Source organism: Massilia sp. CFBP9012, from assembly GCF_034045115.1.
Taxonomy (GTDB): domain Bacteria; phylum Pseudomonadota; class Gammaproteobacteria; order Burkholderiales; family Burkholderiaceae_D; genus Telluria.
Genome location: NZ_JAXCWM010000002.1, coordinates 449,666 through 507,336, shown reverse-complemented (window position 1 = coordinate 507,336; position 57,671 = coordinate 449,666). Strand labels below are relative to the sequence as shown.

Annotated in this window: 32 protein-coding genes (1 of these 32 cut by a window edge); 8 read left to right on the top strand and 24 right to left on the bottom strand. The window is 64.7% G+C overall.

Annotated features, from left to right (window positions below; genetic code table 11):
- The 16 genes from SOM61_RS04805 to SOM61_RS04730 all read right to left on the bottom strand — a co-directional run.
- Nucleotides 1–433, bottom strand: the 5' portion of a protein-coding gene (locus SOM61_RS04805) for a potassium channel family protein (RefSeq protein ID WP_320473038.1). Its footprint begins 272 nt before the window's first position; 433 of the gene's 705 nt are visible here — the first part of the coding sequence; the start codon lies at nt 431–433; its stop codon lies beyond the left edge, outside the window.
- Entirely contained in the window at nt 426–1,754 is a 1,329-nt protein-coding gene (locus SOM61_RS04800) for a TrkH family potassium uptake protein (RefSeq protein ID WP_320473037.1), read from the bottom strand. The genes SOM61_RS04805 and SOM61_RS04800 overlap by 8 nt, the downstream gene beginning before the upstream one ends.
- On the bottom strand, nt 1,751–2,986 hold the full coding sequence (gene nhaA / locus SOM61_RS04795) for a Na+/H+ antiporter NhaA (protein WP_320473036.1): 1,236 nt from the start codon (nt 2,984–2,986) through the stop codon (nt 1,751–1,753). The genes SOM61_RS04800 and nhaA overlap by 4 nt, the downstream gene beginning before the upstream one ends.
- 309 nt (nt 2,987–3,295) lie before the next feature.
- Entirely contained in the window at nt 3,296–5,131 is a 1,836-nt protein-coding gene (gene typA, locus SOM61_RS04790) for a translational GTPase TypA (protein ID WP_320473035.1), read from the bottom strand.
- A gap of 237 nt (nt 5,132–5,368) precedes the next feature.
- On the bottom strand, nt 5,369–6,295 hold the full coding sequence (truB, locus tag SOM61_RS04785) for a tRNA pseudouridine(55) synthase TruB (RefSeq protein WP_320473034.1): 927 nt from the start codon (nt 6,293–6,295) through the stop codon (nt 5,369–5,371).
- Nucleotides 6,292–6,744 (bottom strand): 30S ribosome-binding factor RbfA, encoded by a 453-nt coding sequence (rbfA, locus tag SOM61_RS04780; protein ID WP_320473033.1) that lies wholly within the window; start codon nt 6,742–6,744, stop codon nt 6,292–6,294. Before rbfA ends, truB begins: the two co-directional genes overlap by 4 nt.
- A 239-nt stretch (nt 6,745–6,983) precedes the next feature.
- Nucleotides 6,984–9,815, bottom strand: a complete 2,832-nt coding sequence (infB, locus tag SOM61_RS04775) for a translation initiation factor IF-2 (protein WP_320473032.1) — start codon at nt 9,813–9,815, stop codon at nt 6,984–6,986.
- Nucleotides 9,816–9,859: 44 nt separating this feature from the next.
- On the bottom strand, nt 9,860–11,425 hold the full coding sequence (gene nusA, locus SOM61_RS04770) for a transcription termination factor NusA (RefSeq protein WP_147936313.1): 1,566 nt from the start codon (nt 11,423–11,425) through the stop codon (nt 9,860–9,862).
- Entirely contained in the window at nt 11,422–11,910 is a 489-nt protein-coding gene (gene rimP, locus SOM61_RS04765) for a ribosome maturation factor RimP (protein WP_147936314.1), read from the bottom strand. The genes nusA and rimP overlap by 4 nt, the downstream gene beginning before the upstream one ends.
- A gap of 318 nt (nt 11,911–12,228) precedes the next feature.
- Nucleotides 12,229–14,208, bottom strand: coding sequence for a 23S rRNA pseudouridine(2605) synthase RluB (gene rluB, locus SOM61_RS04760; RefSeq protein ID WP_320473031.1), 1,980 nt, complete (start codon nt 14,206–14,208; stop codon nt 12,229–12,231).
- The gene (scpB, locus tag SOM61_RS04755; protein WP_320473030.1) at nt 14,195–14,935 is read right to left on the bottom strand and encodes an SMC-Scp complex subunit ScpB; all 741 of its coding nucleotides are present in this window, start codon (nt 14,933–14,935) and stop codon (nt 14,195–14,197) included. Before scpB ends, rluB begins: the two co-directional genes overlap by 14 nt.
- Nucleotides 14,936–15,362: 427 nt before the next feature.
- Complete coding sequence (locus SOM61_RS04750) at nt 15,363–16,376, bottom strand: glucokinase (RefSeq protein WP_320473029.1); 1,014 nt, start codon at nt 16,374–16,376, stop codon at nt 15,363–15,365.
- A 181-nt stretch (nt 16,377–16,557) separates the two neighbouring features.
- Nucleotides 16,558–17,502: a VTT domain-containing protein gene (locus SOM61_RS04745; protein ID WP_320473028.1), complete on the bottom strand. Its 945-nt coding sequence runs from the start codon at nt 17,500–17,502 to the stop codon at nt 16,558–16,560.
- Between the two features lie 91 nt (nt 17,503–17,593).
- Nucleotides 17,594–19,282 carry an ABC transporter ATP-binding protein gene (locus SOM61_RS04740; protein WP_320473027.1) on the bottom strand — a complete coding sequence of 563 codons (1,689 nt, stop codon included), beginning with the start codon at nt 19,280–19,282 and terminating at the stop codon, nt 17,594–17,596.
- Between the two features lie 8 nt (nt 19,283–19,290).
- The gene (locus tag SOM61_RS04735) at nt 19,291–20,316 is read right to left on the bottom strand and encodes an ABC transporter permease (protein WP_320473026.1); all 1,026 of its coding nucleotides are present in this window, start codon (nt 20,314–20,316) and stop codon (nt 19,291–19,293) included.
- A 2-nt stretch (nt 20,317–20,318) separates the two neighbouring features.
- Nucleotides 20,319–21,257: an ABC transporter permease gene (locus SOM61_RS04730; protein ID WP_320473025.1), complete on the bottom strand. Its 939-nt coding sequence runs from the start codon at nt 21,255–21,257 to the stop codon at nt 20,319–20,321.
- Nucleotides 21,258–21,788: 531 nt separating this feature from the next.
- Between SOM61_RS04730 and SOM61_RS04725 the strand changes: the two genes are divergently transcribed.
- The gene (locus SOM61_RS04725) at nt 21,789–24,701 is read left to right on the top strand and encodes a TonB-dependent receptor domain-containing protein (protein WP_320473024.1); all 2,913 of its coding nucleotides are present in this window, start codon (nt 21,789–21,791) and stop codon (nt 24,699–24,701) included.
- Between the two features lie 60 nt (nt 24,702–24,761).
- Here SOM61_RS04725 and aroG read toward each other — a convergent pair whose 3' ends face one another.
- The gene (gene aroG / locus SOM61_RS04720) at nt 24,762–25,820 is read right to left on the bottom strand and encodes a 3-deoxy-7-phosphoheptulonate synthase AroG (protein ID WP_320473023.1); all 1,059 of its coding nucleotides are present in this window, start codon (nt 25,818–25,820) and stop codon (nt 24,762–24,764) included.
- A gap of 515 nt (nt 25,821–26,335) precedes the next feature.
- On the opposite strand from aroG, the gene SOM61_RS04715 reads away from it, so the two are divergent.
- Nucleotides 26,336–29,203 carry a TonB-dependent receptor gene (locus SOM61_RS04715; protein ID WP_320473022.1) on the top strand — a complete coding sequence of 956 codons (2,868 nt, stop codon included), beginning with the start codon at nt 26,336–26,338 and terminating at the stop codon, nt 29,201–29,203.
- 73 nt (nt 29,204–29,276) lie between these two features.
- Here the strand turns inward: SOM61_RS04715 and SOM61_RS04710 are convergent, their stop codons facing one another.
- A complete protein-coding gene (locus SOM61_RS04710; protein WP_320473021.1) occupies nt 29,277–31,976 on the bottom strand; it encodes a TonB-dependent receptor plug domain-containing protein in 2,700 nt (899 codons plus the stop codon).
- A gap of 179 nt (nt 31,977–32,155) precedes the next feature.
- Between SOM61_RS04710 and SOM61_RS04705 the strand changes: the two genes are divergently transcribed.
- Entirely contained in the window at nt 32,156–33,124 is a 969-nt protein-coding gene (locus SOM61_RS04705) for an IS1595 family transposase (protein WP_320473020.1), read from the top strand.
- Between the two features lie 220 nt (nt 33,125–33,344).
- Here the strand turns inward: SOM61_RS04705 and tldD are convergent, their stop codons facing one another.
- The 3 genes from tldD to SOM61_RS04690 form a co-directional block, all read right to left on the bottom strand.
- On the bottom strand, nt 33,345–34,805 hold the full coding sequence (gene tldD, locus SOM61_RS04700; protein ID WP_320473019.1) for a metalloprotease TldD: 1,461 nt from the start codon (nt 34,803–34,805) through the stop codon (nt 33,345–33,347).
- Nucleotides 34,806–34,894: 89 nt separating this feature from the next.
- Nucleotides 34,895–35,692, bottom strand: coding sequence for a carbon-nitrogen hydrolase family protein (locus SOM61_RS04695; protein WP_320473018.1), 798 nt, complete (start codon nt 35,690–35,692; stop codon nt 34,895–34,897).
- Nucleotide 35,693: 1 nt separating this feature from the next.
- Nucleotides 35,694–39,893 carry a YhdP family protein gene (locus SOM61_RS04690; RefSeq protein WP_320473017.1) on the bottom strand — a complete coding sequence of 1,400 codons (4,200 nt, stop codon included), beginning with the start codon at nt 39,891–39,893 and terminating at the stop codon, nt 35,694–35,696.
- A gap of 225 nt (nt 39,894–40,118) precedes the next feature.
- Between SOM61_RS04690 and glnE the strand changes: the two genes are divergently transcribed.
- The 4 genes from glnE to map all read left to right on the top strand — a co-directional run bounded on the left by glnE (nt 40,119) and on the right by map (nt 50,220).
- Nucleotides 40,119–42,836 (top strand): bifunctional [glutamate--ammonia ligase]-adenylyl-L-tyrosine phosphorylase/[glutamate--ammonia-ligase] adenylyltransferase, encoded by a 2,718-nt coding sequence (gene glnE, locus SOM61_RS04685; RefSeq protein WP_320473016.1) that lies wholly within the window; start codon nt 40,119–40,121, stop codon nt 42,834–42,836.
- A 347-nt stretch (nt 42,837–43,183) separates the two neighbouring features.
- Nucleotides 43,184–46,057 carry a TonB-dependent receptor domain-containing protein gene (locus SOM61_RS04680; RefSeq protein ID WP_320473015.1) on the top strand — a complete coding sequence of 958 codons (2,874 nt, stop codon included), beginning with the start codon at nt 43,184–43,186 and terminating at the stop codon, nt 46,055–46,057.
- Between the two features lie 319 nt (nt 46,058–46,376).
- The gene (locus SOM61_RS04675; RefSeq protein ID WP_320473014.1) at nt 46,377–49,301 is read left to right on the top strand and encodes a TonB-dependent receptor plug domain-containing protein; all 2,925 of its coding nucleotides are present in this window, start codon (nt 46,377–46,379) and stop codon (nt 49,299–49,301) included.
- Nucleotides 49,302–49,455: 154 nt separating this feature from the next.
- Nucleotides 49,456–50,220, top strand: a complete 765-nt coding sequence (map, locus tag SOM61_RS04670; protein WP_320473013.1) for a type I methionyl aminopeptidase — start codon at nt 49,456–49,458, stop codon at nt 50,218–50,220.
- Between the two features lie 109 nt (nt 50,221–50,329).
- Here the strand turns inward: map and SOM61_RS04665 are convergent, their stop codons facing one another.
- The 3 genes from SOM61_RS04665 to tkt all read right to left on the bottom strand — a co-directional run bounded on the left by SOM61_RS04665 (nt 50,330) and on the right by tkt (nt 56,654).
- On the bottom strand, nt 50,330–53,074 hold the full coding sequence (locus SOM61_RS04665; protein ID WP_320473012.1) for a TonB-dependent receptor: 2,745 nt from the start codon (nt 53,072–53,074) through the stop codon (nt 50,330–50,332).
- 478 nt (nt 53,075–53,552) lie between these two features.
- On the bottom strand, nt 53,553–54,566 hold the full coding sequence (gap, locus tag SOM61_RS04660) for a type I glyceraldehyde-3-phosphate dehydrogenase (RefSeq protein ID WP_320473011.1): 1,014 nt from the start codon (nt 54,564–54,566) through the stop codon (nt 53,553–53,555).
- Nucleotides 54,567–54,656: 90 nt separating this feature from the next.
- Nucleotides 54,657–56,654 (bottom strand): transketolase, encoded by a 1,998-nt coding sequence (tkt, locus tag SOM61_RS04655; RefSeq protein WP_320473010.1) that lies wholly within the window; start codon nt 56,652–56,654, stop codon nt 54,657–54,659.
- A gap of 133 nt (nt 56,655–56,787) precedes the next feature.
- Between tkt and SOM61_RS04650 the strand changes: the two genes are divergently transcribed.
- Entirely contained in the window at nt 56,788–57,513 is a 726-nt protein-coding gene (locus SOM61_RS04650) for a 16S rRNA (uracil(1498)-N(3))-methyltransferase (RefSeq protein ID WP_320473009.1), read from the top strand.
- The last annotated feature ends 158 nt before the right edge of the window (nt 57,514–57,671 follow it).

The following is a 57,671-nucleotide window of genomic DNA, read 5'->3' as shown; positions in this document are numbered from 1 at the left end:
TGATCAGGTGCGCCACGCGGGCGCCCATGTCGGCTTCCGGATACACCACATGATGAGCGCCAATGCGCTGGGCGATCTGCCCATGTTCGGGCGTCATCGCCTTGACCCAGATATCCTTGATGCCCAGCTCGGTCAGCACCATCAGGGTCATCAGGCTGGCCGCCAGGTCGGAACCGATCGCCACGATCGCATGCGAGAAATCGGCCACGCCCAGCTGCAACATGACGTTCTCGTTGGTCGAATCGGCCTGCACCGCGTGCGTCAGGCGCTCGCTCCAGAGCTGCACCAGATCTTCCTTCTCGTCGATGCCCATGACGTCATGGCCGAGGCGCATCAGGGACTGCGACACCGCGCCGCCGAAGCGGCCCAGGCCGATGACGACGACGCTGTCGCCCGCCGAAAAGGCGAACTGTTCTGTGAAAATTCTACCCAACAATTGGATGGTCCTCCGGATAACGGTAAGGCATGCGGCGCTCGCCGAGCACCAGCGAGGTCGCCAGGGTGATCGTTCCTACCCGGCCGACGAACATGAGGGCGGTCAGCACCAGTTGCCCCGCCACCGGCAACTCGGCGGTGATGCCGGTGGACAGGCCGGTGCTGCCGAATGCCGAGACGACCTCGAAGATGACGCGGTCGAGCGGGAAGTGCGAGATTCCGAGCAGCGCGACCGTGCCGAACGCGACGATCACGCTGCCCAGCACCAGCACCGTCACCGCCTGGCGCTGGGCCGAGACGGCGACCCGGCGCCCGAACGCCTCGGTATCGGTATGCCCGCGCGCCTCGGCGATCACGAGCATGACCAGGATCATGACCGTGCCCACCTTGACGCCGCCCGCAGTACCCGCGCTGCCGCCGCCGATGAACATCAACAGATAATGCAGCGCCCAGCTTTCCGGCGCAAGCGCGGAGAAGTCGACGGTGTTGAAGCCGGCGGCGCGCGCGGCCGTCGAGATGAACATGGCGTTGAGCAGCCTGTCGGCGACCGGCAAGCCGCCGAGGGTCGCGCCGTTATGCCATTCGAACAGCAGGATCACGACGAAGCCGCCGGCCAGCAGCACCGCAGTGCCCACCAGGGTGAGCTTGGTATGCAGCGACCAGTGGCGCGGGTCGCGCAGGCGGTGGCGCAAGTCGTGCAGCACCGGGAATCCGATGCCGCCCACCACGATCGCGATCATCACCGGCGCCAGCACCAGGGCGTCTCCCGCATAGCGCGTCAGGCTGTCCGCATGCAGCGAGAAACCGGCGTTGTTGAAGGCCGAGACGGCGTGGAATACGGCGCTCCAGGCCGCCTCTTGCCAGCCCAGCCCATGCCCGCACACCATCCGCGCCAGCAGGATGGCCGCGATAACGACCTGCATCGCCAGCGTGACCGCGAACACCACGCGCGCCACGCTGGCGATGTCACCCATGCCCAGCGAGCGGGTCTCGGTCTGCGTGATCAGGCGCGTGCGCAGGCGCGAGGAGCGGTTGACCATCAGCCCCAGCAAGGTGGCGGCGGTCATCATGCCGAAGCCGCCGAGCTGGAACAGCACCATGATTGCGGCCTGACCGAAGCCCGACCAGTAGCTGCCGGTATCGACCACCACCAGGCCGGTCACGCAGATCGCCGACACCGAGGTGAAGAAAGCCACCATCAGCGGCGCAGTCTCGCCGTTCGCGCGCGCCAGCGGCAGCATCAGGACCGCGGTTCCCGCCAGGATCGCCAGCGCGAACAACAGCACCACGATCCGCGCCGGATGGAGGATGTTCTTCATCGCGCTGCGGCAACTCCTTCCTGGTCGGCGCGCCCGTCATCGAAGTCCATGGTGTCCGGATCGGTGTCGCCTTCGGCCGGTTTGCCAAACAGCTTGAGCCAGGCGAAGCCCAGCACGCCCGCAATCAGGGAAGCGGCCAGGATCGCCATCTTCGAGGCATTGATGATCTCGGCGTGGCCGGTGAAGGCCAGGTTGGTAATGAAGATCGACATCGTGAAACCGATGCCGCCGAGCAGGCCGGCGCCCAGCACGTGGCGCCAGGCCAGGTCCAGCGGCAAGCGGCACAGGCCGATGGCGACGGCAGCGAACGTGAAGGCGAAGATGCCTGCCGGCTTGCCGGCCACCAGGCCGAGCAGGATGCCCAGGCTGTTTGGCGCCATCAGTTCGGCGGCCCAGCCGGCGCCGATCACGATGCCGGTATTGGCCAGCGCGAAGATCGGCAGGATCAGGAAGGCGACCGGCTTGTGCAGCACATGTTCCATGCGGTGCGCGGGCGAGGCCCCATCGTCCTGCCGGTGCGAGTAAGGGATGGTGAAGGCCAGCAGCACCCCGGCGATGGTGGCATGGACGCCCGACTTGAGCATCAGGAACCACATCACGGCGCCGCCCAGCAGGTAGGGCCACAGGGCGACCACGCGCAGGCCGCGGTTGAGCACGAGCAGGCCGACGAACATGCCCAGCGCGCCTGCCAGGTAGACCAGCGACAGTTGCGCCGTATAGAAGACGGCGATGACGATGATCGCGCCGAGGTCGTCCATGACCGCCAGCGCCGTCAGGAATATCTTGAGCGAGGCCGGCACCCGGCTGCCCAGCAGGGCCAGCACGCCGAGCGCGAAGGCGATGTCGGTGGCCATCGGAATGCCCATGCCGGGCTGGGTTGGCGTGCCGCCGTTGAGCAGGAAGTGAACCAGCGCCGGCACTGCGATGCCGCCGAAGGCAGCGACGATCGGCAGCAAGGCGTTGCGCAGGTCGGATAGCTCGCCATTGCGCAGTTCGCGCTGCAGTTCGAGTCCGATCAGCAGGAAGAAGATCGCCATCAGCAGGTCGTTGACCCACAGCTCGACGCTCAGGCCGCCCAGGACGATCTGCCAGAAGGCGAGATAGGACGGACCCCAGGCCGAGTTCGCGACCAGCAGCGAGGCAATGGTGCACAGGATCAGGACGACGCCGCCGGCCTTGCCGGAGGCGGCGAATTGTTTGAATGTGTCGGACAGGCGCTGCTCAATGCGCATCGAGAGTCTCCATAATTGATGATGTTTCATGGGAAAGCCTGGTCGCATGGCGGCGCGTGGCGGGACGCGGCCGGCACGCGGGCAGCGCGGGTGGTGGAGAGGTGGCGGTAGATGGTGTGTCGCAGGCAGCAATGCAGGTATGGTGCATAAGGGTCGCAGAAAGGCCGGCGTGGCGGCCCGACCAGCGCAAATCCTGTCGCACCTGGCGGCGCGATCACCCTTGTCCGATTATAACGCACGCCAAAAAAAATCCCGCTGCATGCAGCGGGATTTTTATCGAGAGGCGGCGAATCGCCCCGGAGTGATTGCTTACGCGCCTTCGCGGCTGGCTTTCTTGCGCTCGTGCTCTTTCAGGTAGCGCTTGCGCAGGCGGATCGATTTCGGGGTGATCTCGACCAGCTCGTCGTCCTCGATGAACTCGACGGCGTATTCCAGCGACATCTGGATCGGCGGCACCAGGCGCACTGCTTCGTCGGTACCCGACGAACGCACGTTGGTCAGCTGCTTGCCCTTGATCGGGTTGACGACCAGGTCGTTGTCGCGCGAGTGGATGCCGATGATCATGCCTTCGTACACCGGGGTGTTGTGCTCGACGAACATACGGCCGCGGTCTTGCAGTTTCCAGATCGCGTAGGCGACGGCGGCGCCGTCATCCTGCGAGATCAGCACGCCGTTACGACGGCCAGCCATTTCGCCACGGCTGTTGTCGACCGGTGCGTATTCGTGGAACACGTGGCTCATCAGGCCGGTACCGCGGGTCAGGGTCATGAATTCGCCCTGGAAGCCGATCAGGCCACGCGCCGGGATCAGGTACTCGAGGCGCACGCGACCTTTACCGTCCGATTCCATGTTCTGCAGATCGCCACGGCGACGACCCAGTTCTTCCATCACGCCACCCTGGTTGACTTCTTCGACGTCGACCGACAGGCTTTCAAACGGCTCATGGCGCACGCCATCGACCATCTTGAAGACCACGCGCGGACGCGACACGGCCAGTTCGAAGCCTTCACGACGCATGTTTTCGATCAGGATCGTCAGGTGCAGTTCACCGCGGCCCGAGACTTCGAAGATCGTGTCGTCGTCGGTCGGCGCCACGCGCAGCGCGACGTTGGCTTTCAGTTCGCGGTCAAGGCGGTCACGCAGCTGGCGGCTGGTGACGAACTTGCCTTCGCGGCCGGCCAGTGGCGAGTTGTTGACCATGAAGTTCATGGTCAGGGTCGGCTCGTCGACGGTCAGCATCGGCAGCGCTTCTGGCGTGTCGACGGCGCAGACGGTCGAACCGATGCCGATGTCTTCGATACCGTTGATCAGGCAGATGTCGCCGGCAACGGCCGAGTCGACCAGCACGCGCTCGAGGCCCTTGAAGTTCAGCACCTGGTTGATGCGGCCCTTGATCGGGGTCGAATCAGGGCCGTTCAGGATGATGACGTCCTGGCCGGTCTTGACGGTGCCGCGGTTCACGCGGCCGATGCCGATCTTGCCCACGTACGACGAGTAGTCGAGCGAGGTGATCTGCATCTGCAGCGGGCCTTCCGGATTGTCGTCACGCACTGGCACGTGTTGCAGGATGGCGTCGAACAGCGGCTTCATATCGCCTTCGCGCACGCTTTCGTCCAGGCCGGCATAGCCGTTCAGGCCCGAAGCGTAGACGATCGGGAAGTCCAACTGCTCGTCGTTCGCGCCCAGCTTGTCGAACAGTTCGAAGGTCTGGTTGATGGCCCAGTCGGCGCGTGCGCCCGGACGGTCGACCTTGTTGACGACGACGATCGGCTTCAGGCCCAGGGCCAGCGCCTTGCGGGTCACGAAGCGGGTCTGCGGCATCGGGCCTTCCTGCGCATCGACCAGCAGCAGCACCGAGTCGACCATCGACAGCACGCGTTCCACTTCACCGCCGAAGTCGGCGTGGCCTGGGGTGTCGACGATGTTGATGTGGGTGCCTTCGTATTCGACGGCGCAGTTCTTCGACAGAATGGTAATGCCGCGCTCTTTCTCGAGATCGTTCGAGTCCATCACGCGGGTGTCCACCGCCTGGTTTTCACGGAAGGTGCCGGACTGACGCAGCAGTTGGTCGACGAGCGTGGTCTTGCCGTGGTCAACGTGGGCAATGATTGCGATATTACGAATCGCGCGTTTGGTGTTTGACATGATTTTTGAGAAGTAGCGTGGAGTACAGAATGTACTGGAACTGCAAGTCCGATGCTGCCGCTTACTGAAACAGATTTCGGAAACCGACTAGTATAGCATGGGAAGCGGCCCAGTCTGAATCTTGCGCGGGAAAGACACGATTTTTTGGCGGATCGCCGGCGCGTCGTCACCGCAGCAGCTTAGCCGCTGCCGGTGACAGGCGCATGACATGCGCTAAGGCAAGGCTCGCGCAAGGAGTCAGGCCGGCGCCGCCGTCGAGATCAGGCGCTCCGGCGCCAGGATCGCATACTCGCCCAACTGGCCGGTGCCGAGCAAGCGACCGTCGTGGTAGATGCGCACCCTGCCCTGTTGTTCCGGAACGGCGACGTCTTCCTTGCCGAGCGCCAGGCGCTGGCCTTGCAGGAAACGCCTTGCCAGTTCGGCACCCAGTTCGATCGACGGGAAGGTCGACAGCAAGGCATCGACCGGACGCAGCAGCGAGAGCGGGTCCGGGTGCGCCAGCAGTTCGTCCAGCGTGATCATGCCGGCGACGTCGAGCGCACCGACCTCGATCCGGCGCAGCGCGTTCAGGTGCGCGCCACAGCCGAGCGCGGCGCCGATGTCTTCGCCCAGCACGCGCACATAGGTGCCCTTGCTGCAGGTGACGCGGATGTTCAGGAATGGCGCCTGGTAGTCGATCATCGACAGCGCGTGGATGGTCACCGGCCGCGCCTCGCGCTCGAGCGTGATGCCCTCGCGCGCATATTCATACAGGGCCTTGCCGTCACGCTTGAGTGCCGAATACATCGGCGGCACCTGCTGGATCGGACCGCGGAATCGCGCCAGCGCCGCCTCGATCTGCTCGACCGTGACGTCGACCGGCAGCGTCTCGATGGCCTCGCCCTCGGTGTCACCGGTCGTCGTCATGATGCCCAGGTGGACCGTCGCCTCATAGGTCTTGTCGGCCTCGAGCAGGTCTTGCGAGAACTTGGTCGCTTCGCCGAAGCACAGCGGCAGCAAGCCGGTGGCGAACGGGTCGAGCGTGCCGGTGTGGCCGGCCTTCTTGGCGTTCAGCACGCGCTTGGCACGGATCAAGGCGTCATTGGACGACAGGCCGACCGGCTTGTCGAGCAGCAGCACGCCATCGACCAGGTCGCGCGGTTTTTTCGCGGGACGTCCGTTCACTCTTTGTCCGCCGGGTCGGCTGCCTGCATGTCGGGACGCAATTCGGGATGCAATTCGGGATTCGACTCCGGATCGTCCTTGGCGCGGGTGGCGTTGGCCTGGTCGATCAGGGCCGACATCGCCAGGCCGCGCACGGTCGACGTGTCATGCAGGAAGTGCAGCGACGGCAGCGTATGGATGTGCAGGCGCTTGCCCAGCATATTGCGCAGGTAGCCGGAGGCCTTGTTCAAGCCTTCCAGGGTCTGACGCACGTCTTCCGCGCCGTCCTTGAGCAGGGTGAAATAGATCTTGGCGTGGGCATAGTCCGGGGTCAGCTGGACTTCGCTGATGGTGACCATGCCGACGCGCGGGTCCTTCAGCTCGAAGGCGATGAGTTCCGACAAATCCTTCTGGATCTGGTCGGCCACGCGCAGGCCGCGCTGTGGAATGCTTTTACTGTGTTTAGCCATGATGGTTTACTACTTTATTCTTTTGTTAGCTTCAAATCGCCGTCGTCCCCGCGCAGGCGGGGACCCAAGTTTTTCCTGCGCTGTGACCACGTTTGAATTCAGTGGTCATTCATGCAAACTTGGGTTCCCGCCTTCGCGGGAACGACGTGGTTGGGCTGCGGGCCAAGATAAAAAGGGGCCAGGCCCTCCGCGGCATTGCCGCGAAGCGTCCTGGCCCCATGGTACGCCAACGGCGTGACTTACAGCGTACGCGCCACTTCGGTGACTTCGAACACTTCCAGGACGTCGCCGACCTGGATTTCGTTGTTGCCCTTCAGCGACAGACCGCACTCGAGGCCGGCGCGCACTTCCTTGGCGTCGTCCTTGAAGCGTTTCAGCGAATCGATCTCGCCGGTCCAGATCACGATGTTGTTGCGCAGCAGGCGGACCGAGGAGGAACGCTTGACCACGCCGTCGGTGACCAGGCAACCCGCGATCGCGCCGACTTTCGAGACCAGGATGACCTGGCGAATCTCGACCTGGCCGGTGATGGTCTCGCGCTTTTCTGGCGCCAGCATGCCCGACAGTGCGGTCTTGATCTCGTCGATCGCATCGTAAATGATGCTGTAGTAACGAATGTCGACACCGTTCGCTTCGGCCAGCTTGCGCGCCTGGGCGTCGGCACGGGCATTGAAGCCGATGATGACTGCCTTCGACGCGGTTGCCAGGTTGACGTCCGACTCGGTGATGCCACCGACCGCGGCGTGCACGATCTGCACCCGGACTTCGGAAGTCGACAGCTTCTGCAGCGAGCCGACCAGCGCTTCCTGCGAACCCTGCACGTCGGTCTTGACGATCAGCGGCAGGTTCTTGACTTCGCCTTCGGCCATCTGCTCGAACATGTTCTCGAGTTTCGCGGCTTGCTGCTTGGCCAGTTTCACGTCACGGAACTTACCTTGACGGAACAGGGCGATTTCACGCGCCTTGCGCTCGTCGGCCATGACCATGACTTCTTCACCGGCGCTCGGCACTTCGGTCAGGCCCTGGATCTCGACCGGAATCGATGGACCGGCTGCAGCGATGGTCTTGCCGTTTTCGTCCAGCATGGCACGAACGCGACCGAACGAGGAACCGGCCAGCACGACGTCGCCGCGCTTGAGGGTACCCGACTGCACCAGGATCGTCGCGACCGGGCCACGGCCCTTGTCCAGACGGGCCTCGACCACCAGGCCACGGGCCGGGGCTTCGGTTGGCGCTTTCAGTTCCAGCACTTCGGCCTGCAGCAGCACTTGCTCGAGCAGGTCGTCGACGCCGGTACCGATCTTGGCCGACACTGGCACGAATGGCGACTCGCCACCGTATTCTTCAGGCACCACGCCTTCGGCGACCAGCTCTTGCGTCACGCGGTCGGTGTTGGCGCCCGGTTTGTCGATCTTGTTGATCGCAACGACCAGCGGCACACCGGCGGCTTTTGCGTGAGCAATTGCCTCTTTGGTTTGCGGCATCACGCCGTCGTCCGCCGCCACCACCAGGATGACGATGTCGGTCGCCTTGGCGCCACGGGCACGCATCGCGGTGAACGCTTCGTGGCCCGGGGTGTCCAGGAAGGTGATCATGCCGCGCGGGGTGTCCACGTGGTATGCACCGATGTGCTGGGTAATGCCGCCGGCTTCGCCCGAAGCGACCTTGGCGCGACGGATGTAATCCAGCAGCGAGGTTTTACCATGGTCGACGTGACCCATGACGGTAACCACCGGTGCGCGCGAGCTCGACTCGTACTCGGTGTGCTCGCCCTGGTCGGCCAGCAGTGCTTCCGGATCGTCCTCGGCGGCAGCGAAGGCCTTGTGGCCCATCTCTTCCACCAGGATCATCGCGGTTTCCTGATCCAGCACCTGGTTGATGGTGCACATCTGGCCCAGCTTCATCAGCTGCTTGATGACCTCGGATGCCTTGACCGACATCTTGTGCGCCAGTTCGGCCACGGTGATGGTTTCAGGAACGTGGACGTCCTTCACGATCGCCTCGGTAGGCGCCTGGAAGTTCGATTCACGATCGTCGCCATGACCGCGACGGCCGCCACGGCCACCGCTGCGCCAGCCGTCACGGCCACCGCCGCCGGCAGGTGCGCCGCGGGTTTTCAGGCCGGTACCGCCACGCTTCTTGTCGTCAGACCAGGTCGACGACACATTGGCCGACTTGATCGACTTCTTGTCGCCCGGCTTCTTGGCGTCGTCCTTCTTGACTTCGCCCGGCTTCTTGTCCGCAGGCTTGTGCAGCGTGCCGGCGGCAGCCGCCGGAGCGGCTGGCTTGGCAACCGGTTCCGGCGCCTTGATCACGCGGCGCGGCTGGCTCATCATGAGCTTGATCTGCGCCACTTCGTCAGCCACGGCCTTGCGTGCACGCTCGGTGGCGGCAGCGCGTTCGGCGGCTTCCTTGGCAGCGACTTCTTTCGCAGCCTTGGCGTCGTCGGCAACTTTCTTGGCGGCTTCGTCAGCGCCGGCAGCGGCTTCCTTGCCGGCAGCAGCTTCCTTGGCGGCAGCGGCAATCGCGGCCTTTTCGGCGGCGTCGCGCTTGGCCTGGTCGGCAGCTTCGCGCTTGGCCTGCTCTTCAGCGGCCGCAGCTTGCGCCTTTTCTTCCGCTTCCAGCTTGGCCAGGCGTTCCTGCTTTTCACGCAGGTCGGCTTCCTGACGGGCGATCAGCTCGTTCTGGCGGGCCGCTTCTTCTTCGCGGCGTGCCTGTTCGGCAGGGTCGATCACCGGCTCTTCGGCCGCCTTGGTCGTGACCAGGTCGTCGCGCTGCACGAAGGTGCGCTTCTTGCGGACTTCGACCTGGATGGTACGCGATTTACCCGACGAATCGGCTTGCTTGATCTCGCTGGTTTCCTTGCGCGTCACCGTGATCTTCTTCTTCTCGCCGGTATCGGCTGCACCGTGGGTACGGCGCAGATGGTTCAGCAGCTTGTCCTTATCATCTTTCGACAAGGGATCTGACGTCGAGCTTTTCTCGACGCCGGCCGACCGCAGCTGGGTCAGCAGCAGGTCTGCAGGCATCTTCAGCTCGGTGGCAAATTGGGCTACGTTGTTACTCGCCATTCAGTCCTCTTTTCTACGTGTCGCGACAGATGATAAAGAAATTTTCAAGCTTTGGCCGTTTCTACCAGGCTCCAGGCTTTCGCCTGCAGTGCTTTCGCCCGGTCGTCGTACTTGCCATCGACCAGTTTCATCTCGTCGTCGGTCACATCATTAAATTCACTCTTGATCAGGTCGCGGGCGCGGTCCGACGTCAGTGCCAGGATGGCGCCGAATTCGTCATAGGCCAGTGCCGCGAATGCTTCGACCGTCTTGATACCAGCCAGGCCAAGCTTGCCGGCAACGGTACGGTCCATGCCTTCCAGATTGACCAGAGCTTCTTCCATGCCTTCGAGACCTTCTTCGGAAGCGATCGCTTCGGTCACCAGCGCGTCACGGGCGCGGGTGCGCAGTTCGTTGACGGTGTCCTCATCGAACGATTCAATTTCCAGCATCTCGGAAATTGGCACGTAGGCGATTTCTTCCAGGCTCGAGAAGCCTTCTTCAACCAGGATATCGGCCACTTCCTGGTCGACGTCCAGTTTTTCCATGAACAGCGCGCGGATCGCGGCCGATTCTTGTTCCACCTTGTTCGCCGATTCCTCGGCGGTCATGATGTTGATCTTCCAGCCGGTCAGCTCGGACGCCAGGCGCACGTTCTGGCCCGAACGGCCGATCGCGATGGCCAGGTTTTCTTCGTCCACCACGACATCCATGGCGTGTTTTTCTTCGTCAACCATGATCGACGACACGTTCGCCGGAGCCAGGGCGCCGATCACGAACTGGGCCGGATCGTCCGACCACAGCACGATGTCCACGCGCTCGCCGCCCAGCTCGCCGGTCACGGCCTGCACGCGCGAACCGCGCATGCCGACGCAGGTGCCGATCGGGTCGATGCGCTTGTCGGCCGTGAACACGGCGATCTTGGCGCGCACGCCGGCGTCACGGGCTGCCGATTTGATCTGCAGCAGGCCTTGTTCGATCTCTGGCACTTCCAGCTCGAACAGCTTCATGATGAAGTCTGGCGCAGTGCGCGACAGGATCACCTGCGGGCCACGCATATTGCGGTCCACACGAAGGATGAAAGCGCGCACGCGGTCGCCGATGCGCAGGTTTTCTTTCGGGATCATCTGGTCGCGCGGCAGGCGCGCTTCGATCTTGCCCGACTCGACGATCGCATCGCCGCGTTCCATGCGCTTGATGGTGCCGGTCACCAGCGAATCGCCGCGCTCCAAGAAGTCTTGCAGGATCTGCTCGCGTTCGGCATCGCGCACGCGCTGCAGCACGACCTGCTTGGTGTCCTGGGCAAAACGACGGCCGAAGTCGACCGATTCGATCGGCTCTTCGATGTACTCGTCGACTTCGATATCAGGAATTTGTTCCTTGGCTTCGAAATGCAGGATTTCCTGGTCAGGCAGTTGCAGGCCCGCTTCATCCGGCACCACGTGCCAGCGGCGGAAAGTCTCGAACTCACCGGTGTCGCGATCGATCGACACGCGAATGTCGACTTCGCCTTCATAGCGCTTCTTCGTGGCCTGTGCCAGCGCGAACTCGAGCGCACCGAAAACGACTTCCTTGTCGACGTTCTTTTCGCGCGCAAGCGCATCCACCAGCAATAAAATTTCGCGACTCATGCTTTGCGACTCCTAAAATCCACCTGTGGCACCAAACGTGCCTTGTCCAATTCGGCCAGCGTAAATTCCATCAACGCCGGGCCATCTTTACTGTCAAATTCCAAACCGACCTTGTCGTTCTCGACGCCGCGCAGGATACCGGTGAACGTCTTGCGGTGATCACTGCCGGGCACCGCGACGCGCAGCTTGACCGTGCACTCATGGCCGGCGAAGCGCGCAAAATCGGCGAGGGTCCGTACCGGGCGATCGAGGCCCGGCGACGAAATTTCCAATCGTTCGTAATCGACGTTTTCCACTGTCAGCACGTGCGACAGCTGGTGGCTCACCTTGGCGCAGTCTTCTACCGTGATCGGGCCCTTTTCGTCCGCGTCGGCAGCCGGGAAATCGATGTATACACGCAGGATCCCGCGCTCGCCTCGTTCCACTTCGACGAGGTCATAGCCGAGTCCACTGACTGTCGTGGCGATTAAGTCAAACTGCTGCAAGGCACTTCTCCAGGGCTTTAAAACGATTTACCAAAAAAAAAATGGGCATCTGCCCATCTTTTTGTACTTACAACCCAACCAGATGAAAGCACTTGCACCAGTGTCACGCGAATCACGACTCGCGGATACAACGTTCGGGAAGGACTTCGATTAGGCTGCAAATTATACTGCTTTTCCACTTCCCTCGCAATCTCCATACCACAAATGAGATTTTAAACAACAGTTGGCAGGGTGCTATGGATTACGAAACATTTTACGCCGACTGGCCGGCGCATGCCCGGCCCACACGCACTTGCGCAGGCCGGTCATGAAGGGTGTTCAGCCGCGACGGCCGCGGCGTGGCAGGCCGGGTTCCGAGCCACGCTGTCCCTGGCCGCCACGACGACCACCGCCGCTGCCGGCGAAGCCGAAGGTCGTCTGTAGCGGGTCCGGCTGACGCGGACGGCTGCTGCTCGCGCCGCTGTTGCCAGCACCTTTGCCGCCACCCGCGCTGGCGCCACGGCCCTTGCCGCCAGCCTGGCCACCCTGGCCGCCGAAGCCGCCCTGGCGACCGCCGGCAGGCTTGCCGCCCGGCACTGGACCGTTCAGGATGCCCTGGCCACGGGTGCTGCCGACCCGCGACACCGGCGGGCCGAAAGGATCGACATTGCGGTTGGCGTCGGCGCGGTCGATGCGATTGCCGTCGCTGCGATCGTTGCTGCGCTCGGCGCCATGGCTGACGTCGGCGCGCATGCCGTTCGGACGCGGACCCTTGCCCTTGTGGCCGCCCTTGACATGCTTCTCGGGGGCAGCGCCTTTCTTTTCGACGCCGAAGGCCGTCATCAGCGCGCGCACATCGTTTTCCTCGAACTCTTCCCAACGACCGCGCTTGAGGCCGCTCGGCAGGGTCATGGCGCCGTAGCGGGTACGGATCAGGCGCGAGACGGTCAGGCCGACCGCCTCGAACATGCGGCGCACCTCGCGGTTGCGGCCCTCGCCGATCACCACGCGGTACCAGCGGTTGATGCCTTCGCCGCCACCGTTCTGGATCTTCGAGAACGCCGCCTTGCCGTCATCCAGCTCGACGCCCGACAGCAGCTTCTGACGCATGCCTTCTTCGAGCTCGCCCAGGGTGCGCACCGCGTATTCGCGGTCGATGTTGTAGCGCGGGTGCATCAGCCGGTTGGCCAGGTCGCCCGAGGTCGTAAACAGCAGCAGGCCTTCGGTATTGAAGTCGAGGCGGCCGACGGCCAGCCACTTGCCGGCCTTCATGGTCGGCAGGCGGTCGAACACCGATGGACGGCCTTCCGGATCGTCATGGCTGACGATCTCGCCGGCCGGCTTGTGATAGACCAGCACGCGCGGCGGCTTGCTGCTCACGCGGCGCTGGATCAGCTTGCCGTTGATGCGAACCGCGTCGGTCGGCAGGATGCGCTGGCCGATATGGGCCGGCTCGCCATTGACCGACACGCGGCCGGCGACGATCAGGTCTTCCATGTCGCGGCGCGAACCCAGGCCGGCCTCGGCCAGCACCTTGTGCAGCTTCGGCGCATCGTCGTCGGCGGTCAGGTCGCGGCGCGCCGGCTTTGCCTGGGCATTGCTGCGCGCGCCTTCGTTGGCGTCGAAGTCGCTTGACGTCACGAAGGAGAACACATTGTCGGCTTCGCTGCCCGGCTGCTGCTTGCCGCCCCTGCCCTGCGGCTGCTGCTTGCCGCCGCGGCCGATCTGCTTGGCCGGACGTCCACCCTCGGTTGGACGAGCGCTTTGCTGGGTCGGACGGCCGCTTTGCTGGCCGCGCTTGCCCTGCTTGGGCTGGCCGCGGCCGCGCGCATCCTGCTTACCTTCCTGCTCGCCTTCCGACACGGCATCAACGCCAGCCTCGGACGCGGGAGCGGCCTGCTCGGCGACAGCCGGCGCGGCAGCCTGCTGCAGCGCTTCGCGTTCGGCGCGCTTTTCGCGCATCTGGCGCGGGCCGCGCGGCTTGCGCGCTTCCTGGACTGGCGCAGCGTCGGCAGGGGCCGGCGCTTCAGCTGCTGCCGGCGCTGCGGCCGACTCTTCTTTCGTGGCCTTGGTGGCGCGCGGCTTGCGGGTCTTCGGCGCCGGCGCTTCGGCCGCCGGCGCAGCCTGCTCGGCGGCGACCGGCTCGGCCGCAACGGCCGCCTTGCGGGTGCGCTTCGGCTTGGCCGGCGCCTCGGCCGCTACGGCCTCGCCTGGCGCAGTGTCGACAACGGCAGCCGCCTTGCGCGTACGCTTCGGCTTGGCTGCTGCTGGCTCGCCTGCATCCACAGGCTTGGTCTCGTTTTGTTCAGTTGGGTTCATCGTTCGTGTCTTTATTGTGCTGACCCGCCTCGGCAATCCCGTCATCAAGCGTGTCGCGGATCGGAACTTCAACGGGTGAAGTAGCTAAATCTACATCGTCGGCGGGCGCGGAGGCGCCCACCTTGTCAAAATTGTCGTTCAATGCCGCCTCGAGGGCTTCCAGGCTGCGGCTGTCGGGGCCTTCGGCCAGCGGCTGCAGGGGCGGCAGCTGCGAGAGAGACGCCAGGCCCAGGTCATCCAGGAACTGGCGCGTGGTGCCCAGCAGCGCCGGCCGCCCCACCACTTCGCGGTGGCCGACGACGTCGATCCAGCCGCGGTCTTCCAGCATCTTGACGGTCTGCGAATTGACCGCGACGCCGCGGATCTCTTCGATGTCGCCGCGCGTGACCGGCTGGCGGTAGGCGATGATGGCCAGCGTTTCCAGCGTCGCCCGCGAATACCTGGGCGGCTTTTCGGGCGCAAGCCGGTCGAGATAGGGCTTCATCTCGGGACGGCTCTGGAACCGCCAGCCCGAGGCCAGGCTGACGATCTCGATGCCACGTCCATCCCAGTCCTGGCGCAGTTCTTCCAGCAAGATTTTGATCGTATCGGCGCCGACGCCGGCGCCAACCTGCCGTCCTTGCGGGTCGACCTCGGCGAACAGTTTCTTCATGCCATGGATCGACATCGGCTCGCGGGCGCATAGCAAGGCGGTTTCGAGGACTCTCTTGGCCTCGTCAGTATTCATATCGCGATGTCGTCAATCAAACAATTCGGCCAATCGGGGTCGGGACAGCATCAATGCGAGTGACGCGCATGCCTGCGTGCCATGCGCCGGCTCTGTCGCCCTGCGCTCTGCTGCCTGAAACCGGAATCCGTGGGCCCGGCGCGCTGAGCGCCGGAGCTAATACATGGCGGGCAAGGAACCCGCCAGGGGCAACCCGCCTGCGCGACGGGCCGCTGGTGTTGATCTTCATTGCGAAACGAGGAACTCGGCGGAACTCTGCTGTCTCTCAGGCACGCCCGCGATCGGGGCTTCTCCGGGGAGCGACTTGTGTTGCACGAGAGTGCGGCACGCGAGCGGACGACGTCGTTTCTTCCAACTGGCGGCCATTGTAACCGATAAAACCCCGCAGCGGACAAGGGGGCCGCGCTGCGATGCGCGCCTATTTGCGTCAGTCGGACAGTTTTTCCGACAAAATCGCCGATACGCCAAGGAATGCGGGGTACTCGGCGGTGATTACATAGGTCGGCACGTCGGCCAGATAGCGGGCGAAACGTCCCTTCTGTTCAAAGCGGCTGCGGAACGAGGAACGGTCGAAGCGCTCCCCGAGGCGCGGCACGATGCCGCCGCCGATATACACGCCGCCCTGGGCGCCGAGGGTGACGGCCAGGTTGCCGGCCACGGTGCCGAGCATGCCGCAGAAAGCTTCCAGCACCTCGTCGCACAGCGCGCATTCACCGTCGAGCGCACGGCGCGAGATCTCGGCCGCGCCAAGGCGCTCGCCGGGGCGGCCGGCGCGCTCGGCCAGCGCACGGTAGATGAGTTCGACGCCGGCGCCGGACAGGAAGCGCTCGAACGAGACGTGCTCGAACTCGCGCCAGGCATATTGCAGGATCGCGATTTCCTGTTCGTTGACGGGGGCGAAGCTGACGTGGCCGCCTTCGCTGCGCAGCGCGGTCCAGCTGTCGCCGCACGGCACCAGGCCGGAAACGCCGAGGCCGGTGCCGGCGCCCAGCAGGCCCAGCGCCGCGTCCGGCTGCGGCGTGCCACCGCCGACCTGGCGCTTTTGCTCGCCCAGATGAGGCAGCGAACGCGCAAGGGCCGAGAAATCATTGACCACCAGCAGGATCTCGAAACTGCATTCCTGCCGCAAGGCTTCAGTGGAAAATTCCCAGTGATGATTGGTCATGCGCACGTAGTCGCCATTCACCGGGTTGGCGATGGCGATCGCGGCGTGGCGGATCGGCGCTGCAAAGACGGCCTTGACCGCCGCGCTGCCCAGGTAGGCGCGCATCGCCTCGCCCAGGGTGGCGTAGTCGGCGCAGGGCAGCACCTCGACCGCCTCGAGCCGGCCCGGGCCCACCTCCAGCACGAAGCGGCAGTTGGTGCCGCCGACATCGGCTAGCAGGCGGGCGCCGCCGCGGTGGGTGCGGTCGGAGGATGGACTGAACGGGGAGGCGGTCATGGTGGAGCGTGATTAAGAGACGCCCAAGCTTACTAAATTTTTTGCCCTGACGACAAGTGTTTTCTGTAGTTTAGGTACACGACCAACAACATGGTAGACGAAAACACGCCACCCATCAGTCAGTCCGACGTAGTAGAACTACTTTTTATTGAGAATTGGATAGAATCGCGCCGCCTGCCGGTCAGCACGTCGCCGGATCGAGGTCGGGGTCAATGCCGCGCTGGGCGTTCCAGGCATCGAGCCCGCCCTTGAGCGGCCGCGCACGGTGAAAACCGTTGACCATGAACTGGCGCGCCACTTCGGCGGCGGTGACGTCGTCCGGACAGCTGCAATAGACGACGATGTGGCGGTCTCGGTCGAGCGAGGCCATCAGGTGCTCGGGCTGGCAGGCCCTGAAGATCACGGCGCCCGGGATCGCGGCTTCCATCTGTTGCGCGCTCAGGCTGCGCGCATCGATGATCACCGGATCGTGGCCGGCGTCGATCAGCGCCAGCACCTCGTCGATGTCGATGCGCTCGATCGCGCTGCGCGAGCGGTGGCGGCGCCGCTCGGCATACTTGAAGGCGATGAACAGGGCCAGCAGGCCGGCCACGATCGTCAGCGCCGTGCTGCCCATGGTCGAGAGCGTATCGAGCACGCCGTCGACGCTGTTATGGAACCAGACGCCGAGCAGGATGCCGGTGCCGCTCCAGAGCGCCGCGCCGCTCACCGCATACACCAGGAACAGGCGCGGGTTGACGCCCATGGCGCCCGACAGCGGCGCCGCGATGGTGTTGAAACCGGGGACGAACTTGGACACCAGCAGCGACTTGACGCCGAACTTGCTGAAGCGGTCTTCGGTCTGGTTGACGCAAGAATCGGGGGACAGCGAAATCTTGCACAGCAACCGCAGGATGCGCTTGCCATAGAAGCGGCCGGCGCGGAACCAGAAGGCGTCGCAGATCAGGCAGGCCAGGATGGCCGCCATCCATACCATCTGCCAGCTCACGTCGGCGGTGACCGAGAGCGCGCCGGCCACGATCAGGACCGGGTAGGCGGGTATGGGCAGACCGAACTGTTCGACGAGGACGATGCCGAACACGATCAGCACGCCATAGACTTGGAGGAGTTCGGCTAGCTGGGGCATTTTTGTATATTAGCGCAATTGTGTGGTCGGTACAGGAACAGCCCCTATTCCCTTTGGCGTAAGCGCAACGCCTGGGACGGATGAGCGAATTTTACAAGACACCTCGCGGAATCGCCGCCAGCAGCGAGCGCGTGTACGGATGCTGCGGGTTGCGGTACAGCGTGTCGGAATCGGCCATCTCGACCACGCTGCCGTGGTGCATCACCATCACCTGGTCCGAGATGTACTTGACCACCGACAGGTCGTGCGAGATGAAGATATAGCTCATGCCGTATTCGTCCTGCAGGTCTTGCAGCAGGTTTAGCACTTGCGCCTGGACCGAGACGTCGAGCGCCGACACCGATTCGTCGCACACCAGGATCTCGGGCCGCATGGTCAGGCAGCGCGCGATCGCGATGCGCTGGCGCTGGCCGCCCGAGAATTCGTGCGGATAGCGGCCATAGGCGGCGTCCGGCAGGCCCACCCGCCCCAGCAAGCCGCGCGCCAACCCTGTGCGCTCCATCTCGTTGGCGCCGATGCCGTGGATGCGCATCGGTTCCTGCAAGATCTGGCCCACCGTGAAACGCGGATTGAGCGAGGCATAGGGATTCTGGAAGATGATCTGGATCCGGCGCTTATAGGCCTGGTATTCGCGGTCGGACATGGCCAGCAGGTCGCGCCCCTCGAACAGCGCCGATCCGCCGCTCGCGCGGTGCAGTCGCAGCAGGGTCAGGCCGACCGTGGTCTTGCCCGAGCCCGACTCGCCCACCACGCCCAGGGTCTTGCCGCGGCCCAGGGTAAACGAGACGTCCTTGACCGCCTTGAATTCGCGCTTGCCGAATAGGCCTTCGCGCAGCCAGAAACTCTTGGCCAGGTTATTGACCACCAGCACCGGCTGGTCGTCCGGCGTGGTGCCGCGCACGCGCTGCGCCGGAACCTGATCGGGCAAGATGCGACCGCCCAGATAATCGTCGATCACCGGCAGGCGCAGCGGCCGCGCATCGAGCGACGGCCGGCAATGCAGCAGGGCCCTGGTATACGCATCGGCCGGGGCGCCGAACACCTGGCCGGCGGCGCCCTCCTCGCGCACCTCGCCGTGGCGCATCACGATCACGCGGTCGGCGATCTCGCCCACCAGGCCCAGGTCATGGGTGATGAACAGCACCGCCATGCGGCGCTCGCGCTGCAGGCGCGCGATCAGGTCCATGATCTGCTTCTGGATCGTCACGTCCAGCGCCGTGGTCGGCTCGTCGGCGATCAGGAGGCGCGGCTCGCAGGCGATCGCCATCGCGATCATCACCCGCTGCTGCTGGCCGCCCGACATCTGGCTCGGGTAGGCGTCGATCTTGCGCTCGGGATCGGGGATGCCCACTTCATGCAGCAGCGCCAGGGTGCGCGCCCGCGCCGCCCGTTTATCCATACCCATGTGCAGGCGCAGGACTTCGCCGATCTGGAAGCCGACCGTGAACACCGGATTGAGCGAGGACATCGGCTCCTGGAAGATCATGGCGATGTCCTTGCCGCACAGCGCGCGCCGCTCGCGCAACGGCAGGCCCAGCAATTCGCGGCCGGCGAAGCGGATGCTGGCGCCGGGGTGCACGATCGTGGTCTGTTCCGGCAGCAGGCCCATCACGGCCAGCGAACTGACCGACTTGCCGCTGCCCGACTCGCCCACCAGCGCCACCGTGCTGTTCGCCGGCACGTCGAACGAGATGCCCTTCAGCGCCTCGAAGGTATTCGTCTTGTCGGTGCGAAAGGCGATGCGCAGGTCTCGCACCTGCAGCAATGGTTCCTGGTTCATATTGGGTGTCATTTGATCTTGGGATCCAGCGCATCGCGCAGCGCATCGGCGAACAGCGAAAAGCTCGTCACCAGCAGCGCCATCGCGCCGGCGGCCGCCGCCAGCTGCCACCATTTGCCGAGGATCAGTTCATTCTGCGCCTCGTTGAGCATGCTGCCCCAGGAGACGGTGCCGACCGGCACGCCAAAGCCCAGGAAGGACAGGATCACCTCGGCCTTGATGAAGCCCACCACCAGGATCGACATCTGCACCAGCGCCACGTGCGAGACATTGGGCAGGATGTGGCCGAACATGCGCTGCCACCCCGACGCGCCGATGGCATCGGCCGCCATCACGTACTCGCGCGCGCTGTGCTTGATGTATTCGGCGCGCATCAGGCGATACGGCCCGGTCCAGCCGGTCAGGCCGAGGATCAGCACGATGGTGGCCACGCCTTTTTGCTGGAGCACGGCGGCCACGGTCAGGATCATGAGGATCGCCGGGATCGCCGTGAAGATGCTGTAGAACCAGTTGAACAAGTCGTCGACCCAGCCGCCATAAAAGCCCGAGACCGCGCCGAACAGGGTGCCGAGCGTCACCGCCAGCAGGGCCGCCACCAGACCCACCACGATCGAGGTCTCGCCGCCCTTGATGGTTTTCTTGACGATATCGTGGCCCCATTTATCGGCGCCGAACGGCAGGGTCGTACGCTTTTCCACTGGCGGATGGGCTTGCGCCACCTGCGCCTCGAGCTCGGCCAGTTCGTCCGCCAGCGGATCGAAGGCGTTCGGCGGCGTGGCGCGCGGCAGCTGGGCCTGGGCCAGCGCGCGCGCCGTGGCGTCGGCGCCGACGAAGGTGGGCGGCGCATAATTGACCGCCACCTCGTCTTCCCAATCGCTGGCCAACATGCCCGTGGCGGACAACAGCACCAGCAGCAGGAAAGCGGCGACGACGGCCAGCGCCGCCATCCCGACGCGGTCGGCGCAGAGGCGCCGCCAGGCCAGCGTCCACAGGCCGGGCGAGCGCGTTTGTACATGCATGTGCAGGGTGGTCATGATTACTTGAGCTGCACGCGTGGATCGACCGCCTGGTACAGCAGGTCGGCCAGCAGGTTGAATACCATGGTCGCGACGGCCACGTAGACCGTGATCGCCTTGATCACCGGGAAGTCGCTGCGTTCGACGGCCAGGATCACTTCGCGGCCGATGCCGGGAATGCCGAAGAAGCGCTCGAGCAGGAAGGCGCCGATCAGCAGCGCCGGCAGATTGGCCATCACGTGGGTGATGATCGGGATCGCGGCATTGCGCAGCACGTGGACCCAGACGATGCGGCGCTCCGGCAGGCCCTTGGCGCGCGCGGTGCGCACATAGTCCTGCCCTGCTTCGTCGAGCACGAAGCTGCGGTACAGGCGCAGGGTCGGCGCGATCGACACCGCCAGGCCGATGATGATCGGCAGCAGCGCATAGTGCAGCAGGTTCTCGCCCAGGCTATTGCCCCAGCCCTGGACCGGAAACAGCCCCAGCTGATAGGCGAACATGTACTGGAACACGATGATGTAGACCAGGATCGAGATCGACATCCCGACCGTGCAGGCCACCATCACGGCGCGGTCGGTCAGCGAGCCGCGCACGAAGGCGATCGCCAGCGCCAGCGCGATGCCGAATAAGGTTTCCAGCACCGTCAGCGGGATCAACACGGTCAGCGACGGGCCCAGTCGGCTGCCAATGATCTGGGATACCGGCTCGCCCGTGCTCCAGGCATTGCCGAAGTCGAAGGTCAGGATCTGCTTGACGAAGATCCATAGCTGCACGGTATAAGGCTGGTCGGTGCCGAGCTGGCGCCGGATATTCTCGATTGCCCCCGCATCGGCCATCTTGCCCGCCAACAGGTAGGCCGGATCGCCGCCAACCCAGTTGAACAAGAAAAACACCAGCAACACGACGCCGGCCATCGTCGGCAGCATCTGCCACAAGCGGCGCAAGACATAAGCAAACATCGCACTCCCGAATTTGCGGATTGGGCGAATGGACCGCCTCTGGCTTCGCTGCCTAGCCAAATCCTGGATGGCAAAAACGACACGATAGCGCATATTCGCGCCCACCAACAGCCGCGCAATCTTATGCTCCGATAGTCCCAGGTTATTACCATGTCATGACACAACCATCATCGATTCGTATAAGAACCTTGCTGGCAATGCTAAATATGCAAGCCGCATTTTTCACAACTTCGTGCTTAGAAAATATAGTTTGAACGAATTAAATATCATATCGAACTATATTTTCCGCATGATATTTCAATTTCCGAGTTTTGTGACTTTTGTGTGACTAGCATCAAAAAAATAAATTGTAAAGACAAGTTATCAATTAGTTGTATTTTGCACCGTGCATACGTTACCAATTGACACTATCTATTGGTAAATGTTTTTATTGCTAAGTAGTAAAAACATGTCGTGTCCATATCACACGGCGATTCACTGACTTTACTGGCCGGCGCAACCCGCCGCCAGGTCTTACGGGGAAGACTCACTATGATGGTTGAAACTGTGTTATCTCGATCGGTACGCCTGATCTGCGCCGGCGGCCTTGCCGTCGCCTGCACGACGGCGTACGCCCAGGAAACGGCGCCTGCCGCCGAATCGCTGCAACGCGTGGAAGTGACCGGCTCGCGCATCGCGACCGCGAACCTGGAAAGCGTCAGCCCGGTGACCGTGGTGAACGCCAAGGACATCAAGATGGAAGGTGTCCGTTCGGTCGAGAACCTGCTGAACAACCTGCCCCAGGTCTTCGCCGACCAGGGTGGCTCGGTGTCGAACGGCTCGTCCGGCACCGCGACCGTCAACTTGCGTAACTTCGGCGCCGACCGCACCCTGGTGCTGGTCAATGGCCGCCGCCTGCCAGCCGGCAGCCCGCGCAATACCGCAGCCGACTTGAACCAGATTCCCGTGGGCCTGATCAAGCGCGTCGAAGTGCTGACCGGCGGCGCCGGCGCCATCTACGGCTCGGACGCCGTGGCCGGCGTGGTCAACTTCATCATGGACGACCGCTTCCAGGGCGTCCAGATCGACGCCAACTACCAGTTCTACAACCACGACCAGAACGGTGGCCCGGCCGCCGACGCCGCCAACCGCCGCAACTTCGCGCTGCCGGGCGACAAGGGCGCTGATGGCAAGGTCAAGGACATCACCCTGACCATGGGTGGCAACTTTGCCGATGGCAAGGGCAATGCCGTCGTATTCTTCGGCTACAAGAAAGAAGACGCGCTGCTGCAATCGGAACGTGACTTCACCGCCTGCTCGCTGGGCGGCTCGAGCTCGGGCGACACCTTCAACTGCGGTGGTTCGGGCACCAGCTTCCCTGGCCGCTTCCTGCTCGGCAGCCAGGGCTTCACGGTGGCCGATGCCGCCGGTGGCGTGCGTCCCTACAATGCCGCGACCGACGCCTATAACTTCGGCCCGCTGAACTACTTCCGCCGTCCGTCGGAACGCTACACCTTCAGCTCGTTCACCCACTACGACATCAACGACAAGGCCCGCCTGTACGCCGAGGCCAGCTTCCACGACGACAGCACCGTGGCCCAGATCGCCCCATCCGGCCTGTTCGGCCTGGACGCATCGGGCGCCAACGCCATCCGCTTCGAGAATCCGCTGCTGTCGGACGCATGGCGCCGCACCCTGGGCCTGAACGCCCCTGGCGACACCGCCGACATGGTGATCTTCCGCCGCAACGTCGAAGGCGGTGGCCGTCGCGACGACCTGAACCACACATCCTACCGCGGCGTGGTTGGCGTCAAGGGCGACATCGGCAACTGGCAGTACGACGCCTTTGCCCAGGTCGGCCGCGTGCTGTACTCGGAAACCTATTTCAACGACTTCTCGGTCTCGCGCAGCGGACGCGCACTCGACGTGGTCACCGGCGCCAATGGCCAGCCAGTCTGCCGCAGCACCCTTAACGGCGTCGATCCAAATTGCGTTCCGTACAATATCTGGAGCCTGGGCGGCGTGACCCCGGAAGCGCTGACCTATCTGCAGACCCCTGGCTTCCAGAAGGGCCACACCTCGCAGACCGTGCAGGGCATCAACCTGTCGTCGGATCTGGGCGAATACGGCATCAAGCTGCCAACCAGCAAAGAAGGCGTAGGCGTGGCTTTCGGTTGGGAACACCGCACTGAGAAGCTGGAACTGAACTCGGACGTCGCGTTCGAGTCGGGTGACCTGGCCGGCCAGGGCGGCCCGACCAAGAACGTCAGCGGCCAGTTCAGCGTGCGCGACTACTTCGCCGAAACCCGTATCCCGATCCTGCAGGACGTGCCGTTCGCCGACCAGCTGACGCTGACCGGCAGCTACCGCAAATCGGATTACTCGACCGGCCAGGACACCGATTCGTATGGTGTCGGCCTGGAATGGGCGCCAGTCAAGGAAGCCAAATTCCGCTTCAGCTACCAGCGCGCGGCGCGTGCGGCCAATGTGGTCGAGCTGTTCACCCCGGCAGGCCTGGCACTGTTCGGCATGTCGTCCGATCCTTGCGCCGGCGCCAACCCGAGCGCCTCGCTGGCACAGTGCCAGCTGACCGGCGTCACCGCTGCCCAGTACGGCAACATCCTGAACTCGCCAGCACAGCAGTACAACCAGATCATCGGTGGTAACACGGCGCTGGAACCGGAAGAGTCGGATTCGTACACCCTGGGCGTCGTGCTGCAGCCTACCCGCAACACCTCGGTCACCATCGACGCGTTCGACATGAAGGTCAAGGGCGTCATCGGCGGTCTGCCAGCATCGACCACCCTGACCCAGTGTCTGAACACCGGCAATGCGCAGTTCTGCGACCTGATCACGCGTGACCGCCTGGGCAGCCTGTGGGCTCTGGAGAGCGCCAACATCACCGCGACCAACCAGAACCTGGGCATGAGCTCGACCAGGGGTATCGACCTGGGCGCCAACTGGAACACCAAGCTGGGCGCATGGGGCGGCCTGAACCTGTCACTGATGGGCACCTACCTGAAAGAGTTCAAGCAGGAAGACTTCCCGGGTTCGGGCGAGTATAACTGCGCCGGCCTGCACGGCACCACCTGCGGTGTGCCGCTGCCGAAATGGCGTCACAAACTGCGCGCTTCGTGGGCTACCCCATGGCGCGGCGTGGAACTGGGCGCTACCTGGCGCTACGTGCGCGGCACCGACCTCGACTCGACCAGCAGCAATCCATTGCTGGCCGGCGATTTCGAAGCGGCCGATGCACGCCTTGGCGCACGCAACTACCTGGACCTGACCGCCGGTTGGCAGATCACCCCGATCTTCGCACTGCGCGCAGGTATGAACAACGCGCTGGATAAAGATCCTCCGCTGTCGGGCGTGGTTGCCGAGGTCTTCGGTAACGGTAACACCTACCCACAAGTGTATGACTCGATGGGCCGTCACGTGTTCCTGAACCTGACCGCCAAGTTCTAATCGGCTGAAGGTGAAAAAAACGGCGCACCTCGGTGCGCCGTTTTTTATTATTGGTGTTTATTAATCCTGGCGCAGCCGGCGCTGGCGCACCGCAGCCGCCAATCCTTCCAGTACGCCCACGCTGGTATCCCAGTCGATGCAGCCATCGGTCACCGACTGGCCGTAGGTCAATTCCTTGCCCGGCACCAGGTCCTGGCGCCCCGCCACCAGGTGCGACTCGATCATCACGCCGACGATGCGGTCGTCGCCACCGGCGATCTGGGCCGCGATGTCGGCGCATACCGGCACCTGGTTCTCGGGCTTCTTGGAGCTGTTGGCGTGCGAGGCGTCGATCATCAGGCGACTGGCCAGGCCGAGCGCGGCGATCTGCTTGCAGGCGTCGTCGACGCTGGCGGCGTCGTAGTTCGGGGTCTTGCCGCCACGCAGGATGATGTGGCAATCCTCGTTGCCCGAGGTCGACACGATGGCCGAGTGGCCGCCCTTGGTCACCGACAGGAAGTGGTGCGGCTGCGAGGCGGCCTTGATGGCCTCGGTCGCGATCTTGATATTGCCGTCGGTACCGTTCTTGAAGCCAACCGGGCACGACAGGCCGGACGCCAGCTCGCGGTGCACCTGCGATTCGGTGGTGCGGGCGCCGATCGCGCCCCAGCTGACCAGGTCGGCGATGTACTGCGGGCTGATCACGTCGAGGAATTCGGTGCCGGCCGGCAGGCCCATCTCGTTGATGTCGCGCAGCAGCTCGCGCGCCATGCGCAGGCCGTCGTTGATGCGGAAGCTATTGTCCATGTACGGGTCGTTGATCAGGCCCTTCCAGCCGACCGTGGTGCGCGGCTTCTCGAAATAGACCCGCATCACGATCTCGAGCTCGCCGGCAAAGCGCTGGCGCTCCTTGACCAGCTTGCGCGCGTACTCGAGCGCGGCCTTCGGATCGTGGATCGAGCACGGTCCGATCACCACCATCAGGCGGTCATCCTGGCCGTGCAGGATGCGGTGCAGGTCGACGCGCGCGCCGGCCGCGGTCTGCTCGGCCTGCGGGGTCACCGGGAACTCGCGGATCAGGTGCGAGGGCGGCGTCAGTTCCTTCATTTCACGGATGCGTAAATCGTCGGTGCGGGGCATGCTGGGACTCCCTTTCGTGCTGTTCTGTGCTGGTCTTGTTCAGGACTGGAAATAAAAAAACCGCCATCGCTGGCGGTTTGTCTGGATGCTGCCGGGACGTTTACTCCGCGTACCCGCCGCTACTCCACCGCCTGAGGCTGGAATGGCTAAAGTAAAAAAAGCGGGTAAAGAAAGCGTGGCGCATGGTGTCGTCCGGGTTTGGTCGAATTGACTATAACAACAAGGCATGAAAGTTGGCAAGCCTTTTGTCGCCGGTTCCACGCTTGTACAGACAACAATCGGTTGCAGCGAACTGACATCCCTCCTTGCGCATGAGCGTCACCTTATGCGCATCTTGCGCTACCTCATTCCCGACGCGGCTACCGATGCAACAGTCGATTCAAGCCCGGCTGCCGCTCGTGTTGATTGTAGACACAAACAGGTACTGAGAGGTGCCAAGGAAATTGATCGGCGATAAGGATCAAGCCCTCCACCGCGCGGCATCCGAATCTTCCCATCCACTGGAGTGTCGGACCATGACTGAAACCCTGCTTTCCCGTTCCGTGCGCCGCCTGTTCGCGGGCGGCGGCGCCGCCGGCCTGGCGCTCGCCGGCCCCGTGCTGCTGGCCCTTCCCCACCCTGCTCTCGCGCAGGAAGCCGCTCCCGTGGCCCGCGTCGAGATCACCGGCTCGAACATCCGCCGCGCCCAGGCCGAGACCGCGTCCAGCGTGCTTACCGTCAACCGCGCCGACATCGAGCGCTCGGGCAAGACCACGGTGGCCGAGCTGCTGCAGACCCTGGCGGTCGACAACCAGGGCTCGGTGCCGATGAGCTTTGGCAGCGGCTTCGCGGCCGGCGCCTCGGGCATCTCGCTGCGCGGCCTGGGCACGGCCTCGACCCTGGTCCTGCTCAACGGCCGCCGCATGGCGCCCTACGGCCTGGCCGACGACGGCCAGAAGGTATTCGCCGACCTCAACGTGATCCCGACCGACGCCGTCGAGCGCATCGAGATCCTCAAGGACGGCGCCTCGGCCATCTATGGTTCGGACGCGATCGCCGGCGTGGTCAACATCATCCTGCGCCGCAACTTCCAGGGCACCAGCGCGCGCGCGCTGTACGGCAGCGGCGAGGCGGGAGACGGCCAGCAGCATAACCTGGCCCTGGCCTGGGGCTTCGGCAACCTCGACACCGACCGCTACAACGTGCTGGTCAACGTCGAGTACAAGCACACGCAAGAAATTTGGTACCGCAACCGCGGCAACCGCGACTACATCGGCAAGATCGACCTGCGGCCCTATGGCTATTCGGCCCAGGAAGGCTTCGGCGGCACCGGCGCCATTACCGGCAACAACCAGTCGGGCAACGCCATCAACGGCAATGTGCGCAACCCCGACACACTGGACTACTACAACCGCGGCAACCTGGCCGGGCCCGGCTTCACGCGCACCTTCCCGGGCGCCGCCTGCGGCAACTTCACCAACCACCCGCAGGGCGATCCGGGCGGCGGCTGCCTGGTCGATTCGGCCTTCCTGTACAACCAGATCCAGCCCGACAGCGAAAACCTGTCGCTGTACACCCGCGGCACACTCAAGCTGCAGGGCAATACCGAGGCCTATGCCGAATTGAATCTGTACAACAGCCTGACCCAGTCCAGCACCACGCCGAACCCGATCGCGGCCAGCGTCGGCTATCCCGGCGGCCCGGTCAGCAACGCCGGCGTCCAGCTCGGCGCCGAGCATCCCGACAACCCCTACTTCGGCCGCGCGGCGCGGCTGCGCTACCTGCCCTTCGACGTCGGTCCGCGCCAATCCGACATCTCCTCGAACTTCCTGCGCGCCCTGTTCGGCGCGCGCGGCACCAGTGGCGCCTGGGACTGGGATACCTCGCTGCTGTATTCGACCAGCAGGGTCGGCAACGACCGCCGCGGCTACCTGCAGCGCGACGCCACCTTCGCCCTGCTCGACCCGTCGCCCGAGAACGTAGCGGCGGCCCAGGCCAATCCCGGCTACCGCGCCCTGCCGGCGGGCACCTATTGGCGCATCGCCGAAAGCGCGGGCCTGAATTCACCCGCCGTGTACGCCGCCCTGTCGCCGACCATCTCCAACGATGCCAAGACCGAGATCGCCCAGGTCGACTTCAAGGCCTCGCGCGAGATCGGCAAGCTGGCCGGCGGTGCGGTGGGCGTGGCGCTGGGCGCCGAATTCCGCCACGAATCGACGCGGCTCGAACCGACCGCCGGCACCGAACGCGGCAACATCATCGGCCTGGGTTACTCGGCCTACGATGGCCAGCGCAACGTCTTCGGGCTGTACGGCGAAGTGCTGGCCCCGGTTCTACCCGGCCTCGAACTCACCGGCGCCATGCGCTACGACCACTTCACCGACGTGGGCGACGCCTGGACCCCGAAGGTGGGCGTCAAGTGGAACCCGCGGCGCGAGCTGGCGCTGCGCGCCACCTGGGCCAAGGGCTTCCGCGCGCCGAGCCCGGCCGAGAACGGCGTCGGCGGCCTGGCCGCCTTCGCCAACGCCACCGACCCGGTGCGCTGCGCGCTGGGCGTGCAGACCGCCTGCAACCCGGCATCGGTGTCGGTGATCACCTCGCCCAACCAGGACCTGAGCCCGGAACGCTCGAAGAGCTGGAATATCGGTGCGATCTGGGATCCGCTGCCGCGCACCAGTTTCTCGCTCGACTTCTGGAACATCAAGCGCAAGAACGAGATCAACCAGCAGCAGATCGACGCCGCGATCGCGGCCGGCGACGTGGCGCGCGATCCGAGCACGGCGGTGCCGACGATCCCGGGCGATCCGGGCGCGATCACGGCGGTGCTGGCCGAATACGTGAACTCGGCCGAGACCGAGGTGCGCGGCATCGACCTCGACGCGCGCCAGGGCTTCGGACTGCCGAACAACTGGGGCACCCTGACCTTCGACGTCAAGTACACCTACCTCGACAAATGGGAGCGCACCGAACAGGATGGCACCACGCGCGACTACGCCGGCACCCACGGCAACTGCGACGTCAGCAACTGCATGGGCACGCCGGACCACAAGGCCAACCTGCGCGCAACCTGGGAGCGCGCCAACTGGCGCGTGTCGGCCAACGTCAACTACCGCGGGCCGATCGACAACACCTTCTTCAAGGACGATCCGGAAGGCTGCGCCAGCCACTTCGCCAACGGAGACGATGCGCCGAGCGATTGCGAACTGGCCTCGTTCACCACGGTCGACCTGGTGTTCCGCTGGAAGCCGCAACCGCGCTGGGAAATCTACGGTTCGATCCAGAACCTGTTCGACAAGCAGGCGCCGCTCGATCCGCTGACCTATGGCGCGGTGTCGTACAACCCGCTCGACTACTACGGCGCGATCGGCCGCTTCTTCACGCTGGGGGCGAGATACGCGTTCTGATGTGAGCGCGGTTAAACGCGAAGAGTTGCTCGTGCCGGTGGCGCGAACAACTCTTCTCGTCAGCGGAGGTCGATCAACCGCCGAAGTGGTAATTCAACTCGACCCACCCGGTCCGCCCCGCCGGGCTGTAGCTACCCACCGCATAATTCGGCCAGCCGCCGGTGGTGTCGTGCTTGATGCGGTCGAACACATTGTTGACGATGGCCGACAGGGTCAGGCGGTCGTTCACGCGATACACGACGCTGGCGTTGACCAGGGTGGTCGGCGTCAGGTAGTCGGTCTGCGCCGAGTTCGGGATCTTGCCGTAGCGGGTCGCGAACACGGTCGACGACCAGGCGCCGCCGTTCCAGTTCAGGCTGGCCGCCAGCTTGTCCGGCCAATCCGAGCTGGTGAGCGAATTGAGTTCGTCGCGCACCGTGTCGCCGGCAAACTGTTTCGAGCGGCGGGTCAGGGTCTTCGAATAATTGCCGCGCAAGGTGAACGTGCCCCAGGCCGCGGTGCGCAGCGCATAGCGCGCGCTGACGTCGATGCCGCTGCTCGATTCCTGGGCCGCGTTGATCGGATTGACGCGGATCTCGCGGATCTCGCCCGGACGCACCGGCGAATTGGCCGCGTAGCGGGTGATGCGCGAGATCGTGTCCGCGCACAGCGAAGAACCGATGTCCAGCGAGCCCAGGCGGCAGGCCGCTTCGTCGCGCAGCAGCTGGTCGGCCGACAGATTGGTCACCAGGTCGTCGATCTTGATGTCCCAGTAATCGACCGAGGCATCGAAGTTCGTGCTCGGCGACCAGACGATGCCGGCGCCATACGACTTGCCCTGCTCCGGCTTGAGGTCGGCGCTGCCGTACTGGACGTAGTCGGCGCCCGGCGAGTAGCTGGCGAATTCGCAGTTCGCCAGTGGCTGGCCGGTCACGCCGCAGCGGTAGTGGTCGGTGGTCGACGAGTAATAGCCGGTGCCGCGCGCCTTGTAGATGTAATTCATGTCCGGCGCACGGAAGCTGGTGGCGTAGTTGGCGCGCACCAGCAGCTCGCGCGTCGGCCGCAGTTCCAGGCCGCCGGCATAGGTGAACTTGCCGCTGTCGCGCTCGGCGAATTCATAGCGGTCGTAACGGCCGGCGAGGGTCGCGGTCAGGATCTTGTGCAGGGGGATGCTGGCCTCGGTGCCGAGCGCATAGCGGTTGCGGGTGCCGGCCGTGACGGCGGTGTTCGGCGCCAGGTTGAAGTAGCCCGCGTTGATGCGCTCGTCGGGCGCATTGGTGAAGCCCTGGCGGCCGGCCTCGGCCACCACCGCCAGTTGCAGCGGACCGGCCGGCAGTTGCAGTACTTCGCCGTTGGCGCTGGCCGATACCGTGTGGGTCCAGGATTCGTCGTCGCTTTCGGCATAGCCGGTGATGGTCCCGAATTCATCCGGGTTCACGCGGGTCGCCAGCCGCACCGGGTCAGGCGCGTAGATGGCGACGCCGCTGGCGTCCGTTCCCAGGCGCGGCCCGAGGAAGAAGCTGTCGATGGTCGACAGTGCGCGCGGGGTCTTGCCCTTGCTCTCGTACCATGACGCGCTGTAGCCGGCTTCCCACTTCCAGCTGGTGCCGGGCACGATGCCGCGCGCGCCGAGCGAGGCGGCGACGGCGCCGTCTTCCCAGAAGCGGTTGTAGCGCGACAGGCCGCCCATCTCTTCCGGCGAAATATAACGGGTCCAGGCTTCGTAGTGCCCCGTGCCCTGGTTCAGGAAGTAACCGTTGTTCAGGGAATTCGAGGTCCACGAGGGACCGCGCGTATTGTTGACCGTGTTATTGCGGCCCAGCAGGACGTCGGCGAACAGCGTCGTGTTCTCATCGAGCTCATAGGTGGCGCTGCCGAACGCGTTCTTGCTCTGGTTCTCGGTTTGCACCGACCAGTAGGTGGGGCTCACTTTATTGCTGGCGCAGTAGTTGCCGGTGCGCGAAGCGTAGTTGACGACGCTGCCGCCGAACAGGTCGCCCAGTTGCCCGCAGGTCGCGCCCGGATCGATGTAGCGGCCGACAGTGGCGTCGCGCCGCGACAGCATATTGGTCGGCGTGCCCGAGCGTTCGGCCATGAAGTCGCGCTGGTAGGCGCCGATCGGATTGCGTTCCGAGTACTCGAGCGCGAACACGGTGCTCAGGCGGTCGAACTGCTTGCCGCCAGTGACTTGCACGCGCCGCTCGGAGCCGCCGCCGCGGCTGGTGCCACCGAGCTTGACATTGACGTCGACGCCTTCGGCCTTCTTCTTGAGGATGATGTTCACGACGCCGGCGATCGCGTCCGAGCCATAGATGGCCGAGGCGCCGCCGGACAGGATCTCGATACGCTCGACGATAGACGACGGAATATTGGCCAGGTTAGTAAAGTTGACCGTGCCCTCATACGCGATCGGGAAATCGGCCAGGCGCCGGCCATTGAGCAGGACCAGCGTGTGGTTCGGTCCCAGGCCGCGCAGGCTGATGGTGTTGGCCGACGGCGTGAAGGTATTGCCGAAGTCGGCGCCCTGCACGAAGCCGCTGTTCTGCACCTGGTTGTTCAGGGCGTCGAACACGTTCTTGTAACCCTGGCGCGTGATCTCGTCGCCGGTGATGACGGTGACCGCCGACGGACCGTCCAGCTGCGCGCGGGCGATGCGCGAGCCGGTGACGAGGACCGACGCGGGCGCGGCGTTGGTGGTGGCGGCGGCCGGCGCATCGGCGGAGGTCGACGCCGTCTGGGCGTGGGCCAGCAACGGCGCGCCGATGGCGGCGGCCAGGAGGTAGGTATGTTTCATGATTGGCTTGTTTTTATTGGGAAACGAACTCTAACAAGCCAACAAGTCAGTACAAACGAATTATTCTGAGCAACTTTATAACAATAATGTTGGCGCTGTCACCGTTAAATATGGATGAGTATTGAACTGCTGAGCTGGCCCGCGGTCCAATCCCGGTCACCATCGATCGGGAGCGCACGATGAAAGCGCCGAAGTTTGAGAAGCTGTTCGATCAGCTGTCGCAACTGAACCAGCCGCAACGTCAGCAGGTACTCGCCGCCCTGCATCCGGCCGCCGGGCTCGACCGGGTGGTCGCCCTCATCGACGAGGTTCGGTCAAAGGGGCGGTGCTGCCCGGATTGCGCCTGCGAGCGTTGCCACCGCCATGGCCAGGCCAATGACCTGCAACGCTTTCGCTGTTGCGCGTGCGGCCGCACCTTCAACGACCTGACCGGCACGCCGCTGGCACGACTCAGGCACAAGGGCAAGTGGCTCGATTATCTGGACACGGTGCTCGATTGCCGCACAATCCGTTCTGCGGCCAAGCGGGTCGGCGTGCACCCGAACACGACCTTTCGCTGGCGCCATCGCTTTCTCGACCGGGTCAAGGACGACCGGCCCGAGCGCCTGGTCGGCATCGTCGAGGCCGACGAAACGTTCCTGCTCGAATCGCAGAAGGGCTCACGCAAGCTCGACCGAAAGCCGCGCAAGCGTGGCGGCAGGGCCGCCGTGCGTGGCATTTCGCATCATCTCGACTGCATCCTGGTGGCGCGCGACCGTAGCGGACAAACCATCGACGCAGTCACCGGCCGCGGCGCCTTGAAGGTGAGCCAGCTGGTCACTCACCTGCTGCCGAAACTCGATCCCCAGGCGCTGCTGGTCACCGATGCCAACGCCGCCTATCCCGCCTTCGCCCGTGCCCATGGCGTCGCGCACCAGGCCGTCAATCTCAACGTCGGCGAACGGGTCCGCAACGGCGCCGAGGGCGCCATACATGTGCAAAACGTGAACGCCTACCACCGGCGCTTCAAGGAATGGCTGGCGCGCTTCCATGGCGTAGCATCACGCTGGTTACCCAACTACCTGGGCTGGCATTGGGCGCTCGATGGCGGCCGAGTCACATCCGTCGAGCAATTGCTGCGACTTGTATTCGGGGTCATCAACAGATAACGATGATAGCGCCATAATGTTTGGCGCTGGCCGCGCCAATAAAACGCCCGGCACGAGGCCGTAATGGCGTTAAGTTAAGCTGCTGAGCTAGCCCTTAAAAACGTCGTTACTGCCACTGGCAGTAACGACGTTTTTATGCTAACTCAAGAAGACTTTTGCTTTAACTTAACGGCATTACGGCACAAGGCCGGGCGTTTTTATCGAAGAGCGGAAAACCGGATCAGGCCGTGCCGCCCACCGTCACCCCATCGATGCGCAGGGTCGGCTGGCCGACGCCCACCGGCACGCTCTGGCCTTCCTTGCCGCACACGCCGACGCCCGAATCCAGGCGCATGTCGTTGCCGATCATCGAGATGCGGTTCATCACTTCCGGGCCGTTGCCGATCAGGGTCGCGCCTTTTACCGGATAAGTGATCTTGCCGTCCTCGATCATATAGGCCTCGCTGGCCGAGAACACGAACTTGCCGTTGGTGATGTCGACCTGGCCGCCACCGAAGTTGGCTGCGTAGATGCCGTTCTTGACCGAGGCCAGGATTTCCTGCGGGTCCTTGTCGCCGCCGAGCATATAGGTATTGGTCATGCGCGGCATCGGCAGGTGGGCGAACGATTCGCGGCGCGCATTGCCGGTGACCGGCATCTTCATCAGGCGCGCATTCATCGTGTCCTGGATATAGCCCTTCAGGATGCCGTCCTCGATCAGCGTGGTGCACTGGGTCGGGTTGCCTTCGTCGTCGATGTTCAGCGAACCGCGGCGGTCCTGCAGGGTGCCGTCGTCGACCACGGTCACGCCCTTGGCCGCCACGCGCTGGCCGATCATGCCGGCATACGAGGACGAGCCCTTGCGGTTGAAGTCGCCCTCCAGGCCGTGGCCGACCGCCTCATGCAAGAGCACGCCGGGCCAGCCCGGTCCCAGCACGATGGTCATCGGACCAGCCGGGGCCGGACGCGCCTCCAGGTTGACGCAGGCCGACTTGACGGCTTCGGTGGCATAGCGGTCAAGCACCTCGTCGTCGAAGTAGCCATAGTCGAAACGGCCGCCGCCGCCCGATGAGCCGACTTCGCGCCGGCCGTTCTGCTCGGCGATCACGGTCACCGACACGCGCACCAGCGGACGGATGTCGGCCGCCAGCACGCCGTCGCTGCGCACCACCAGCACCACGTCGTATTCGCCGGCCAGGCCCGCCATCACCTGCACCACGCGCGGATCCTTTGCGCGCGCCATCTTTTCGACGCGCTCGAGCAGTTTCACTTTCGCGGTGGCGTCGAGCGACGCCAGCGGATCGTTGGGCAGGTACAGCGAGCGGCCGCCGGTGGGCAGCGCGCTGCCGGCCACCTTGATGCGCCCGGCGCCCTGGCGACCGATGGTGCGGGTGGCGGCGGCGGCGTCGAGCAGCGCCGCTTCGGAAATCTCGTCGGAATACGCAAACGCGGTCTTGTCGCCCGAGATGGCGCGCACGCCGACGCCCTGGTCGATCGAGAAGCTGCCGGTCTTGACGATGCCCTCTTCCAGGCTCCAGCCTTCGCTCTTGGTGAACTGGAAGTACAGGTCAGCGTAGTCGACCTTGTGCGTGAACATCGTTCCCAGCGCGCGCAGCAGCTTGCCTTCGTCGAGGCCGAATGGCGTCAACAGCACGTCGCGGGCAACGGCGATGGAAGAAAGATTCGGTTCGAATGGAGTCATGTTGGCGTTCGGTATTTTCTGGGATAGGTCATTGTGCCATATCCAGTTCTTTCACACTGGACGCATGCCCGATGCGTCCATGCTGTTCCTTACATCTTGCGATGCCGCAATGCCGGCAAGCTCTCGCGCACTCCGGCCAGGTAGGCCGGATCGAGTTCGCCGCTAATCACGCCGTCGCCTTCCGGCAGCACCGCCTTGACCTCGCCCCAGGGGTCGACCAGCATGCTGTGTCCATAGGTGCGGCGGCCGTTGACGTGCATCCCGCCCTGGGCCGCGGCCAGCACATAGCACTGGTTCTCGATGGCGCGGGCGCGCAGCAGCACTTCCCAGTGCGCGCGGCCGGTGGTGTGGGTGAAGGCGGCCGGCACGATGACCAGGGCGCACTCGCCCATCGCGCGGTACAGCTCGGGGAAACGCAGGTCGTAGCACACCGACAGGCCGACCCGGCCGAACGGCGCATCGAACACGCCCACCGTCTCGCCGGGCACGATGGTGCGCGCTTCGTCATACGATTCGGCGCCCTTGTTAAAGCCGAACAGATGGATCTTGTCGTAGCGGCTCATCGACTGGCCCTGCGGGTCGTACACCAGGGTGGTGTTGAGCACCTTGCCGGCCTGGGGCGAGACCATCGGCAGGGTGCCGCCGACCAGCCAGATCCCGTGTTCGCGCGCCAGCTGCGCCATGCACTCCTGGATCGGACCGCTGCCCGGCGGCTCCGCATGCGCGACCTTGTCGGCGTCGCTCATGCCCATGATCGGCCAGTATTCCGGCAAGGCCACCAGGGTGGCGCCCCGGCCAGCGGCCTCGGCCACCAGGCGGCGCATGGTGGCCAGGTTCTCGCCGACCTCGGGGGTGGATACCATCTGGATCGCGGCTACGGTCGTCATATCACTCCTTCTTGGCTGGCTCAGTGGCTGGTACAGTGGCGGCGGCCGCCGCCGGATTGTCGATTTTCGTGATGACCGGCGCCTTCCACGGCCCCGTCACCTGCATTTCATAGGTCAGCGCCTTCATCACCGGCGCGCGCAGGAACAGCTGGGCCAGATAGCCTCCCAGGCCGATCACCGGGTTGACCGCCAGGCCATACACCAGCGGCCCGGTGCCCAGGTTGAATTCCGGGATCACCACCACGCGCAGGTTGGTCGATTCATTGGCGATGTCGGCGCTGCCGTTCATCAGGACGGTGGCCGCCACCCCATGCATTCTAAGGTTGTCGGTGCGCACCACCCCGCGCTGGATCATGGCGTTGGCGCTGATGCCGTCGAACGCCAGGCCTTCCGAGAACACATCGTGGAAATCGAGCTTGAGCAGGCGCGGCAGCGCTTGCAGGCTGAGTACGCCCAGCAGCTTGGCGGCGCCCGGGTCCTGCTTGAGGAACTGGCCCGATTCCACGTTCATCTCGATCTGGCCCGACAGGCTCGGGATGTCCATCGCGTACGGCAGGCCGGCCCACGAGATGTCGCCCTTCAGGGTGCCGTTGCCGCGCCCGATCGTGCCGGGGAAGCCCAGGCGGTCCAGCAGCTTGCCTGCGTCATCGATGTCGAGCGCGAAGTTCAGGCTGGTATTGCTCTTGCCATCCTTGGTCAGCCAGCGGCCATTCGCCTTCAGCTGGCCATCCGGATTGGCGAGCAGCACGCGGTCGATGCGCCATTCGCGGCCCGCCAGCGCGCGCACATTGCTGGCGCGCAGTTCCAGCCGGCCGAGGCGCTTGTCGAACAGCTCGAACTGCTCGGCCACGATGTCGAGCGACGGGATGGTGGCGCTGGCGCCCTTGTTCGACTCCAGCAAATCCTTGACCTCCGCCTCGGCCGATTCGGGAATGGTGAGCGAGGCCAGGCGCGCCGTGACCTTGCCCAGGCCGCTCCTCGTCTCGGTCCAGGTGAGGTAGCCGCTGGCCTGGCGCGAATGCAGGTTCGCCTGCCAGGTGTCGCGCGTGTGGGTGGCGCCGACCACCACGTCGGCCACGCGCCGTTCGCCGATGGTCAGTTCGCTGATGCGTCCGGCCAGCACGGTCGGCAGGATGTACTGGGTGAAGTCGGCGCCGCCGGCAGCCGTCGCCGGTCCGGCCATCGTGCCCGGCGCCGGCAGTGCGGCGCCGGCCGCCACGTCCTCGCCGGCGATGGCGCGCCCGGCCGCCAGCCAGTGGTCGATATTGAGCACCTTCGAGTCGACGTGGACCATCATGCCCTCGTCCGGCAGCGGCGCCGGCACGTTCACGCCGATACCGCCCTGGGTCACCCGCCACGGGCCCTTGCCCTGCTTCTCGCGCAGGTAGCGCGCCGCCAGGTTGGGTCCGACGCCGACCCGGATCTCGTCGCGCGCCAGCCCGGCCATGGTCGGCGCGCCTTCCAGCACGAAGCTGAGCGGCAGGCTAGCCTCGGCAACCTTGTTCAGCGGGTGCGGCAGTTCGACGCCCAGGCCCGCCAGGCTGGAATCGATGGCGATCGTGCGCCGGCCTTCGCGCACCACGATCGAGCCGGTGTAGTGGGTGCTGCCCGACAGGCGCTCGGCCAGGCGCCCCAGCGCCGGCGCCGGCGCGGTGCGGCGCATGCCCTCGGCCGACAGCACGCCGTCGAGCAGCACCCGGGTGCTGCCGTCGCGCTGGGTGCCGCCGGCCACCGAGACCGGTTCGCCCAGGAAGTTGGCGCGGATCGCCTCAAGGCCGAAACCGTGATCGTGGAAATCGATCCGGCCCTGGGCCGCCTGCAGGGTCGGCAGTTCGGGGAATAGGCTGACGTCGTTGTTCTGCAATTGCAGGCTGCCCTGCACCTTGGTGTCTGCTAGGCGCGACAGCGGCATACGCAATTTCAGGCCGAGCCTGGCGTTGCCGCTGCCGCGCGTGTCCTCGGTGAAGTGGCCGATCCAGTCCAGCACCGGCGTCACCGACACATAGCGCAGGAATTCCTGCAGCGGCCCGGCGCCCTGGCCGTCGATTTCGAGCATCATGTTCTCGTGGGCGCCGAGGTCGGGGATCACCGCCTTGACGTTCGACAGCGCCACGCCCAGGGTGCGCAGGGTCTTGCCGTGAATCTCCATGCGCGCCCGGTCGAACGCGATGCTGCCGTCGATCGCCTCGGCCAGCGGCCACAGCGGCGTGCCGTCCGGATGGCGGTGACCGGGCGCGTATTCGAGGCGCGCTCCTTCCAGCCGGCCGCTCACATTGAATTCGCCGCGCTCGCGCTCGGCGGCGTTGGCGGCATAAAACGGGAAGTGCGCCAGGTCGCCGCGCAGGCGCAGGCTGGCATCAACCAGGCGTCCGCCCTGCAGGGCGCCGACCAGCCAGTCGTGCAGGCTGTGCGGGGTGGCCAGCGGTAGATAACGCCCGATCTGGTCGATCGCGAAGCCATCCAGGCTGCCGGTGAAATCGGCGCTGCCGGGGCCGTGGCCGGGTTCGAGCGGCAGCACGTGGCGGCCCGATATCTCGCCGCTGAACCCGCCCTGGCGGAACGTCAGGTCGTCGACCTCGACTTGCAACTGTTTGCCTGGCTCGAGCTTCCAGCCGGCCTTGACCGCCAGCCGGTCGAACGGCATGCGCGGCTCGGCGAACCAGGCCGGCATGAACAGCGCCAGTCCCTGCGAGTCCAGCGCCACGCTGCCGCCGCGCTCGTTCGCATCGATGTGGCCGCTCAGGTGCTCGAAGCCGGGCGTGGCGGGCCGCGCCGGCAGCGCCGGCACGCCGCCCTGGGCGCCACGGGCCGGGCGCGCGGCGACGGCATTCAGCGCCAGGTCGGCGACGTCGCCGCGGATGCGCCAGCCGCTCACGTTCGGGTAGCGCCCATCCCATTCGGCGCTGACGTCGCGCAGCATGCCGCGCGGCGCATAGTCGGCCAGCAGCTGGCGTTGCACCGGCGTGACCGGCAGGTACTGGGCCAGCGCCGCCAGCGCGCCGATGTCGAGCCCGCGCGCGCGCAGGGCGCCGCGTTCGGGCTGGCCGTTCTTCGCGGGGCGCCAGGTTTCTTCGAGCGTGGCCGGCGGCAGCGCGCGGCCGCCCTGCACCGCCACCGCGAAATTATCCAGGCGGATCGTGTGGCCGTGGGCGCCGAAAGTCGGCTTGCCGTCGGCCCCGTTCGGCAGCAATTCCTCGCGCGCCGACAGGCGGCCGCTGACCCGCGCCAGCTGCAGCGGCGCGATCTCCTTGCCGAGGCGCGCATTGACCCCGGCCAGGGCCAGGTCGGCGGTGAAGCCGGCCAGGCGCGCCTGGTCGAAGCTGAGCCAGGCGCGCAGCGAACCGCGGCCGCGCTCGAGCTGGATCGGATAGTCGACGAAGCGTTTCCATGCGCCGAGGTCGACGTCGCGCAGGTCGGCGTACAGCTCGCCCTTCCAGCGCAGCACGTCCGACGGCCGCTCGCCGAAGCGGTGGCGGAACTGGGCGCGCACGTCGATCGGGCTGCCCAGCGCGCGCGGCGGCGTGGCCTGCAGCGCGAAGTGGTGGGTGCCCCAGCGATTGAGCAGCGCCAGGGTCACGCCCTCCAGCGCCAGCGGCGGCGTGCCGCGCAATTCGTCGGTCCAGTCGACCCGACCGTCGCGGATCACGATCTCGCGCTGGCGCAGCAGCCAGTCGGCGCCGCCGCCACCGTCGGCCTGGTTGGGGTCGAGCCGGACCCCGGCGACCTCGATCACGCCGTCCAGCCCGCGCCGCACCGCCAGCCGCGGCCCCTTGATCTCGAGCGAGGCGAAGCGCGGCTCGAAGGCGGCCACGCTCCACCAGCCCAGGGTCGCATCGACCTGCGGCAGCGCCAGCACCTGGCGCCCTGCGGCATCGTGCAGGCGCACCTCGCTAAGTGTCAGGGCCGGCCGCATGCCGTGCCAGGATGCGGCCAGGCGCGCGATCGTGACCCGGCTGCCGAGGGCATTGCCGGCCATGCGCTCGATGTCGCTCTTGTACAGGTCGATGTTGGGGAGGATGGCGTAGCGCAGCACCAGGAACAGCACGGCGAGCGCGAAATACACCAGCAGGACGAGCTTGATGGTGAAGCCGAGCACGTGGTGCGAGGCCAGGTTGGCCATGCGGTAGGCCGAACGCAGGCGCCGCCAGCGCACGGCGAGCGGCGATGCCGCAGTGGGCGCCTGCGGATCCGGGTTGTGCATCAAGGTGCTAATAACAAAGGCTCGCCGTAAATATAACTCTTTAATAAAACAGGTCGCTTGCAACAGTCGCGGCGTCTACCTTACCATCGGTGCAACCCCAGGCAGCGATGGCCGGACCATGGCCCGAATTGCATCTTGCATTCGTGCCATCTCCATGAAGCGGGCCATTCTACCGCATCGCAAATGACCAGGACCTTAAACCGCCCTCATCTACCAGGATCGACGATGACCACAGCTTCCCCCGCCTGCGCTTCACGCTTCGTCCAGCGCTGGCTCGATGCCGCGCCGGAGCGGGCCTCCCAATTGGCCGCATTGTCATCATTATCGCTGGGCGGCGCAGATTTCCGCGCGCTATTGGAGCGCGAACTGGGCAAGGGGCTGCCGCTGGAACGGGCCATGCGCCGCGTGCGCAACCTGCTGGTCTCGACCATCGTGGCGCGCGACCTGGGCGGCCAGGCCGAGCTCGACGAGGTGGTCACGGCCATGACGGCGTTCGCCGACTTCGCGATCCAGACCCACGTAACCGCCCTCACCGACGAGCTGGTGGCCAGCCACGGCATGCCCATGGGCGAGGAATCCAGCCGCCCCCAGCACCTGATGGTGCTGGCCATGGGCAAGCAGGGCGGCGGCGAACTCAATGTCTCGTCGGACATCGACCTGATCTTCGTCTATCCGGAAGACGGCGAGACCGCGGCCGGCCCCGGCCAGCGGCAGTTGTCGAATCACGAGTTCTTCGTGCGCCTCGGGCGGCGCCTGAACGCGGCCCTGTCCGAGGTGATCGAGGACGGCTTCACGTTCCGGGTCGACATGGCGCTGCGTCCCAACGGCAAGTCCGGCCCGCTGGCGGCCAGCCTGGGCATGGTCGAGGAATACCTGATCGTCCAGGGCCGCGAATGGGAGCGCTATGCCTGGGTCAAGGCGCGCGCCGTCACCGGCACGCCTGAAGACATCGCGGCGCTCGACGCCATCGTGCGGCCCTTCGTGTTCCGGCGCTACCTCGACTTCGGCGTGATCGACGCGATCCGCAATATGCACGCCCAGATCCGCGCCGAGGTGAAGCGCCAGGAGCGCCTGCATCCCGAGCGCAGCCACAACGTCAAGCTGGGGCGCGGCGGCATCCGCGAGATCGAGTTCCTGGCCCAGGTGTTCCAGCTGATCCGCGGCGGACGCGATCCGGCCCTGCGCGAGCGCTCCACCCGCAAGACCCTGCTGCTGCTGGCCGAGCGCGAGCTGCTGCCGGTCGATACCGTCGAGCGCCTGCTGCAGGCCTATGTGTTCCTGCGCAATCTCGAGCACCGGGTGCAATACCTGGAAGACGCCCAGACCCACACCCTGCCGGCCAATCCGGACGACCGGCTGGCGGTGGCGCGCATGATGGGCGTCGAGGACGAAGCCACCCTGCTGGACCGGCTCGATGAGCAGCGCAGCTATGTGGCCCAGCAGTTCGACGCCATCTTCGCCGACAAGGAAAAGCCCGACGATAATCCGGACGCCCCGGCCCTGGCCGACGAACTGGATAATATAGACGCGCTGGCCGCCCGCCTGGCCGCGCTCGGCTTCGACGACGCCCGCACCGCCGCCAGCCGCCTGGCCGCCACCCTGCAGGGTCCGCGCCTGTCAAATATGCCCGATGCCAGCCGAGCAAGGCTGGAAGCATTGGTGGAAGCCTCCCTTCCCCTGGTGACCACCGTGGTGGTCGAGGCCGGGATCGGCAGCCAGGCCGCCACCCTGGGCCGCCTGCTCGACCTGTTCGAAGCGGTCGCGCGCCGCTCGGCCTACCTGTCCCTGCTGACCGAATACCCGCACACGCTCGAGCGCGTGATCCGGATGATCAATGCCAGCGGCTGGGCCGCCACCTTCCTCACCCAGCACCCGATCCTGCTCGACGAACTGCTGGACGACCGCAATGCCGGCGCCGGCGACCTCGGGCAGCTGGCCGCGCTGCTCGACGAACATTTGAGCGAGGCAGCGGGCGACACCGAACGCCAGCTCGACATCCTGCGCGAAGCGCACCATGCGCAGCTGTTCCGCCTGCTTGCCCTGGACCTGGGCGGAGAACTGTCGGTGGAGCACCTGGCCGACCACCTGTCGGCCCTGGCCGATATGATCGTCGGCGCCGTGGTCAGGCATGCCTGGCGCGCGGTCAACGGCCGCCACCGCGAGGAACCGGCGTTCGCCGTCATCGCCTACGGCAAGCTGGGCGGCAAGGAGCTGGGCTATGTGTCGGACCTCGACGTGATCTTCCTGTACGACGACGAGGACCAGGACGCCCCGCCCCTGTATGCGCGCCTGGCCCAGCGCTTCATCACCTGGATGACGGCCCATACCGCGGCCGGCATCCTGTTCGACGTCGACATCGCCCTGCGGCCGGACGGCGCCAGCGGCATGCTGGTCTCCTCGGTCGCCGCCTTCGAGCGCTACCAGAACGATGCCGCCTGGCTGTGGGAGCACCAGGCATTGACGCGGGCCCGCTTCTGCGCCGGCGATGCCGCCATCGGCGCGCGCTTCGAGGCGATCCGCGAGCAGGTGCTGCGCAAGGACCGTAGCGACCAGGAGGCCCGGCTCAGGGAAGAAGTGGTGAACATGCGCCAGCGCATGCGCGACGCCAACGTCAACCGCAGCGAGCTGTTCGACCTCAAGCAAGATCTGGGCGGCATGATCGACATCGAGTTCATCGTGCAATACCTGGTGCTGCGCCACGCCGCGCGCTACCCGCAGCTGACGGCGAACGCCGGCAATATCGCCCTGCTGCGTGTCTGCGGTGAGCTGGGCCTGATCGACGCCGGCCTGGCGGCCGAGGTCGCCGACGCCTACCGCGCCATGCGCAAGCTCCAGCACAGCGTGCGGCTGCAGGGCCAGGACAAGACCCGGGTCGAACCCGGCCTGGTCGGCCACCATCCAGACAGCGTGCAACGCCTGTGGCATGCCTGTTTCGGCGCCTGATTTACCTCTTCCCTTCCTTTCCCTCCCACTGATTCGTATGTGCACCACCCCGGTGCGCATGCGGGTCGCGCGCACCCAAATTACCCATACATACACCTTTTATGCACTACCGCTAAGCGATTGAATTTCCTGACTTTCAGGTCACTTAATTTCTTTTTGATAACTGTTGTTTTTGCCACAAAAACCGGTGTTTGGCGCGTTGACATCAATCAACACGGAATGGTTTTATACAGATGTGTATGCACTACGGAACAGCCCGTTACCCACGGGTTTCCGCATGCGCACGGGTTGCACCTATTAATCATAAAGGTCGTTCCGCCCCAGGTGGGACGCAGGATGGAGAGCACATGCAACAACGTACCAAGATCGCATTAGCCGTCGCGCTGGCGCTGCCGGCCATGACCGCCATCGCGCAGGAAGCACTGCAGCGCGTCGAAGTGACCGGTTCCCGTATTCGCCAGGTCGACCTGGAAACCGCGCAGCCGGTCCAGGTGATGAACGCGGAACAGATCCAGAAGAGCGGCCTGGTCACCGTCGGTGACATCATCAACAGCCTCTCCTCGGCCGGCGTACCGGCATTCAGCAAGGGCACGTCGCTGGGCGCAGGTCGCGACCAGGGTGGCCAGTTCCTCGACATGCGCAACCTCGGCGCCCAGCGCCTGCTGGTGCTGGTCGACGGCAAGCGCTGGAGCCAGTCCGTCAACGGCTATACCGACATGTCGACCGTGCCGTCGGCACTGATCGAGCGCGTCGAGATCCTGAAGGATGGCGCCTCGTCGATCTATGGCTCGGACGCGATCTCGGGTGTGGTCAACATCATCCTGAAGAAAACCATGCAGGGCGGCCAGGCGAGCATCTACCATGGCCAGAACGAAAAGAACGACGGCAAGACCAAGGATTATTCGCTGTCCTATGGCGCCGGCGACGACAAGGCCTCGCTGCTGTTCGGCGTAACCCATACCGAGCAGGGCGAAGTCTGGGCCAAGACCCGCGACATCACCTCGACCACCAACGGTCCGGATCGTCCGAACGCGTCGCTGGGCAGCGGTCCATGGGGCCGCATCCGCCAGGTGAGCCCGACCGGCGGCCCGACCGGCTTCGACCGCATCCTGAACCACACCGGCGCCCAACTGGGCGACGGCGTGGGCGCCGATTCCCGCGATCCGAACAATTACCATACGTTCGGCAACGCGCCGGCCGACCTGTTCAACTCGACCAGCCAGATGCACTTCCTGACTCCGAGCAAGCTGACCTCGCTGTTCGTCAAGGGCGAGGTCGCGCTGCCATGGAACATGAACTTCAAGACCACCGCGATGTACGCCGACCGCAAGTCGTCGCGTACGGTCGCCGGTTATCCGCTGAGCTCGACGGCCCAGTCGAAATTCCCGGTCTACGTCGACAAGGACAGCTATTACAACCCTTACGGCAACCAGGTCGCCGGCGCCGGCAACGGGCAGGACCTGTTCTTCTATCGCCGCACCATCGAGGTGCCGCGCGTGACCGACAACAGCAGCCGCACCCTGCACATCGACGCCACCCTGGAAGGTGAATTCGAACTGCGCAGCCTGCCATGGAACTGGAGCGTCGGCTATAACCACAGCAAGGTGGACGGCCTGGTGCAAGGCTACGGCGACCTGAACCTGGTGAACCTGAAGCGCGCGCTCGGCCCATCGTTCAGGAACGCCTCGGGCGTCGTCCAGTGCGGCACCGTAGGCGCGCCGATCGGCCTGGCGGAATGCACGCCGTGGAACATCCTCGGCGGCCCGTCGGCCTCGACCCAGGAAGCGCTGGACTATGTGATGTCGACGTCGCAGGCCACCTATAGCTCGGTCGTCAACAGCGCCACCGCCGACATCACCGGTGAACTGTTCACCTTGCCTGCCGGCGCGGTTGGCGTCGCGGCCGGTATCGAGCACCGCGAAGTGCGCGGCGACGACATCCCGGGCCAGTTCGAGCAATCGGGCTACTCGTCGAGCCTGGCGGGCAACGCCACCTACGGCCGCTATACCGTGCGCGAAGCCTACCTCGAAGCCAACATCCCGCTGCTGAAGGGCCTGCCCGCCGCCGAGCTGCTGAGCCTGAACCTGGCGACCCGCTACTCGGACTACTCGAACTTCGGCTCCACCACCAACAGCAAGGCCAGCTTCATGTGGAAACCGGTGCGTGACGTGCTGGCACGCGGTACCTATGCCGAAGGCTTCCGCGCCCCGACCCTGGGCGACACATTCGGCGGTGGCTCGCAAACCTTCGCCAGCTACCTGGACGTGTGCGACAGCGCATTCGGCGAGGCGGCCAACAATCCGACCGTGGCGGCGCGCTGCGCGGCCGCCGGCGTACCGGCCGGCTTCCGCCAGAAGAACCAGACCGGCGGCAATGTGAGCGCCACCGGCGCACAGACGCCATTCCCGTTCACCACCGGCGCCGGCAATGCCTTCCTGCAACCTGAGTCGGCCAAGACCCGCACCCTGGGCCTGGTCATCAGCCCATCGGGCGTACCGGGCCTGTCGGTCTCGGTGGACTGGTTCAATATCCGCATCGAGAACCGCATCTCGGGCGTGTCGGCCACCGATACGCTGGAAGAGTGCTACGTGAACAACGTGCAGAACTTCTGCTCGCTGGTCAAGCGTGACGCGAGCGGCCAAGTGGTCGACCTGCAGATCGGCAACACCAACCGCGGCAAGACCGAGACCGAGGGTGTGGACCTGGCGATCAACTACCGCCTGCCGCGCACCGCCTGGGGCCAGTTCGGCATCCGCAGCGAGACCACCTACACCGATTCCTTCAAGGAACAGTCGACGCTGGATTCGGATTGGGTGGAGTACGCTGGCGAGTACGACATCTTCCGTGTGAAGTCGAACACCTCGATCGACTGGAGCCTGGGTAACTGGAACGCGACCTTCACCGGCCGCTTCTACAGCAGCCAGAAAAACCGCTGCTGGACCGCCAACCCGGCAGTCTACTGCTCGGATCCAACCGCCGAAACCAGCTGGGGCACCGGCTACAACCGTCACGGCGAAATGTGGTACGCCGACCTGTCGATCGGCTATGCCCTGCCGTGGAACGCGAAGATCCTGTTCGGCGCGAACAATCTGTTCGACAAGAAACCGGAGATCAACTACAGCGCGGCATCGTCGACCGGCGGCAACTCGTCGTCGTCGGCAGTGAGCCCGGAACTGCCGATCGACCGTTTCTTCTACGTCCGCTACAACCAAGCCTTCTAAGCAATTTAATTGCTCAAAAAACCCGTCCGGCGCAAGCCGGGCGGGTTTTTTTACGTCCTTCCAAATTTAGATCAATTATTGACCGTGCAGTCAATTACTTGTCAAATCTTTAATCCATAAATACACATTTCTGCAACACATTTGTCATACACACGCATATGCATTGACAGTCATGCATGCCGAATGTTTTTATTGCTGCCTTGAAAAGTCGATTCACCAATCCGTTGGCGATTTTCAGCGAGTCGCTTCGCGACATTTTTCGGTGGCAGTGCCCTTCCCCATGGTGCCGCCGCGTTTTCACCCCTAGGAGTTTTGCAACATGATGGAAACACTCTTGTCCCGCTCGGTGCGTGCGATCTGCCTCGGCGGCATGACCCTCGGCATGACCGCTGCGATCGCACAGGAAGCTTCGGCGCCTCTGCAACGCGTTGAAGTGACCGGTTCGCGTATCCGCCAAGTCGATCTGGAAACCGCACAGCCGATCCAGATCATGAACGCGGAACAGATCGCGAAATCGGGTCTGGTCACGGTTGGCGACGTCCTGAACAACCTGTCGTCGGCCGGCGCGCCTGACTTCTCGCGCTCGGGCTCGCTGACCTCGAACACCGAAGCTGGCGGCCAGTACGTCAGCCTGCGCAACCTGGGCGCGAACCGCCTGCTGGTCCTGGTGGACGGCAAGCGCTGGACCCAGACCGTTGCCGGCTACACCGACCTGTCGACCATCCCGTCGGCCATGATCGAGCGCATGGAAATCCTGAAGGATGGCGCTTCGTCGATCTACGGCTCGGACGCGATCGCAGGCGTGATCAACATCATCCTGAAGAAGAACATGCAGGGCGGCCAGCTGTCCCTGTACACCGGCCAGAACGAAAAGAACGACGGCAAGAACAAGGACTTCTCGCTGACCTACGGCGCAGGCGACGACAAAGCATCGCTGATGTTCGGCCTGTCGCACACCGAACAAGGCGTCGTGTGGCCGGGCACCCGTCCACGCACCACCTTCAGCAACGGCCTGGCTCACCCGATGGCCGGCCTGGGCGCTGGTCCATGGGGCCGCATCACCCCGGTCAACCCTGCCAACGGCGGTTCGCTGAACCAGAACTCGCCAGGCGGCTGGAACCGTTACCTGAACCACACCGGCGACTGGACCGGCAACGGCGTCGGCGCGGACTCGCGCGACCCGAACAACTACCACACCTACACCGGCGCGTACGAAGACATGTTCAACTCGAGCCAGCAGATGCACCTGCTGTCGCCGAACAAGCTGGACACCCTGTTCGTCAAGGGCGAAGTGGCCCTGCCGAAAGACATGCGCCTGAAGACCACCGCGATGTACTCGCAGCGTGAGTCGCTGCGACAGATCGCCGGCTACCCGCTGCAGTCGACCTCGCAGGCCAACTACCCGGTCTACATCGACAAGGACAGCTACTACAACCCGTACGGCAGTTCGGTTGCCGGCGCCGGCATGGGCCAGGACCTGTTCTTCCAGCGTCGCACCATCGAGCTGCCACGCACCACCGAGAACGAAAACCGCACCCTGCACATCGACGCCACCCTCGAGGGTGAGTTCATGGTCAAGGACCTGGCGTGGAACTGGAGCGTTGGCTACAACCACAACAAGGTGTCGGGTACCGCGGCCGACAGCGGCAACATCAACCTGCTGAACCTGAAGAACGCCCTGGGCCCATCGTTCATGAACGCCTCCGGCGTCGTGCAATGCGGTACCGCCGCTGCGCCGATCGCTCTGGGTTCGTGCACCCCTTGGAACATCCTGGGCGGCCCATCGGCCTCGACCCCGGACGCGCTGGCCTACGTCAACGCGACCGGCACCAAGACCTACGGTTCGACCACCAACAGCGCCACCGCCGACCTGGCCGGCGAACTGTTCCAGCTGCCAGCCGGCGCCGTCGGCCTGGCCGTCGGTATCGAACACCGTGAAGTCAAGGGTTCGGACGTTCCTGACCAGTTCTCGCAGTCGGGCTACTCGACCAACCTGTCGGGCCAGCCAACCTACGGCCGCTACACCGTGCGTGAAGCGTACGCTGAGCTGAACGTCCCAGTGCTGAAGAACCAGCCGTTCGCAGAACTGCTGAGCTTCAACGTGGCGACCCGCCACTCGGACTACAGCAACTTCGGCGTGACCAATAACAGCAAGGTCAGCTTCATGTACAAGCCGGTCAAGGACGTGCTGGTGCGCGGTACCTGGGCTGAAGGCTTCCGTGCTCCGACCCTGGACGACATCTCGGGCGGCGGTTCGCAGTCGTTCGACACCTTCCTGGATCCATGCGACACCCGCTTCGGCGAAGCAACGCGTGACCCGGCTGTGGCACAGCGCTGCGCAAGCGGCTTCGGCGGCGTGGTCGGCACCCCGGTCAACTACCGTCAGCTGATGCAGGCAGGCACCCCGATCACGAGCGCAGGCGGCACCCAGTCGCTGGTGGCCTTCAACTCGGGCGCCGGCAATGAGTTCCTGACCCCGGAAACCGCGACCACCAAGACCATCGGCTTCGTGTACAGCCCATCGTACCTGCCAGGTTTCACCGTTGGCCTCGACTGGTACAACATCTCGATCGAAAACCGTATCACCGCCATCGGCGCTGACTACGTGGCCGAGGAATGCTACCTGCGCGGCAACGCCAACTACTGCAGCGCGATCGGTCGCGATTCGGTCACCGGCAACATCAACCGCCTGTCGCGCGGTAACGCCAACCTGGGCGAAATGGAAACCGAAGGCCTGGACCTGGCGATCTCGTACCGCCTGCCACGCACCGCTTACGGCCAGTTCGGCATCCGCAACGAAACTTCGTACGTCGACAAGTTCCGCACCCGCGACGGCGCAGATTCGGACTGGAACAACTACGCCGGCCTGTACCACTACAACCGCGTGAAGTCGAACACCTCGGTCGACTGGTCGCTGGGCGACTGGAGCGCCACCTGGGGCTTCCGTTACTACAGCGGCGCGAAGGACAGCTGCTGGAGCGTGAACCCGGCCATCGAGTGCAACATGCCTGACTACAAGAGCTACTCGTACGGCACTGGCGCGAACAAGCTCGGTTCGGTCACCATCCATGACCTGAGCGTTGGCTACCGTACCAAGTGGGATGCCCGCATCCTGCTCGGTATCAACAACCTGTTCGACAAGGCTCCGCGTACCGTGTACGAATCGCAAGCCGATGCAGCATACATCGACGTCGACCAGGCACTGGACCGCTTCTTCTACGTCCGCTACACCCAGAACTTCTAATGGAACGGGGTCGCAAGACCCCCTCCTGACGAGTTCCATGAATGCCCGTCCGGCCTTGCCGGGCGGGCATTTTTACTTTGCCGATCACCCTGCTCCGCCCGACGCGGTATCATGGCGGTTTGCCCGCGCCACGCGCGGCCCCATCCCCCACTGTATGACCATCAAACTCAAGAACGATAAAGACGTCGCCAGGATGCGCGTCGCCGGCCGCCTCGCCGCCGAGGTGCTCGACATGATCAAGCAATACGTCGTGCCCGGCGTCTCCACCGAAGAACTCGACCGCCGCTGCCACGACTACATCCGCAAGGTGCAGAAGGCCACGCCGGCCAACGTCGGCTACCACGGTTTCCCCAAGACCTTGTGCACCTCGATCAATGGCGTGGTCTGCCATGGCATCCCGAGCGAGAAGGACATCCTCAAGGATGGCGACATCGTCAATATCGACGTCACCGTGATCAAGGACGGGTGGCACGGCGATACCAGCCGCATGTATTTCGCCGGCACGCCAAGTCTTGACGCGAAGAAGCTGGTCGATACGACCTATGACGCAATGATGGCCGGCATCCGCGCCGTGCGTCCGGGCGCGCGCCTGGGCGACGTCGGCCACGCGATCCAAAAGCTGGCCGAAGGCGCCGGCTATTCGGTGGTGCGCGATTATTGCGGCCACGGCATCGGCCGCGTCTACCACGAAGAGCCGCAGGTGCTGCACTACGGCCGCCCGAACACCGGCCTGCTGCTCAAGGAAGGCATGACCTTCACGGTCGAGCCGATGATCAATATTGGCGAGGAAGACGTGATCCAGCTCGACGACGGCTGGACCGTGCTCACGCGCGACGGTTCGTTGTCGGCCCAGTGGGAACACATGATCGTGGTGACGAAGAACGGCTTCGAGATCCTGACGCCGTGGCCGGACGCCTGATCCGCCCGCATAGCGTTTAAAAGAGAAGAAAAAAGGCCGGACTCCTCGCGGAGTCCGGCCTTTTTTTTCATGCCCGCGGCGCACCGCGGGCAGGATTCAAGCTGGCAACTTAGAACTTGTAGTTGCCGGTGACGTACAGCTGACGGCCCAGTGGATCGGCGTAGCGCGGGTCGAAGCCGACCTGGTGGCCCGACGATGCACGCAGCGACAGAGGCGGCTTGCGATCGAAGATGTTCTTCATGCCGGCGCGCAGCGTGAAGGCATCGGTGAACGCGTAGCGGCCTTGCCAGTCGAAGGTCATGAACGACGGCACTTCCAGGCGGAAGCCGGTGACGTTCACGCCGGTGTCCAGGTTGCGCACGGTGGCTGCCGCATCGGTGTAGCCGTTACGGTAGTTGGCGATCAGCGAGTTCGACAGCTTGCCGGTGTCCAGCGTGGTCATCAGACGGACGATGTGGCGGAACGTGACGGCATTATTGGTGCCGAAGTAGTTCATGCTGTTGGTCCATTCGTTGGCGGTGCCGGCGCGGGTGTAGTCCGACTTGAGCATGTAGGTGCCGTTCAGGGTCGCCGTCAGGTTGCCGAAGCCGAAGCGATGGCGGCCGGTCAGGTCCCAGTCGATGCCGCGGTTATGGGTCTGGCCGATGTTCACCGACGAGCGCAGGAAGGCCCAGTAGGTGTTGCCGGTAGCCGGTTCGGTATAGGTGCTGAACAGCTGGCGGAACTGGTCCGGATTGGCCCAGGCCTGCTGCTCGCTCACCGCGCTGACCGCATCCTTGATCTTCACGTCCCACAGGTCCAGGCCTGCCGAGAAGCGCGACGACGGCTCGAAACGCATGCCGACGGTGAACTGCTTCGAGGTTTCCGGACGCATGTTCTCGTTACCCGACGACAGCACGTTGTACTGGGTGGTGCCTGGACGGCACAGGGTCGGATCCTGGATCGGGCAGCCCCACGACGACGCGGTGAAGCCAGCGTTGACCAGTGGCTGGGCGATGTCGAGCATGTCGGGCGCCTTGAAGCCGGTGCCGTACGAGCCGCGGAACAGCAGTTGCTGCGTAGGCTGCCAGCGCGCCGAGACCTTGTAGGTGCTCTTCGAGTGGTCGCTGCCGACCTTGCGGCCCCGGACGCCGTCGTCGATCGCCGAGATGGTGTCGTAGCGCAGTGCCGCGGTGACTTCGATCTCTTTGGTGACCGGCGCCAGCACTTCGACGAACGCGCCGGCGTTGTCACGGGTCAGGTCGTAGCGGGCCGGCGCGTTGAAGTTGTAGATCACGCCATTGACCGCATCGGCCGACGGATCCTGCTGGTAGTGGTATTCGCGGTAGTCAGCGCCGATCGCCAGTTGCGCGGCGCCGCCTTTCATGGCGAACAGCTCGTGCGAACCGCGCAGGTCGGCCGCCTTCAGGGTGGTCGAGGCTTCACGGATCGAGCCATGGAAGATCGAGTTCTCGATCAGCTGCTGGGTCGCGTCGCTCTGCTGGCCGATCGGGGCGAACGGATTGAAGGCGTTATTGGCCAGCATCGAGCGGAACTCGGCGTTGCGCATATAGCCGCCGACGTAGCGCTCGTCGATCGAGTTTTCCGACCAGGTCAGCGCGCCGCTGACGGTCCAGCCGGCGATCTCGCCGTCCAGGCCGGCCACTGCGTGCTTCGACTCGGTGATGGTCTGGCTGTCGCGGGTGCCCCAGTCATAGGCGCGGTAGTTGCCCGACACGGTGTTGACGCGGCCCAGCTGCTCGGCGCTCAGGTAAGGCGCCACGTACTGGTTGAACTGCGCCGAACCGGCGGCGATCGAGAACGGCGCGGTGTTCGGTGCGATGCGCGCGGTCAGGTCGAAGCGCGAGTAGGCGATGTCGGTGAACGCTTCCCAGTTGTCGCCGAGCTTCTTGGTGCCCTTGAGGAAGAAGCTGTCACGCTTGTTTTCCGGCACCATCTCGACGGTCTGGATGTAGTCGAAGGTGCAGTTGCGGGCGGTGGTGCCGTTGTTGTTGATGCTGACCACGTTCAGGTCAGGGCAACCGCCGTTGGCCAGCAGGTAAGGCGAGAAGCCGATCGACGGCAGCGCCGGCACGCCGGCCGGGTTGCGGAACGCCACGGTGACGTTGGCCGGCGCCGAAGCGGTGCTGGTGTTGTCGTAGACGTAGTTGGTGCCGTTGCGCGAGAACTGGCGGAAGGCGGTGCTGGCGAAGTCGCGCTTGGTCGACAGGATCTGGTCCTGTTCGTCGCGGCGGTAGCTCACCAGCACGTTCCAGCCGTCGGTATCCAGGTCGCCGAAGCCGTAGGTGGCCGCGACGTAGCGCGAACCGCCATCCTTGCCGGCGGTCGGCTGGCTGTAGTTGGCTTCGATGTCGCCGCCCTGCTGGTTCTTCTTCAGGACGAAGTTGATGACGCCGGCGATGGCGTCCGAGCCGTACAGCGCCGAGGCGCCGTCGGTCAGGATCTCGACGCGCTCGACGGCGCTCATCGGGATCGCCTGCAGGTTGACCGTGCTGCCCGAACCTTGCGGCGCCAGGCGGCGGCCGTTCAGCAGCACCAGGGTGTAGGATTCGCCGATGTCGTGGATCGAGGCCGACACGCGGCCGCCCGAGTTGGTGCCGGCGGCGATGGCGCCAATGGTGAAGCCCTGCATTGCAGGCAGGGTCTGGATCAGTTCCGCAACGCTGGTGGCGCCGGTCTTGGCGATCGCTTCCTGGCTCAGGGTCTGGATCGGCAGCGCGCCTTCGACGTTGATCCGCTTGATGGCGGAACCGGTCACTTCGACGCGCTGGATTGGCGCGTCCTGGGCAACTGCTTGGGTAACTGCGAGGCCGGCTACGAGGCCGAAGGCGAGCCGCACTGCGCGGGCACCCATTTTTTCTTTCAACATCATTGGCATCTTTCTACTATTTACGGTGATAAGACGCGCTCGCAACACCCAGGATGTGTCTCCCCTGCCCGGCGCCACGACGCGTCTTGATTATGCAAGTCAGCTTAGTTTATGTAACGCAATTTATCCCAAATGTAACGTTGCGTTGCTATGCCACTGGAGAGATTTTTGTATTTACTTCGCTTAATTTGTTTTTAACCTCGCCCAAATTGCCATTAAAACGATTAGTGGCAGCGCAGCATTTTTTTTGCGATACATATGACAATTACGAAACAATTCGTTGTGGAATCGCAACCAAAATAATGTTTGTTCGGCGAAAACGCATCCGCATTGCATGAAACACCACTACCGTAGATGCACAAAAAAACCGGCATCAGCCGGTTTTTCGATGGATTTGCACGTAATGCAGACGTAAAAAAGCCCTGGAGGCCAGTACGGCGTCCAGGGCTCGGGGTCGAACGGATTACTTGGCGTTCATCAGCGCGACGGTGGTGTCGAGCATGCGGTTCGAGAAGCCCCACTCGTTGTCATACCACGAGGTCACCTTCACCAGGCGGCCCGAGACCTTGGTCAGGGTGGCGTCGAAGTTCGACGATGCCGGGTTGTGGTTGAAGTCGACCGAGACCAGCGGATCGGTGTTGTAGGTCAGGATGTCCTTCAGCGGGCCTTCGGCCGCGGCCTTCTTCATGATCTCGTTGATTTCCTCGACGGTCGTGTCGCGCTTGGCGATGAACGACAGGTCGACGATCGACACATTGATGGTCGGCACACGGATCGCGAAGCCGTCCAGCTTGCCGTTCAGTTCCGGCAGCACCAGGCCGACCGCGGCGGCGGCGCCGGTCTTGGTCGGGATCATCGACTGGGTGGCCGAACGGGCGCGGCGCAGGTCTTCGTGCATCACGTCGGTCAGCACCTGGTCGTTGGTGTAGGCGTGCACGGTGGTCATCAGGCCGGTTTCCAGGCCGATGGCGTCATGCAGCGGCTTGACCAGCGGGGCCAGGCAGTTGGTGGTGCACGAGGCGTTCGAAATCACGGTGTCGGTCGACTTCAGCACGTCCTGGTTCACGCCGAACACGACGGTCGCGTCGACGTCCTTGCCGCCCGGGGCCGAGATGATGACCTTCTTGGCGCCGCCCTTGAGGTGGGCCGAGGCTTTCTCTTTGGTGGTGAAGAAGCCGGTGCACTCCAGCACCACGTCCACGCCCAGCTCGCCCCATGGAATTTCGGCAGGGTTACGCTGCGCGAACACGCGGATCGGATCGCCATTGACCGTCATGGTGTCGCCTTCGACGGTGACGGTGCCAGGGAAGCGGCCATGGGTGGTGTCGTAGCGGGTCAGGTGGGCGTTCGACTCGGCGTTGCCGAGGTCGTTGATCGCCACGATCTGGATGTCTTGTTTCTTGCCGCCTTCATAGAAGGCGCGCAGGACGTTGCGGCCGATGCGGCCATAACCATTGATTGCAACTTTGATCGTCATGCTGTGCTCCTGATTAGAAAAAAACTTTTTTCGTAACGAACATAGTAAAACGGGCCGCCCCTTCAGGAGCAGCCCGCATGCAGCGAATGCTTATGCTGCGATAACTTCTTTTGCTTTCGCGACGACGTTCTCGACGGTGAAGCCGAAGTGCTTGAACAGCACCGGCGCCGGCGCCGATTCGCCGAAGGTGTCGATGCCGACCACGGCGCCTTCCAGGCCCACGTACTTGTACCAGAAGGCGGTCACGCCGGCTTCGATGGCCACACGAGGAGTGCCCTTGGTCAGGACACTGGCTTTGTAGCTCGCCTCCTGGCGATCGAACACGTCGGTCGACGGCATCGAGACCACGCGTGCGGCGATGCCCTCGCCTGCCAGCGCGTCGGCTGCCTTGACTGCCAGTTCGACTTCGGAACCGGTCGCGATCAGGATCACTTTAGCATCGGCGCTGTCGCGCAGGACGTAACCGCCCTTGGCGATGTCGGCGACCTGGTTCGCTTCACGCGCCATGAACGGCAGGTTCTGGCGCGAGAAGATCAGGGTCGATGGACCATCCTTGCGCTGCACCGCCGCGCCCCATGCCACCGCCGACTCGACGGTGTCGCATGGACGCCAGTTGTCCAGGCCAGGGATCAGGCGCAGCGACGAGACGTGCTCGATCGACTGGTGGGTCGGGCCGTCTTCGCCCAGGCCGATCGAATCGTGGGTGAACACCGAGATCGAACGGATCTTCATCAGCGACGCCATGCGCAGGGCATTGCGGCTGTAGTCCGAGAAGGTCAGGAAGGTCGCGCCGAACGGGATGAAGCCGCCGTGCAGGGCCACGCCGTTCTGGATCGCCGACATGCCGAATTCGCGCACGCCGTAGTTGATGTGGTTGCCGGCGATGCCCGAACGCACAGGCACCGATTCCTTCCAGTTGGTCAGGTTCGAGCCGGTCAGGTCGGCCGAGCCGCCCAGGAATTCAGGCAGCACCGGGGCCAGGGCCTGGATCGCGTTCTGCGAGGCCTTGCGGGTGGCGATGGTCTCGGCCTTGTCGACGCAGGCGGCGATCGCCGCGTCCAGGGTCTTGCTGAAATCGGCCGGCAGGTCGCCCTTCATGCGGCGCTCGAATTCGGCGGCCAGCTCGGGGTGGGCGCCACGGTAGGCGGCGAACAGCGTATTCCACTCACCCTCGGCTTGCGCGCCGCGTTCTTTGGCGTCCCATGCTTCGTACAGCTCGGCCGGGATGTCGAACGGGATCGGATCCCAGATCAGGTGCTTGCGCACGGCGGCGATCTCGGCGTCGCCCAGCGGCGCGCCGTGGACCTTGTCGCCGCCTTCCAGGTTCGGGGCGCCCTTGCCGATGATGGTCTTGCAGCAGATCAGTGTCGGACGATCCGACTGTTTGGCCTGCTCGATGGCCGCGTCGATGTCTTTCACGCTGTGGCCATCGACCTTGGGAATCACGTTCCAGCCATAGGCCTCGAAGCGCTTTTGGGTGTCGTCCGTGAACCAGCCTTCCACACGGCCGTCGATCGAGATGCCGTTGTCGTCGTACAGCCAGATCAGCTTGTTCAGGCGCAGGGTGCCGGCCAGCGACGCCACTTCGTGCGAGATGCCTTCCATCAGGCAGCCGTCGCCCAGGAAGGCGTAGGTGTAGTGATCCACCACGTCGTAGCCTGGACGGTTGAATTCGTTACCCAGCAGCCATTCGGCCAGCGCCATGCCGACCGAGTTGGCGATGCCCTGGCCCAGCGGACCGGTGGTGGTCTCCACGCCCGGGGTGATGCCGACTTCCGGGTGGCCCGGGGTCTTCGAGTGCATCTGGCGGAAGTCGCGCAGGTCGTCCATCGTCAGGTCGTAGCCGGCCAGGTGCAGCAGCGAATAGTGCAGCATCGAGCCGTGGCCGTTCGAGAGCAGGAAGCGGTCGCGGTTCGACCAGCCCGGATTGGCCGGATTGTGGCGGTAGTGCTTGTCCCACAGCGCGACGGCAATCTCGGCCATGCCCATCGGCATGCCAGGGTGGCCCGAGTTGGCTTTCTGGACGGCGTCCATCGCCAGCGCGCGGATCGCGTTGGCCATCAGAGTGGTGGTTTGCGTAGATTTCATGGAGATCGTGGATCAGGGATTGGAAAGCGATGGCCCGCGAGGCCGTAGCCCGTTATTCTACCAGACCGGGGTGCTGCCGATTTAAAATGCAGGTTTATTCCTTCAACGCAAGCCCTCACCGCGAAGTCACAGAATGCCCCGTTTTTACTGCCCCCAGCCGCTCGCCGCCGGCCTGACCGTCGACCTGCCGGAAGCCGTCGCCCACCATCTGCACGTGGTGCGCCTGCAGCCGGGCGCGGCGCTCACCCTGTTCAACGGCGAGGGCGGCCAGTACCGCGCCACCCTGCTGGAAACTGGCAAGCGGCGCGCCACGGCGACGCTCGACGCCTTCGAGGAGGTCGAGGCCGAGGCGCCCTACCCCGTCACCCTGGCCCAGGGCTTGCCCGAAGGCTCGAAGATGGACTGGATCGTGGAAAAGGCGGTCGAGCTGGGCGTGGCCGCGATCCAGCCGCTGGCGGCGCAACGCAGCGTGGTGCGCCTGTCCGGCGAGCGGGCCGAGAAACGGCAAGCCCACTGGCAGGGGGTGATCGTGGCCGCGTCCGAGCAGTGCGGCCGCAACCGGCTGGCGCGGCTGCATCCGCTGGCCGATGTGCAGCCGTGGCTGGCGGCGCCGTCCGGGGGCGTGCGCATCCTGCTCAGTCCACGCGCCACCGAATCGCTGGCCGGCTGGGCGCGCGCCAATGCGGCGCAGCCGGTGACCTTCCTGATCGGCCCCGAAGGCGGCCTCACGCCGCAGGAAGAAAACGCAGCCGTCGCCGCCGGCGCCCTGTCCCTGTCGATGGGCCCGCGCGTGCTGCGCACCGAGACGGCCGGACTGGCCGCGCTGGCGGTGCTCGCCGGGGCCTGGGGCGGGATCTGAGCGTTCTGCAAAAAACACTCTTTAGTTAACGCAAAAACGTCGTTCCGGCGCAGGCGCACCGGTGTCCGGAATATTTATACGCAAAGTATGCATCGTCATCCCCGCGAAGGCGGGGATCCAAGTGAAATCACAGAATGTTCATGCTCTTGCGTTGCCCG

Excerpts from the sequence above, each read along its gene's own strand:
- SOM61_RS04690 (WP_320473017.1), bottom strand. The coding sequence starts at position 39,893 with ATGCACAACCCGGATCCGCAGGCGCCCACTGCGGCATCGCCGCTCGCC.
- SOM61_RS04745 (WP_320473028.1), bottom strand. The coding sequence starts at position 17,502 with ATGCCCCAGCTAGCCGAACTCCTCCAAGTCTATGGCGTGCTGATCGTG.
- map (WP_320473013.1), top strand. The coding sequence starts at position 49,456 with ATGACCATCAAACTCAAGAACGATAAAGACGTCGCCAGGATGCGCGTC.
- tldD (WP_320473019.1), bottom strand. The coding sequence starts at position 34,805 with ATGACTCCATTCGAACCGAATCTTTCTTCCATCGCCGTTGCCCGCGAC.
- SOM61_RS04650 (WP_320473009.1), top strand. The coding sequence starts at position 56,788 with ATGCCCCGTTTTTACTGCCCCCAGCCGCTCGCCGCCGGCCTGACCGTC.
- SOM61_RS04705 (WP_320473020.1), top strand. The coding sequence starts at position 32,156 with ATGAAAGCGCCGAAGTTTGAGAAGCTGTTCGATCAGCTGTCGCAACTG.
- SOM61_RS04730 (WP_320473025.1), bottom strand. The coding sequence starts at position 21,257 with ATGTTTGCTTATGTCTTGCGCCGCTTGTGGCAGATGCTGCCGACGATG.
- SOM61_RS04665 (WP_320473012.1), bottom strand. The coding sequence starts at position 53,074 with ATGGGTGCCCGCGCAGTGCGGCTCGCCTTCGGCCTCGTAGCCGGCCTC.
- typA (WP_320473035.1), bottom strand. The coding sequence starts at position 5,131 with ATGTCAAACACCAAACGCGCGATTCGTAATATCGCAATCATTGCCCAC.
- SOM61_RS04725 (WP_320473024.1), top strand. The coding sequence starts at position 21,789 with ATGATGGTTGAAACTGTGTTATCTCGATCGGTACGCCTGATCTGCGCC.
- SOM61_RS04800 (WP_320473037.1), bottom strand. The coding sequence starts at position 1,754 with ATGAAGAACATCCTCCATCCGGCGCGGATCGTGGTGCTGTTGTTCGCG.
- nusA (WP_147936313.1), bottom strand. The coding sequence starts at position 11,425 with ATGAGTCGCGAAATTTTATTGCTGGTGGATGCGCTTGCGCGCGAAAAG.
- SOM61_RS04695 (WP_320473018.1), bottom strand. The coding sequence starts at position 35,692 with ATGACGACCGTAGCCGCGATCCAGATGGTATCCACCCCCGAGGTCGGC.
- rluB (WP_320473031.1), bottom strand. The coding sequence starts at position 14,208 with ATGAACCCAACTGAACAAAACGAGACCAAGCCTGTGGATGCAGGCGAG.
- SOM61_RS04710 (WP_320473021.1), bottom strand. The coding sequence starts at position 31,976 with ATGAAACATACCTACCTCCTGGCCGCCGCCATCGGCGCGCCGTTGCTG.
- SOM61_RS04680 (WP_320473015.1), top strand. The coding sequence starts at position 43,184 with ATGCAACAACGTACCAAGATCGCATTAGCCGTCGCGCTGGCGCTGCCG.
- SOM61_RS04675 (WP_320473014.1), top strand. The coding sequence starts at position 46,377 with ATGATGGAAACACTCTTGTCCCGCTCGGTGCGTGCGATCTGCCTCGGC.
- SOM61_RS04715 (WP_320473022.1), top strand. The coding sequence starts at position 26,336 with ATGACTGAAACCCTGCTTTCCCGTTCCGTGCGCCGCCTGTTCGCGGGC.
- rbfA (WP_320473033.1), bottom strand. The coding sequence starts at position 6,744 with ATGGCTAAACACAGTAAAAGCATTCCACAGCGCGGCCTGCGCGTGGCC.
- gap (WP_320473011.1), bottom strand. The coding sequence starts at position 54,566 with ATGACGATCAAAGTTGCAATCAATGGTTATGGCCGCATCGGCCGCAAC.
- glnE (WP_320473016.1), top strand. The coding sequence starts at position 40,119 with ATGACCACAGCTTCCCCCGCCTGCGCTTCACGCTTCGTCCAGCGCTGG.
- tkt (WP_320473010.1), bottom strand. The coding sequence starts at position 56,654 with ATGAAATCTACGCAAACCACCACTCTGATGGCCAACGCGATCCGCGCG.
- aroG (WP_320473023.1), bottom strand. The coding sequence starts at position 25,820 with ATGCCCCGCACCGACGATTTACGCATCCGTGAAATGAAGGAACTGACG.
- SOM61_RS04735 (WP_320473026.1), bottom strand. The coding sequence starts at position 20,316 with ATGACCACCCTGCACATGCATGTACAAACGCGCTCGCCCGGCCTGTGG.
- nhaA (WP_320473036.1), bottom strand. The coding sequence starts at position 2,986 with ATGCGCATTGAGCAGCGCCTGTCCGACACATTCAAACAATTCGCCGCC.
- SOM61_RS04740 (WP_320473027.1), bottom strand. The coding sequence starts at position 19,282 with ATGAACCAGGAACCATTGCTGCAGGTGCGAGACCTGCGCATCGCCTTT.
- SOM61_RS04750 (WP_320473029.1), bottom strand. The coding sequence starts at position 16,376 with ATGACCGCCTCCCCGTTCAGTCCATCCTCCGACCGCACCCACCGCGGC.
- scpB (WP_320473030.1), bottom strand. The coding sequence starts at position 14,935 with ATGAATACTGACGAGGCCAAGAGAGTCCTCGAAACCGCCTTGCTATGC.
- infB (WP_320473032.1), bottom strand. The coding sequence starts at position 9,815 with ATGGCGAGTAACAACGTAGCCCAATTTGCCACCGAGCTGAAGATGCCT.